General features: G+C 66.7%; 49 protein-coding genes and 1 pseudogene. 18 read left to right on the plus strand and 32 right to left on the minus strand.

Annotated features, from left to right (window positions below):
• Window positions 1-58: 58 nt before the first annotated feature.
• Together smeE and ABB22_RS11105 are read right to left on the minus strand one after the other, a co-directional pair.
• A complete protein-coding gene (gene smeE / locus ABB22_RS11100) occupies window positions 59-3205 on the minus strand; it encodes a multidrug efflux RND transporter permease subunit SmeE (RefSeq protein WP_055772372.1) in 3147 nt (1048 codons plus the stop codon).
• Between the two features lie 12 nt (window positions 3206-3217).
• A complete protein-coding gene (locus ABB22_RS11105) occupies window positions 3218-4390 on the minus strand; it encodes an efflux RND transporter periplasmic adaptor subunit (RefSeq protein WP_055772375.1) in 1173 nt (390 codons plus the stop codon).
• 216 nt (window positions 4391-4606) lie between these two features.
• Between ABB22_RS11105 and ABB22_RS11110 the strand changes: the two genes are divergently transcribed.
• Both ABB22_RS11110 and ABB22_RS11115 read left to right on the plus strand, forming a co-directional pair.
• The gene (locus ABB22_RS11110) at window positions 4607-5278 is read left to right on the plus strand and encodes a TetR family transcriptional regulator (RefSeq protein ID WP_057505212.1); all 672 of its coding nucleotides are present in this window, start codon (window positions 4607-4609) and stop codon (window positions 5276-5278) included.
• 180 nt (window positions 5279-5458) lie between these two features.
• Window positions 5459-5869, plus strand: a complete 411-nt coding sequence (locus tag ABB22_RS11115) for a hemerythrin domain-containing protein (RefSeq protein WP_057505213.1) — start codon at window positions 5459-5461, stop codon at window positions 5867-5869.
• Between the two features lie 59 nt (window positions 5870-5928).
• Here the strand turns inward: ABB22_RS11115 and hslU are convergent, their stop codons facing one another.
• Both hslU and hslV read right to left on the minus strand, forming a co-directional pair.
• Window positions 5929-7302, minus strand: coding sequence for an ATP-dependent protease ATPase subunit HslU (gene hslU / locus ABB22_RS11120; RefSeq protein ID WP_055772384.1), 1374 nt, complete (start codon window positions 7300-7302; stop codon window positions 5929-5931).
• Window positions 7303-7401: 99 nt separating this feature from the next.
• On the minus strand, window positions 7402-7953 hold the full coding sequence (gene hslV / locus ABB22_RS11125; protein ID WP_055772387.1) for an ATP-dependent protease subunit HslV: 552 nt from the start codon (window positions 7951-7953) through the stop codon (window positions 7402-7404).
• 152 nt (window positions 7954-8105) lie between these two features.
• Here hslV and ABB22_RS11130 point away from each other — a divergent pair, with 152 nt between their 5' ends.
• Window positions 8106-8549 (plus strand): CopD family copper resistance protein, encoded by a 444-nt coding sequence (locus tag ABB22_RS11130; RefSeq protein ID WP_200911408.1) that lies wholly within the window; start codon window positions 8106-8108, stop codon window positions 8547-8549.
• A 41-nt stretch (window positions 8550-8590) separates the two neighbouring features.
• Here ABB22_RS11130 and ABB22_RS11135 read toward each other — a convergent pair whose 3' ends face one another.
• The 7 genes from ABB22_RS11135 to ABB22_RS11165 all read right to left on the minus strand — a co-directional run bounded on the left by ABB22_RS11135 (window position 8591) and on the right by ABB22_RS11165 (window position 14438).
• Complete coding sequence (locus ABB22_RS11135) at window positions 8591-9064, minus strand: DUF1203 domain-containing protein (protein WP_055772392.1); 474 nt, start codon at window positions 9062-9064, stop codon at window positions 8591-8593.
• A gap of 111 nt (window positions 9065-9175) precedes the next feature.
• Window positions 9176-10069, minus strand: a complete 894-nt coding sequence (gene xerC / locus ABB22_RS11140) for a tyrosine recombinase XerC (protein ID WP_055772395.1) — start codon at window positions 10067-10069, stop codon at window positions 9176-9178.
• 13 nt (window positions 10070-10082) lie between these two features.
• Window positions 10083-10760, minus strand: a complete 678-nt coding sequence (locus ABB22_RS11145) for a DUF484 family protein (RefSeq protein WP_055772398.1) — start codon at window positions 10758-10760, stop codon at window positions 10083-10085.
• The gene (gene dapF, locus ABB22_RS11150) at window positions 10757-11608 is read right to left on the minus strand and encodes a diaminopimelate epimerase (RefSeq protein WP_057505214.1); all 852 of its coding nucleotides are present in this window, start codon (window positions 11606-11608) and stop codon (window positions 10757-10759) included. Before dapF ends, ABB22_RS11145 begins: the two co-directional genes overlap by 4 nt.
• Entirely contained in the window at window positions 11601-11816 is a 216-nt protein-coding gene (lptM, locus tag ABB22_RS11155) for an LPS translocon maturation chaperone LptM (RefSeq protein WP_057505215.1), read from the minus strand. Before lptM ends, dapF begins: the two co-directional genes overlap by 8 nt.
• Before the next feature lie 94 nt (window positions 11817-11910).
• The gene (locus ABB22_RS11160; protein WP_200911409.1) at window positions 11911-12315 is read right to left on the minus strand and encodes a YbaN family protein; all 405 of its coding nucleotides are present in this window, start codon (window positions 12313-12315) and stop codon (window positions 11911-11913) included.
• 14 nt (window positions 12316-12329) lie between these two features.
• Window positions 12330-14438 (minus strand): S9 family peptidase, encoded by a 2109-nt coding sequence (locus ABB22_RS11165; protein WP_057505216.1) that lies wholly within the window; start codon window positions 14436-14438, stop codon window positions 12330-12332.
• A 104-nt stretch (window positions 14439-14542) separates the two neighbouring features.
• On the opposite strand from ABB22_RS11165, the gene ABB22_RS11170 reads away from it, so the two are divergent.
• Window positions 14543-15748 (plus strand): pyridoxal phosphate-dependent aminotransferase, encoded by a 1206-nt coding sequence (locus ABB22_RS11170; protein WP_152984145.1) that lies wholly within the window; start codon window positions 14543-14545, stop codon window positions 15746-15748.
• A 201-nt stretch (window positions 15749-15949) separates the two neighbouring features.
• Here the strand turns inward: ABB22_RS11170 and ABB22_RS11175 are convergent, their stop codons facing one another.
• Complete coding sequence (locus ABB22_RS11175) at window positions 15950-18049, minus strand: prolyl oligopeptidase family serine peptidase (protein WP_057505218.1); 2100 nt, start codon at window positions 18047-18049, stop codon at window positions 15950-15952.
• 68 nt (window positions 18050-18117) lie between these two features.
• Complete coding sequence (locus ABB22_RS11180) at window positions 18118-18426, minus strand: hypothetical protein (protein WP_055772414.1); 309 nt, start codon at window positions 18424-18426, stop codon at window positions 18118-18120.
• Between the two features lie 131 nt (window positions 18427-18557).
• Between ABB22_RS11180 and ABB22_RS11185 the strand changes: the two genes are divergently transcribed.
• Window positions 18558-19157 (plus strand): lipocalin family protein, encoded by a 600-nt coding sequence (locus ABB22_RS11185; protein WP_055772418.1) that lies wholly within the window; start codon window positions 18558-18560, stop codon window positions 19155-19157.
• Window positions 19158-19304: 147 nt separating this feature from the next.
• A complete protein-coding gene (gene ubiT / locus ABB22_RS11190; RefSeq protein WP_057505219.1) occupies window positions 19305-20135 on the plus strand; it encodes a ubiquinone anaerobic biosynthesis accessory factor UbiT in 831 nt (276 codons plus the stop codon).
• A 39-nt stretch (window positions 20136-20174) separates the two neighbouring features.
• On the opposite strand, the gene ABB22_RS11195 is transcribed toward ubiT, so the two are convergent.
• Window positions 20175-21047, minus strand: coding sequence for a U32 family peptidase (locus ABB22_RS11195; RefSeq protein WP_057505220.1), 873 nt, complete (start codon window positions 21045-21047; stop codon window positions 20175-20177).
• Window positions 21048-21057: 10 nt separating this feature from the next.
• Window positions 21058-22056 (minus strand): ubiquinone anaerobic biosynthesis protein UbiU, encoded by a 999-nt coding sequence (gene ubiU / locus ABB22_RS11200; protein WP_057505221.1) that lies wholly within the window; start codon window positions 22054-22056, stop codon window positions 21058-21060.
• A 172-nt stretch (window positions 22057-22228) separates the two neighbouring features.
• On the opposite strand from ubiU, the gene ABB22_RS11205 reads away from it, so the two are divergent.
• Window positions 22229-22717 (plus strand): DnrO protein, encoded by a 489-nt coding sequence (locus ABB22_RS11205; RefSeq protein ID WP_152984146.1) that lies wholly within the window; start codon window positions 22229-22231, stop codon window positions 22715-22717.
• A 1-nt stretch (window position 22718) separates the two neighbouring features.
• On the opposite strand, the gene ABB22_RS11210 is transcribed toward ABB22_RS11205, so the two are convergent.
• Window positions 22719-24185 carry a UbiD family decarboxylase gene (locus tag ABB22_RS11210; RefSeq protein WP_057505223.1) on the minus strand — a complete coding sequence of 489 codons (1467 nt, stop codon included), beginning with the start codon at window positions 24183-24185 and terminating at the stop codon, window positions 22719-22721.
• Between the two features lie 99 nt (window positions 24186-24284).
• The gene (locus tag ABB22_RS11215; RefSeq protein ID WP_057505224.1) at window positions 24285-25250 is read right to left on the minus strand and encodes a helix-turn-helix transcriptional regulator; all 966 of its coding nucleotides are present in this window, start codon (window positions 25248-25250) and stop codon (window positions 24285-24287) included.
• A gap of 158 nt (window positions 25251-25408) precedes the next feature.
• Between ABB22_RS11215 and ABB22_RS11220 the strand changes: the two genes are divergently transcribed.
• Window positions 25409-26185 (plus strand): DUF481 domain-containing protein, encoded by a 777-nt coding sequence (locus ABB22_RS11220; protein ID WP_055772439.1) that lies wholly within the window; start codon window positions 25409-25411, stop codon window positions 26183-26185.
• A gap of 68 nt (window positions 26186-26253) precedes the next feature.
• On the opposite strand, the gene hemC is transcribed toward ABB22_RS11220, so the two are convergent.
• The 7 genes from hemC to ABB22_RS11255 form a co-directional block, all read right to left on the minus strand.
• On the minus strand, window positions 26254-27162 hold the full coding sequence (gene hemC / locus ABB22_RS11225) for a hydroxymethylbilane synthase (RefSeq protein WP_057505225.1): 909 nt from the start codon (window positions 27160-27162) through the stop codon (window positions 26254-26256).
• A 22-nt stretch (window positions 27163-27184) separates the two neighbouring features.
• Window positions 27185-27910, minus strand: coding sequence for a LytR/AlgR family response regulator transcription factor (locus ABB22_RS11230; RefSeq protein WP_055772661.1), 726 nt, complete (start codon window positions 27908-27910; stop codon window positions 27185-27187).
• Window positions 27911-28009: 99 nt separating this feature from the next.
• Window positions 28010-28675: an alpha/beta hydrolase gene (locus tag ABB22_RS11235; protein WP_057505226.1), complete on the minus strand. Its 666-nt coding sequence runs from the start codon at window positions 28673-28675 to the stop codon at window positions 28010-28012.
• Between the two features lie 885 nt (window positions 28676-29560).
• The gene (gene mdoH / locus ABB22_RS11240; protein WP_057505227.1) at window positions 29561-31471 is read right to left on the minus strand and encodes a glucans biosynthesis glucosyltransferase MdoH; all 1911 of its coding nucleotides are present in this window, start codon (window positions 31469-31471) and stop codon (window positions 29561-29563) included.
• Between the two features lie 286 nt (window positions 31472-31757).
• Window positions 31758-32063 carry a DUF3817 domain-containing protein gene (locus ABB22_RS11245; RefSeq protein WP_055772663.1) on the minus strand — a complete coding sequence of 102 codons (306 nt, stop codon included), beginning with the start codon at window positions 32061-32063 and terminating at the stop codon, window positions 31758-31760.
• A gap of 227 nt (window positions 32064-32290) precedes the next feature.
• Entirely contained in the window at window positions 32291-32917 is a 627-nt protein-coding gene (locus ABB22_RS11250) for a CoA transferase subunit B (protein ID WP_057505228.1), read from the minus strand.
• A 1-nt stretch (window position 32918) separates the two neighbouring features.
• Entirely contained in the window at window positions 32919-33653 is a 735-nt protein-coding gene (locus tag ABB22_RS11255) for a CoA transferase subunit A (RefSeq protein ID WP_055772455.1), read from the minus strand.
• Between the two features lie 145 nt (window positions 33654-33798).
• On the opposite strand from ABB22_RS11255, the gene ABB22_RS11260 reads away from it, so the two are divergent.
• Together ABB22_RS11260 and ABB22_RS11265 are read left to right on the plus strand one after the other, a co-directional pair.
• Window positions 33799-35145, plus strand: coding sequence for a phosphohexomutase domain-containing protein (locus tag ABB22_RS11260; RefSeq protein ID WP_057505229.1), 1347 nt, complete (start codon window positions 33799-33801; stop codon window positions 35143-35145).
• A gap of 8 nt (window positions 35146-35153) precedes the next feature.
• Window positions 35154-36557: a mannose-1-phosphate guanylyltransferase/mannose-6-phosphate isomerase gene (locus ABB22_RS11265; protein ID WP_057505230.1), complete on the plus strand. Its 1404-nt coding sequence runs from the start codon at window positions 35154-35156 to the stop codon at window positions 36555-36557.
• Window positions 36558-36759: 202 nt separating this feature from the next.
• On the opposite strand, the gene rfbD is transcribed toward ABB22_RS11265, so the two are convergent.
• The 4 genes from rfbD to rfbB are packed head-to-tail and all read right to left on the minus strand — an operon-like array spanning window position 36760 to window position 40168.
• Window positions 36760-37659, minus strand: coding sequence for a dTDP-4-dehydrorhamnose reductase (gene rfbD, locus ABB22_RS11270; RefSeq protein WP_057505231.1), 900 nt, complete (start codon window positions 37657-37659; stop codon window positions 36760-36762).
• Entirely contained in the window at window positions 37656-38213 is a 558-nt protein-coding gene (gene rfbC / locus ABB22_RS11275) for a dTDP-4-dehydrorhamnose 3,5-epimerase (RefSeq protein WP_057505232.1), read from the minus strand. The genes rfbD and rfbC overlap by 4 nt, the downstream gene beginning before the upstream one ends.
• Window positions 38210-39097 (minus strand): glucose-1-phosphate thymidylyltransferase RfbA, encoded by an 888-nt coding sequence (gene rfbA, locus ABB22_RS11280; protein ID WP_057505233.1) that lies wholly within the window; start codon window positions 39095-39097, stop codon window positions 38210-38212. Before rfbA ends, rfbC begins: the two co-directional genes overlap by 4 nt.
• Window positions 39098-39112: 15 nt before the next feature.
• Window positions 39113-40168 carry a dTDP-glucose 4,6-dehydratase gene (rfbB, locus tag ABB22_RS11285; RefSeq protein WP_057505234.1) on the minus strand — a complete coding sequence of 352 codons (1056 nt, stop codon included), beginning with the start codon at window positions 40166-40168 and terminating at the stop codon, window positions 39113-39115.
• A gap of 728 nt (window positions 40169-40896) precedes the next feature.
• Between rfbB and ABB22_RS18760 the strand changes: the two genes are divergently transcribed.
• From ABB22_RS18760 to ABB22_RS11325, 8 genes and pseudogenes are all read left to right on the plus strand, one after another.
• Window positions 40897-41730, plus strand: a complete 834-nt coding sequence (locus ABB22_RS18760) for a hypothetical protein (RefSeq protein ID WP_244481343.1) — start codon at window positions 40897-40899, stop codon at window positions 41728-41730.
• Window positions 41657-41851 (plus strand): annotated as a pseudogene (locus tag ABB22_RS18765) (SNF2-related protein); the annotation flags it as partial. The gene ABB22_RS18760 and the pseudogene ABB22_RS18765, both read left to right, overlap by 74 nt.
• A 399-nt stretch (window positions 41852-42250) precedes the next feature.
• The gene (locus tag ABB22_RS11300; RefSeq protein WP_057505237.1) at window positions 42251-42997 is read left to right on the plus strand and encodes an electron transfer flavoprotein subunit beta/FixA family protein; all 747 of its coding nucleotides are present in this window, start codon (window positions 42251-42253) and stop codon (window positions 42995-42997) included.
• Window positions 42997-43935: an electron transfer flavoprotein subunit alpha/FixB family protein gene (locus tag ABB22_RS11305; RefSeq protein ID WP_057505238.1), complete on the plus strand. Its 939-nt coding sequence runs from the start codon at window positions 42997-42999 to the stop codon at window positions 43933-43935. Before ABB22_RS11300 ends, ABB22_RS11305 begins: the two co-directional genes overlap by 1 nt.
• A 56-nt stretch (window positions 43936-43991) precedes the next feature.
• Complete coding sequence (locus ABB22_RS11310) at window positions 43992-45095, plus strand: DegT/DnrJ/EryC1/StrS family aminotransferase (RefSeq protein WP_057505239.1); 1104 nt, start codon at window positions 43992-43994, stop codon at window positions 45093-45095.
• Window positions 45092-46039: a glycosyltransferase family 2 protein gene (locus ABB22_RS11315; RefSeq protein ID WP_244481341.1), complete on the plus strand. Its 948-nt coding sequence runs from the start codon at window positions 45092-45094 to the stop codon at window positions 46037-46039. The genes ABB22_RS11310 and ABB22_RS11315 overlap by 4 nt, the downstream gene beginning before the upstream one ends.
• Window positions 46036-46980 (plus strand): WxcM-like domain-containing protein, encoded by a 945-nt coding sequence (locus ABB22_RS11320; RefSeq protein ID WP_057505241.1) that lies wholly within the window; start codon window positions 46036-46038, stop codon window positions 46978-46980. The genes ABB22_RS11315 and ABB22_RS11320 overlap by 4 nt, the downstream gene beginning before the upstream one ends.
• Entirely contained in the window at window positions 46977-47393 is a 417-nt protein-coding gene (locus ABB22_RS11325) for a GtrA family protein (protein WP_211264514.1), read from the plus strand. Before ABB22_RS11320 ends, ABB22_RS11325 begins: the two co-directional genes overlap by 4 nt.
• Window positions 47394-47723: 330 nt before the next feature.
• On the opposite strand, the gene ABB22_RS11330 is transcribed toward ABB22_RS11325, so the two are convergent.
• The 4 genes from ABB22_RS11330 to ABB22_RS11340 all read right to left on the minus strand — a co-directional run.
• Entirely contained in the window at window positions 47724-49874 is a 2151-nt protein-coding gene (locus ABB22_RS11330) for a glycosyltransferase family protein (protein ID WP_152984149.1), read from the minus strand.
• Window positions 49875-49893: 19 nt separating this feature from the next.
• Window positions 49894-51825, minus strand: a complete 1932-nt coding sequence (locus ABB22_RS11335; RefSeq protein ID WP_152984150.1) for a hypothetical protein — start codon at window positions 51823-51825, stop codon at window positions 49894-49896.
• A 252-nt stretch (window positions 51826-52077) separates the two neighbouring features.
• Entirely contained in the window at window positions 52078-52509 is a 432-nt protein-coding gene (locus tag ABB22_RS18210; RefSeq protein ID WP_152984151.1) for a hypothetical protein, read from the minus strand.
• Window positions 52510-52638: 129 nt separating this feature from the next.
• Window positions 52639-55448: glycosyltransferase (locus ABB22_RS11340; RefSeq protein WP_244481342.1), on the minus strand; the 2810-nt coding region annotated here is incomplete at its 5' end.

Raw genomic sequence — 55448 nt, forward strand, 5'->3', positions numbered from 1 at the left:
GCCCCGGCGTTGTCGTTTCAGCGAGGGTACCGGCGTGCCGCCGGCCCCGCATCGGTCATCACGCCTGCGGCGATTCCCCGTTCCCGGCCAGGCGCCGGCGGTTGAACAGGCGCTGCACCACCACGAAGAACAGCGGGATGAAGAACAGGCCCAGCAGGGTGCCGGCGATCATGCCGCCCAGCACGCCGGTACCGATGGCGCGCTGCGCGCCCGAACCGGCGCCCGAGGCGATGGCCAGCGGCAGCACGCCCAGGCCGAACGCCAGCGAGGTCATCACGATCGGCCGCAGGCGGTCGCGCACCGCGTGCATCGTCGCCTCGATCACGCCCGCGCCCTTCTCCAGGTTCTCCTTGGCGAACTCGACGATCAGGATCGCGTTCTTCGAGGTCAGGCCCACCGTGGTCAGCATCGCCACCTGGAAGTAGACGTCGCGCTCCATGCCGCGCATGGTGTTGGCCAGCACCGCGCCGAGGATGCCCAGCGGCGCCACCATCAGCACCGCGGTAGGCACGCTCCAGCTTTCGTACAGCGCGGCCAGGCACAGGAACACGATCAGCAGCGACAGCGTGTACAGCAGCGGCGTCTGCGAACCGGCCTCGCGTTCCTGGTAGGACACCGCGGTCCATTCGATGCTGAAGCCCGGCGGCAGCTGGCTGGCCAGCTTCTCCACTTCCTGCATCGCATCGCCCGAGGCCACGCCCGGCGCGGCCTCACCCTGGATTTCCAGCGCGGAGACGCCGTTGTAGCGCTCCAGGCGCGGCGAACCGTAGTCCCAGCGCTGGCTGGCGAAGGCCGAGAACGGCACCATCTGCCCGGCGCTGTTCTTCACCGTCCACAGGTTGAAGTCTTCCGGGTTCATGCGGAAGCCGTCGTCGGCCTGCATGTAGACGCGTTTGACCCGGCCGCGGTCGATGAAGTCGTCGACATAGCTCGAACCCCACGCGGTGGCCAGGGTGCTGTTGATCGCATCCAGCGACAGCCCGTGCGCGCCGGCCTTGGCCACGTCGATGTCCAGGCGCAGCTGCGGGGTGTCGTCCAGGCCGTTGGGGCGGACGTTGGCCAGCTTGCCGCTCTTGCCCGCCATGCCCAGCAACTGGTTGCGCGCGTTGACCAGCGCATCGTGGCCCTGCCCGGTGTTGTCCTTCAGGAAGAACGTGTAACCCGAGGCGGTACCCAGCTCCGGCATCGCCGGCGGCGGGAAGGCGAAGATGAAGGCGTCCTTGATCTGCCCCAGCGCGGCCATCGCGCGGCCGGTGATCGGCCCCACCCCGTCCTTGGCGCCGCGGTCCTTCCAGTCCTTGAGCTTGACGAAGGCCATGCCCGAGTTCTGGCCCATGCCGGAGAAGCTGAAGCCCTGCACCGAGAACACCGATTCAACGGCGTCCTTCTCGTTCTGCAGGAAGTGGTCTTCCAGCTTGTAGATCGATTCCAGGGTACGTTCCTGGGTGGCGCCCACCGGCGCCTGCACCAGCGCCATCAGGATGCCCTGGTCCTCGTTGGGCAGGAACGAACTGGGCAGGCGCACGAACAGCAGGCCCATCGCGACCGCCAGCGCCAGGAACACCGCCATGAACCGCCACGGCCGCGCCAGGATGCCGCGCACGCCGCGCTGGTAGCTGCCGCTGGTGCGGTCGAAGCCGTTGTTGAAGCCGTTGAAGAAGCGTCCGGCCAGGCCGCGGTGGGCGACGTGGTGCTCGCCCTTCTTCAGCGGCTTGAGCATGGTCGCGCACAGCGCCGGGGTCAGCACGATCGCCACCAGCACCGACAGCGCCATCGCCGAGACGATGGTCGCCGAGAACTGGCGGTAGATCACGCCGGTGGAGCCGCTCATGAACGCCATCGGCACGAACACCGCCGACAGCACCAGGCCGATGCCGACCAGCGCGCCGGTGATCTGGCCCATCGACTTGCGCGTGGCTTCCAGCGGCGACAGCCCTTCCTCGGACATGATGCGCTCGACGTTTTCCACCACCACGATGGCGTCGTCCACCAGCAGGCCGATCGCCAGCACCATGGCGAACATGGTCAGCATGTTGATCGAGAAGCCCAGCGCGGCGAGGATGCCGAACGTGCCCAGCAGCACCACCGGCACCGCGATCGTCGGGATCAGCGTGGCGCGGAAGTTCTGCAGGAACAGGTACATCACCAGGAACACCAGCACGATCGCCTCGAGCAGGGTCTTGACCACGCCCTTGATCGACACCTTCACGAACGGCGTGGTGTCGTACGGGATCACCGCCTTCAGGCCGCGCGGGAAGTTGGCCGCCAGCTCGTCCAGGGTCTTGCGCACGCCCTCGGAGGTATCCAGCGCGTTGGCGCCGGTGGCCAGGGTGACGGCCAGGCCCGAAGCGGGCTTGCCGTTGTAGCGGGTCACGAAGTCGTAGGTTTCCGCACCCAGCTCCACGCGCGCGATGTCGCCCAGCTTCAGCGTCGAGCCGTCGGCCTCGGTGCGCAGCACGATGTCGCGGAACTGCTGCGGGGTCTGCAGGCGGTCCTGTGCGTTGATGGTGGCGTTGAGCTGTTGGCCCTTCACCGCCGGCGCGCCGCCCAGCTGGCCCACGGCCACCTGCGCGTTCTGCGCGCGCACCGCCGCGGTCACTTCGTCCACCGAGACCCGGTAGGTCTGCAGCTTGTTCGGGTCCAGCCAGATGCGCATGGCGTACTTGCCGCCGAACACCTGGATCGAGCCCACGCCCGGCACGCGGCTGAGCGGGTCCAGGACGTTGGAGCCGACGTAGTCGGAGATGTCGTGCTCGTCCATGCTGCCGTCCTCGGACACGAAGCCGACGACGTTGAGGAAGCCCGAGCTGGACTTGGCGACGTTGATGCCCTGGCGCTGCACTTCCTGCGGCAGCAGCGGCATGGCCAGCTGCAGCTTGTTCTGCACCTGCACCTGGGCGATGTCCGGGTTGGTGCCGCTCTCGAAGGTCAGGGTGATGCTGGCCTGGCCGTTGGAGGAACTGTTGGACGAAAAGTAGATCAGCCCATCCAGGCCTTTCATGTTCTGCTCGATGATCTGCGTCACCGAGTCCTCGACCACCTTGGCCGAAGCGCCCGGATAGTTGGCCGAGATCGATACCGCGGGCGGCGCGACCTCCGGGTACATCGAGATCGGCAGCTTGAGCATCGCCAGCGCGCCGGCGAGCATGATGATGATGGCGATGACCCACGCGAAGATGGGTCGATCAATGAAGAAGCGAGCCATGGATGTCTCCGCTTACTGCTTGGCCGCCGGCGCGGCCGGCGCGGCGGGTTTGGCGGCTTCGGCGCCCTTCTCGGTGGCCTGCACCGGCATGCCCGGGCCGATCTTCTGCAGGCCCTCGACGATGACCTTGTCGCCGGCCTTCAGGCCGTCCTCGACCAGCCACTTGTCGCCGATGGCGCGGCTGACGGTGACCGGACGCAGCGCGACCTTGCCTTCGCCGTCGACCACCATCGCGCTGGTGTTGCCCCTGGGATCGCGGGCGATGCCCTGCATCGGCACCAGCAGCGCATCCTGGCGCACGCCGCTGCCCAGTACCGCGCGCACGAACATGCCCGGCATCAGCACCTGGTCGGGGTTCTCCACGCGCACGCGCAGGCCATAGCTGCCGGTGCCCGGGTCGACGCTGACCTCGGAGAATTCCAGGGTGCCCTTGTGCGCGTAGCGGCTGCCGTCTTCCAGCACGATGTCCACCGGCAGTTCGGACGCGCCCTGCAGGCGGCCGGCGGCCAGTTCGCGGCGCAGCTGCAGCAGTTCGGCCGAGGACTGGCTGACGTCGATGTAGATAGGGTCGAGCTGGTTGATCGTGGCCAGCGCATCGGCCTGGCCGGCGCTGACCAGCGCACCTTGGGTGACCGTGGACTTGCCGATCTGGCCGCTGATCGGCGCGGTGATGCGGGCGTAGCCCAGGGTCACGTTGGCCGCGTCCAGCGTCGCGCGGGCGGCGCCGACGTCGGCCTCGGCCTGCTTCCACAGGGCCTGCGCGTTCTCGTCGTCCTGCACGCTGATGACCCGGCTCTTGACCAGTTCGCTGCTGCGGCGCGCGGCCAGGCGCGCGGCGCTGGCGCTGGCCTCGGCGCGGGCCAGCTGCGCGCGGGCGCTGTTGGCCTGGGCGCGGTAGGCGGCGTCATCGAGCTGGTACAGCGGCTGGCCCTGCTTGACCAGGCTGCCTTCGGTGAACAGGCGTTTGGCGACGATGCCGTTGACCTGCGGGCGCACCTCGGCCACCTGGTAACCGGTGGCGCGGCCGGCCAGTTCGCGGGTCAGGGTGACCGGCTCGGCCTTGAGGGTGACCACGGTGACCTGCCCGGGGCCGCCGGCCTGCTGCGGCGGCTGCCCCCCGCAGGCGGCCAGGGCACCGGCGACCAGCAACGACAGGAGGACAGGGCGGAGAATCGATCGGCTCATGGCGGGAAGACTCGCAGAGAGGGAGAAGCCATGCGACCTGGCCTGCTCCGCTCCGGCGGGAGCAGGCGGCCAGCAGCGGCGCGCGCGGAAAACCCACGCACATTACCGCGATCGGATGACGGGAAAAGAGCGCGAAAGGATACATACATGCATGTCTGTTTGTAAATTGCTAGAATTCAGACATGTTTCACATGGGCTGTGCACAACGGCAGCGCAATGGCACGCAAGAGCAAAGAAGACGCGCAGGCCACCCGCGAGGGCATCCTCGACGCGGCAGTGGCCTGCTTCCACGAACACGGCGTGGTCGCCACCACGCTGGCGATGATCGCCGCGCGCGCCGGCTATACCCGCGGCGCGGTGTACTGGCACTTCAAGAACAAGACCGAAGTGCTGGAAGCGATGATCGAGCGCGACCGCATGCCCTTCGTGCAGCGCCTGCAGCGCACCTACGCGCCGCAGCGGCAGACGCCGGTCCAGGACCTGCGCGCCGTCATCCGCGTCTCGCTGGCCGAACTGGCCGGCGATCCGCGCCAGCGCAGCCTGATGGAGATCCTGCTGCGCTGCGAACAGTCCAGCGAGAGCCAGAGCATCCAGTCCATGCAGCGCCAGAACTCGCAGGAGGAACTGGACATGGTCACCCGCGCGCTGGAGCGGGCGCGCGACCTGGGCCAGCTCCGCGCCGGCGTCGACGCCGCCACCGCCAGCCGCATGCTGCACATCAGCCTGACCGGCGCGCTGTACAACGCCATGGCCCAGCCGGAGGAGTACGACCTGGAACGCGACGGCCTGATGGTGATGGACGTGGTGCTGCAGGCCTATGTCCGCGAGGAAGTCTTCCAGCCGGGCGTGTTCCCGGACGAAGCCGACAGCGCCGGCTGGGACGCCTGACCCGGCATCGCCGCCATGGGTGCAGTCCGGGCCGCGGTTCACGGGCCGGCAAAGCGCCGCCTCCTGCACCTTGATGACTGCCCGCTGCATGCCGCGCGCATGCCGGCTCAAGTTCGCGACGCCCGGGCCGATGCACGGCGCGACCGGCATGGGGCCGGAAGAGAGGCAGACAGACAGGCGATGGACATACAGCGATACCACCACGACCACGCGCGGATCCTGGAACAGATCGACGCGCTGCGGGCTTTGGCGCGCGCAGGCGTGCGCGAGAATGCCGAGAAAATCGGCCAGCTGATCACCTGCACCGCCAGCCACATCAAGTTCCACCTGGCAGCCGAAGACCAGGTGCTCTACCCGACCCTGGCGCGCTGCGGCAAGGCGGACGTGGCGGCGATGAGCGAACGCTACCGGATCGAAATGCAGGGGCTGGCCGAAGCGTTCGCCGGCTTCGTCAGGCAATGGCGGGTACCGGCGCGGCTGGCCGCCGATCCGGAAGGATTCCGCCGCGACGCCAATACCGTGCTGCGGGCGCTGTTCGAACGCCTGCAACGCGAGAACGCCGAACTGTACCCGGCCGCCGGACGCGTCTGACGACACCGGCATGAACAACAACGGCGCCCGAGGGCGCCGTTTCCGTCGATGCGGTCCGTTTACAGGATGTAGCGGCTCAGGTCCGGATCCTGCACCAGCTCGCCCAGGTGGCCGTCGACATACGCGGTATCGATGGCGAGGGTCTCGCCGTCGCGGTCCGGGGCCTCGTAGCTGAGCGTATCCAGCAGCCGCTCCAGCACCGTATGCAGGCGCCGGGCGCCGATGTTCTCCTGGCGCTCGTTGACCTGGAAGGCGATCTCGGCCAGCCGGTCGATGGCATCGGCGGTGAAGCTCACCTTGACGCCTTCGGTGGCCAGCAGCGCTTCGTACTGCTTGGTCAGCGCCGCCTTGGGCTCGGTGAGGATGCGCACGAAGTCGTCCTTGCTCAGCGCGCCCAGTTCCACGCGGATCGGGAAGCGGCCCTGCAGTTCCGGAATCAGGTCGCTGGGCTTGGCCAGGTGGAACGCGCCGGAAGCGATGAACAGGATGTGGTCGGTCTTGACCGTGCCGTACTTGGTGGACACGTTGGAGCCCTCCACCAGCGGCAGCAGGTCGCGCTGCACGCCTTCGCGCGAGACATCGCCACCAGACGAGCTGGAATCGCCGCGCTTGGCGACCTTGTCGATCTCGTCGATGAACACGATGCCGTGCTGCTCGCAGGCCTCGATCGCGGCGCTGCGGATGTCGTCCTCGTTGACCAGCTTGCCGGCCTCCTCTTCCACCAGCAGCGGGCGCGCGGCCTTGATCGTCAGCGTGCGCTTGTTCGACTTGCCGCTGCCGAGGTTGGCGAACATCGAACGCAGCTGCTGGCCCATTTCCTCCATGCCCGGCGGGGTCATGATGTCCATGCTGACGTTGGCCGCCACTTCCAGCTCGATCTCGCGTTCGTCCAGTTCGCCGTTGCGCAGCATGCGCCGGAACTTGATGCGGGTTTCATTGTCCTGCGCCGACGGCTCGTTGCGCGCGGCATCGGCGTCGAAACCGATGCCGACGCTGCGGCGCGGCAGCAGCGCATCGAGGATGCGGTCCTCGGCCTTCTCCTCGGCCTGGGTGCGCACGCGCACCTTGGCCTGTTCGCGGTACAGCTTGACCGCGGTGTCGGCCAGGTCGCGGACGATCTGCTCCACGTCCTTGCCGACGTAGCCAACCTCGGTGAAACGCGTGGCCTCGACCTTCACGAACGGCGCGTTGGCCAGCGTGGCCAGGCGGCGCGCGATCTCGGTCTTGCCGACGCCGGTGGGGCCGATCATCAGGATGTTCTTGGGCATCACCTCGTTGCGCAGTTCGGCCGGCAGCTGCATGCGGCGCCAGCGGTTGCGCAGGGCGATGGCGACCGCGCGCTTGGCGTCGTGCTGGCCGACGATGTGCCGGTCCAGTTCCTGCACGATCTCGCGCGGGGTCATGGTGGCGGAGGAGACTTCGATCTTCGACATGGATGTGCTCACGAATTCGGGGGGAGTGCCGGCCGCTGGCCGGCAGCCTCGGCAGGTCGGGAACGCTGCGGTTGCCGGCCAGCGGCCGGCACTACCGCCTTACAGTTCCTCCACCACCACGTTGGTGTTGGTATAGATGCAGATGCCGCCGGCGATGTTGATCGCCTCGGTGGCCACGCCACGCGCATCCAGATCGGTGTGCTTGAGCAGCGCGCGCGCGGCGCTCAGCGCGTAGGAGCCGCCGGAGCCGATCGCGATGATGCCGTCCTCCGGCTCGATCACGTCGCCGGTGCCGCTGATGATCAGCGAGGTTTCCCTGTCGGCCACGGCCAGCAGCGCCTCGAGCTTTCCGTAGCGGCGGTCGGTGCGCCAGTCCTTGGCCAGTTCCACCGCCGCGCGGGTCAGCTGGCCATGCTTCTCGAGCTTGGCCTCGAACAGTTCGAACAGGGTGAAGGCATCGGCCGCCGCGCCGGCGAAACCGGCCAGCACCTGGCCGTCGCGACCGAGCCGGCGCACCTTGCGCGCATTGCCCTTCATCACCGTGTGGCCCAGCGTGACCTGGCCGTCGCCGGCGATCGCCACGTGTTCGCCGCGACGTACGCAGCAGATGGTGGTGGCATGGAAAACATTCGGGTTCTGGCTGGGATCCATTGGGAGGCCTCCGGGGTGTCCCGGCAACAATGGGGGCAGCGCCGGGCGGTTCAAGCATCCCCGGCGAAGCCGCCGCGGCTTGATTCAGGTCAAGCAGCGGCCGGGCCGGCAGGCCGATCATGGCGGCGTGGCCCGGCCACGCGAGGAACCCCGTGCTTCCCTACCCGCTGCTGCTCATCGCCCACCTGTTCGCCGCCGTGATGTTCGTCGGCGCGGTGTTCTTCGAGGTGTTGATCCTCGGCAGCGCGCTGGAGCGCGTACCGGCTGGAGTGAAGCGGCGCGTCGAATCGGCGGTCGCCCAGCGCGCGCGCCGGCTGATGCCGTGGGTGCTGGCGCTGCTGTATGCCAGCGGCCTGGGCATGGCCTGGCATTACCGCGCGGCGCTGGCGCAGCCGCTGGCCAGCAGCTTCGCGCTGATGCTGGCGCTCAAGATCGCGCTGGCGTTGAGCGTGCTCGGTCATTTCATCGTGGCGATGCGCACGCGCGGCCATGGCGAACGCATCGCCCGCCGCTTCCAGCGCATCCACGTCAGCGTGTTCTGCCACATGCTCGGCATCGTGCTGCTGGCCAAGGGGATGTTCTATTTCACCGGTTGATCCTGTCGCCGGTGCCGGCGGGGAAGCACTGCCGGCACACATCACCCCACCCGGTCGGCGCGGCAGAGATAGCAGCCATGCCGGGCGCTGTGCAGGTGCACGTAGGCAACGCGCGGATCGTACAACTGCGCGCGCAGCCAGCTGCCGGCCTGTCCGCCCTCCACCACCTCGGCGGCCACGATGCAGTCGCCGTGGTCGTAGGCGCGCACGGAAACCAGCCGCTGCGCGACATACGGCGGCAGCTCGTTGGCCGCCAGCCGCGCCGGTACCGCACCGCGGCGGATGAAGACCGGCCCGCTGGCGCGGTACGGCGAGGCCGCCGGCTGGTGCCAGTAGGGCAACAGCAGCAGTTCCTCACCGACGGCGGCATTGCACAGGCTGACCCGGCACGGGAAGCCGCGCGCACTGTCGGCGATGCGGCGCACCGCGCCATGCGCGGCCAGTCCGGCATCGTCGAGATCGAACAGGGGCTGCAGCGGCGCAGGATCGATGCCGGAAAGCAGGAAGTCGGCCATGGCGTAGTGGTTGATGGGGAGACGCCCGCAGGATGCCGCCCGCATGGCACGCCCGCCGGCCATATCCGGACATCGCATTGCCTGCTCCCGCGCTTGCGGAAACGCCGGGACTCAGTCCGGCTCGGCGGGGCTGCGCCGTTTCGCGCGCGGGTGCGCGGCGTCGTAGACCTTGGCCAGGTGCTGGAAATCCAGGTGCGTGTAGATCTGGGTGGTGGCGATGTCGGCGTGGCCGAGCAGTTCCTGCACGCCGCGCAGGTCGCCGGAGGATTCCAGGATGTGGCTGGCGAAACTGTGCCGCAGCATGTGCGGGTGCACGTGCTTGAACAGCCCCTGCCGCTGCGCCAGCTGCCGGATGCGGATCTGCACCGCGCGCTGGCTGATCGCGCCGCCGCCGCGCCCCGGGAACACCGGCTTGTCGGTGCCGCCACCGCTGTCCTTGCGCCACGCCTGCAACGCCGCCATGGCGTGCGAGCCGACTGGCACGGTGCGCTCGCGGTTGCCCTTGCCGCGCACCAGCACCATCGCGCTGGCCAGGTCGAGATCGCGCCAGCGCAGCGCGCACAGCTCGCTCAGGCGCAGGCCGGAGGAATAGAACAGTTCCAGCAGCGCGCGGTCGCGCAGGCCCAGCGGCGCATCGGTCGGCAGTTCGACCAGTTGCACCGCTTCGTCGGCATCGAGCACCTGCGGCAGCTTGCGCGGCGCCTTCGGCGCGCGCAGTCCGGCCGCCGGGCTGCTGTCGATCGCGCCATTTTTCAGCAGCCAGGCGTAGAAGCTGCGGATCGCCGACAGGCGCCGCTGCAGGCTGCGCGGCGACAAGCCACGCCTGTGCCCGGCGGCGATGAACTCGCGCAACTGGTCGGTCGCCAGCGCGCGTGGTGCGCCGGCGCCCTGCGCGTCGCACCACTGCGCCAGCGCGGTGAGGTCACGCCGGTAGGCGTCGAGCGTATGCGCCGACATGCGCCGCTCGACCTGCAGGTAGGAAAGAAACGCTTCGACGGCGTCCATCGCCGCTTACGCCTCAGCCGCCGCGGAAGCGCTGCAGCGCCACCACCAGCGACTCGCCCATCATGCGCAGGAACAGCGTGCCCATCCCGGGATAGAAGCGGTTCGGATCGTGGCTGCCGACCGCGATCAGGCCGACGCCCGGCAGCGGCAACAGCGCGGTGGACAGCACCTCGCCGACACGCTCGGCGTACAGCACCTCGTTCTTCTCCGGCTGCAGGCGGCCGCAGATCGGCTCGCCGTCCTGCAGGCAATCGTGGAACGGCGCCAGCCGCGCATCGCCGGAAGCGATGACCTGCAGCCACGGCGCCTGTTCCAGCTCCGGCACCGGCTGCAGGCTGACGATGCGCACCAGGTCGCCGGCGAAATCCTCTTCCAGCGAGGCGGCCATCGCGCGCAGCGTGTCGGCGGCGCTGGTCTGCCGCATCAATGCCAGGGTCAGCTGGTGGGTGCGGACCGCCAGGCGCTCGTTGACCTGCGCGTTGACGCCCAGGTCGGCCAGCCGCCGCGACAGCTCGCGGTTCTTGTCGCGCAGCACTTCCAGCTGGTAGCTGGCCAGCGACGCGGTCGGGCCGTCGTCGCGCGGCACCACCAGGGTCAGCGCCAGGTCGGGGAACTGCTTGAGGAAGCCGGGATGGCGCCGCAGCCAGGCCGCGACTTCATGGGCGCCGATTTTCTCCAGGGTGTCGTTCATCCCATCCACTCTCCATCGAATACGAAGGCCGCCGGGCCGGACATCACGATCTGCGCGTCGTCGGCCGGCCATTGGATGCGCAGCTCGCCGCCGGGCAGCGACACCACCGCGTCGCGCGCCAGCCGTCCGCGCTGCATCAGCACCACCGCCGCGGCGCAGGCGCCGCTGCCGCAGGCCAGGGTTTCGCCGACGCCACGCTCGAACACGCGCAGGCGCACGTGGCCATTGTCCAGCACCTGGGCGAAACCGACGTTCACCGACTCCGGGAACGAAGCGTGCTGCTGCAGCAGCGGCCCCATCCGCTCCACCGGCGCCGCGTCGATCAGGCCGACCTCCAGCACCGCGTGCGGGTTGCCCATCGATACCGCACCGAAGCGAACGTTCTCGCCCTGCAGCGGCACCACGTATTCGTCGCGGGCGCGCGGGAAACCGATCAGCGGGATCTGCGCCGGTTCGAATTCCGGCTGCCCCATCGCCACGGCGTAATGCCCGCCGTCCAGCCGGCGCACCGCATGCGTGCGCAGCGGGCTGTCGATCAGGAATTCATCGCCCTGCGCCGCGCCGTCGCGCACCAGCCAGGCGGCCACGCAGCGCGCGCCGTTGCCGCACTGCTGCGAGGTGGAGCCGTCGGAGTTCCAGATGCGATAGGACGCCACCGAAGCGGCATCGCGCGGCGGCTCGATGGTCAGGATCTGGTCGCAGCCGACGCCGCGATGCCGGTCGGCGATGCGCGCGGCCAGGTCCACATCCGGCGGCGGCGTACCGTCGCGCAGGTCCAGCACCACGAAATCGTTGCCGGCGCCATGCATCTTGGTGAAACGCAGGCGCGGTGCCGCCGGCCTATTCATGATCGTGGCCGTCGGCCTTCTGGTCCTGTGCCTGATTGCCGGCTCCGGATTGGCCGACGGGCGGCGCGTCGGCCGGCTTCACTTCCTGCTCTTCCACCGGTACCGGCTTCTGCGGCATCACCAGCGGCCCCTTGTTGCCGCAGGCGGTGAGGACCAGCAGCGCGCTTGCGGCTGCAACGAGCATCAGGGGACGGGACGTCTTGTTCATGGCCCGAGTATAGCCACTGGCATGCAGGGCCGGCCGCGGCTGGCGGCCTCGGCCATGCCGGCGATTCATCAACACTCCCCGCCAGTGGCCGGCATCACGCCTGCGGCGGCAGCGGGCGCGTCCACAGCCAGGCGCAGACGCAGGCCATGCTGCCGATCGAGAACCATTTCACCCAGGCCAGCGGTACGCACCAGAGCATGATCAGCGCGCAGGCCAGCATGGTCGCGGTGGCCATCCACTTGCCCTTGCGGCTGACCGCGCCGTGCGCCTGCCAGTCGGCGATGGCCTTGCCGAAGCGTGGGTGGGTCAGCAGCCAGCGGTGCAGGCGCTCGGAACCGCGCGAGGCGGCCCAGGCCGAGATCAACACGAACACCGTGGTCGGCAGCCCCGGCACGAAGATGCCGACGATGCCCACGCCGAGGCTGGTGTAGGCCAGCAGCCACCAGGCCCAGCGCAGGCGCACCGGGCGTGGCTCCGGGGGCGTTGACGGTTCCGGCATGGGCGCGGGCGCCGTCAGTGCGCCACGTCCAGCTGCGACAGCACGAACGCGTAGGACTCGGCCAGCTCGTGGTAGCGCTGGAAACGGCCGGACTTGCCGCCGTGGCCGGCCTCCATGTTGGTGCGGAACACGATGGGATGCGTGCCGGTGTTGACGTCGCGCAGGCGCGCCACCCACTTGGCCGGCTCCCAGTACTGCACCTGCGAATCCCACAGGCCGGTGCCGACGAACAGTGCCGGATAGGCCTGCGCGCGCACGTTGTCGTACGGCGAATAGCCGAGCATGTAGTCGTAGTACGGCTTCTGCTCCGGGTTGCCCCATTCGTCGTACTCGTTGGTGGTCAGCGGGATGCTGGCGTCGAGCATGGTGGTGACCACGTCCACGAACGGCACCTGCGCCACCATCACCCGGTAGTCGCCCGGCGCCTGGTTGGCGACCGCGCCCATCAGCAGGCCGCCGGCGCTGCCGCCGGACGCGGCCACGCGGTCCTTCGCCGCCCAGCCCTGCGCCACCAGCGCGCGGGTGACGTCGATGAAGTCGTTGAAGGTATTCTGCTTGTGCAGCAGCTTGCCGTCCTCGTACCAGTGGCGACCCATCTCCTCGCCGCCGCGGATGTGGGCGATGGCGTAGACCATGCCACGGTCGAGCAGGCTGACCACGCTCTGGTTGAAGTACGGATCCATCGACATGCCATAGCTGCCGTAGGCGTACTGGTACAGCGCGGCGCTGCCGTCCTTCTTGAAACCCTTTTTATAGACCAGCGACACCGGCACCTTCGCGCCGTCGCGCGCCGCCACCCACACGCGCTCGGTCTGGTACAGCGACGGGTCGTAGCCGATCACCGGCTGCTGCTTGAGCTGGCGGCGCTCGCCGGTCTTCACGTTGAGCTCGTAGGTGGTGGCCGGCGTGGTCAGCGAGGTGTAGCTGTAGCGCAGCCAGTCGGTCTCCGGCTCGGCGTTGACCGACAGGCCCATCGAATACGCCGGTTCGTCGGCCTTGACCAGTTCGCTGCGGCCGTCGGCGAACAGCAGGCGCACGCGCTCCAGCGCCTCGGCGCGTTCGGCGATGGCGGTATAGCCGTCGAACAGCTCGAAGCCTTCCACCAGCACCTGCGGATCGTGCTTCACCCAGTCCTGCCACTGCGCGCGTGCGGTGGCGCCGTCCGCCGCGGTGACCAGCTTGAAGTTGGTCGCGCCATCGGCATTGGTGCGGATCACCCAGCGGCCGTCGAAATGGTCGGCGTCGTATTCCACGTCGCGCGCGCGCGGCGCCAGCACGGTGAACACGGCCGGGTCGGCGGCCGGCGCATAGCGCAGCTCCGAGGACACGGTGCTGTCCACGCCGATGGTGATGTAGCGGTCGTCGCGGGTGCGGCCCACGCCCATGTAGAAGCTGTCGTCGTCTTCCTCGTAGACCAGCGCATCGCTGCTGGCCGGCGTGCCCAGCACGTGCTTCTTCACCCGCACGGTGAGCAGGGTCTCCGGGTCGTTCTCGACGTAGAACAGGGTGCGGTTGTCGTCGGCCCACACCACGTTCGGCGACACGCCCTGGATCACGTCCGGCAGCAGTTCACCGGTGGCGAGGTCCTTGAACCGGATCGCGTACTGGCGGCGGCCGACGTCATCCTCGGCCCAGGCCAGCAGGCGGTTGTCCTGGCTCACTTCCATGTCGTCGACGGCGAAATAGCCCTTGCCCTCGGCCATGGCGTTCAGGTCCAGCAGCACTTCCTCAGGCGCCTGCATGTCGCCCTTGCGGCGGGCGTGCACCGGGTAGTCCTTGCCGGTCTCGTAGCGGGTGTAGTACCAGTAGCCGCGCTCGCGGTACGGCACGCTGGCGTCGTCCTGCTTGATGCGGCCGACGATCTCGGCGTAGAGCGTCTCCTCCAGCGGTTTGAGCGGCGCCATCAGCGCGTCGGTGTAGGCGTTCTCGGCAGTGAGGTAGGCCAGCATCGCCGGGTCCTTGCGCTCGTCGTCGCGCAGCCAGTAGTACTCGTCCTGGCGGACCGCGCCGAACGGCGCCTTGACCGGGTGGGGACGCTTTTCGGCATCGGGCGGAACGGGCGGGGTGGCGACGGCGGTATTCATCATCAGGCTTGCGACCAACAGGCAAAGGGCGGGTTTCATGGCACGGGCTCCGTGGACGACACGCTGCCGCCCGGGCGATGGCCGACAGTGTGCCATGGGAGCGCAGGCCACCCGACTGCGGCGGGCGGCCTATGATGTCGGCGATGAACGCCCCCGCCCCCACGCCGTCCGGCTACAGCCGGCGCAGCCACGAAATCGCCCCGTTCCACGTCATGTCGCTGCTGGCGCGCGCCAACGCGCTGGAACAGGCCGGCTTCGATGTGATCCACCTGGAGATCGGCGAGCCCGATTTCACCACCGCCGAGCCCATCGTGCGCGCCGGCCAGGCCGCGCTGGCCGCCGGCCATACCCGCTACACCGCCGCGCGCGGGCTGCCGGCGCTGCGCCAGGCCATCGCCGGCTTCTACCGCAGCCGCCATCGGCTGGACATCGACCCCGAGCGCATCCTGGTCACGCCCGGCGGCTCGGGCGCCCTGCTGCTGGCCTCCAGCCTGCTGGTCGACCCCGGCCGGCACTGGCTGCTGGCCGATCCCGGCTATCCCTGCAACCGCCATTTCCTGCGGCTGGTGGAAGGCGCCGCGCAACTGGTCCCGGTCGGCCCGGACAGCGGCTACCAGCTCACCCCGGAGCTGGTCGAGCGGCACTGGAACGCCGCCAGCGTCGGCGCGCTGGTCGCCTCGCCCGCCAACCCCACCGGCACCACGCTCGATGCCGCGCAGCTGGCCGCCCTGTCGGCCGCGCTGAAAGCGCGCGGCGGGCACCTGGTGGTGGACGAGATCTACCACGGCCTGACCTATGGCTTCGACGCGCCCAGCGTGCTGGAAGTGGACGACGAGGCCTTCGTGCTGAACAGCTTCTCCAAGTACTTCGGCATGACCGGCTGGCGGCTGGGCTGGCTGGTGGCGCCGCAGCGCGCGGTTCCCGAACTGGAGAAGCTGGCGCAGAACCTGTACATCAGCGCGCCGTCGATGGCCCAGCACGCGGCGCTGGCCTGCTTCGAGCCGGAGACCATCGCGGTCTTCGAGCAGCGCCGCGAGCAGTTCCGCCAGCGCCGCGACTACCTGCTGCCGGCGCTGCGCGCACTGGGGTTCCGCATCGACGTCGAACCGCAGGGCGCGTTCTACCTGTACTGCGACGTGAGCGCATTCACCGACGACGCGCAGGCGTTCTGTGCGCATTTCCTGGAAACCGAGCACGTGGCGTTCACGCCCGGGCTGGACTTCGGCCATCACCGCGCAGGCCAGCACGTGCGCATCGCCTATACCCAGGAGGTGGCGCGGCTGCAGGAAGCGGTGGCGCGGATCGGGCGTGGGCTGGAGAGCTGGGGACAGGTCATCGCTTCGCGCTGACACCCCACGATTCGCGCTGCAAACCGCGGGCCCCGTCTTTCGCTTGCCGCACCCCGCGCCTTCGGCGCGCCCCCTGACCCGGGGGGCTTTCCTCCAGATACATCCTGGTAGTGCCTGCAGTTTTTCCGGAGCGAGGAGATTTTCTCCCTCCAAACGACAACGCCGCCTTGCGGCGGCGTTGTCGCCTGCATCCTGTTGCTGTCACTTCCTGCTGAGCTGCTCCCACAGGAAGCTGTAGGCCAGCGCCGACATGTGCGCGGCCTGCGCATTGTTCGCCGCGCCGCCGTGGCCGCCTTCGATGTTCTCGTAGTAGGTCACGTTCTTGCCGGCGTCGATCATCTTGGCCGCCATCTTGCGGGCATGGCCCGGATGCACGCGGTCGTCGCGGGTGGAGGTGGTGAACAGCACCGGCGGGTAATTCTTCTTCGCGTCGAACAGGTGGTACGGCGAGAAGGTCTTGATGAACTCCCAGTCGGCCGTGTCCGGGTTGCCGTACTCGGCCATCCACGAGGCGCCGGCCAGCAGGTGGCTGTAGCGCTTCATGTCCAGCAGCGGCACCTGCACCACCACCGCACCGAACAGCTCCGGGTACTGGGTGAGCATGTTGCCGGTGAGCAGGCCGCCGTTGCTGCCGCCCTGCACGCCCAGGTGCCTGGCCGAGGTGATCCGGCGGCTGACCAGGTCCTGCGCCACCGCCGCCATGTCCTCGTAGGCCTTGTGGCGGTTCTGCTTCAGCGCCGCCTGGTGCCAGCGCGGGCCGTACTCGCCGCCGCCGCGGATGTTGGCCACGACGTACACGCCGCCCTTGTCCAGCCACGCACGGCCCATGCCGCCGGAGTAGGACGGGGTCAGCGAGATCTCGAAGCCGCCGTAGCCATACAGCAGGGTCGGGTTGGAACCGTCCAGCTTCATCGCCTTGTCGTGCACCACGAAGTACGGCACGCGGGTGCCGTCCTTGCTGGTGGCGAAGTGCTGCTCGATCACCTTGCCGCTGGCATCGAAGAACGCCGGCATGGTCTTGAGCACTTCCGGCTGCTGGCCGATCTGCGCCAGGGCCAGCGTGGTCGGGGTCAGGTAGTCGGTGACGGTCATCCACACCGCATCGCTTTCGTCCGGGTCCACTGCACCGACACCGATGGTGCCGAACGCCGGGGCGCCGGTGAAGTCGCTGCGGGTCCAGCCATCGGCACCGTGCGTCAGCACCTGCAGGCGGTTCTTGACGTCGTCCAGCACGTTCAGCACGACATAGTTCTTCGTCCACACCGCGCCGGCCAGCGAGGTGGTGTCGGTCGGCGCGAACAGCACGTCGAACTCGCGCTTGCCGGCCATGAAGTCGTCGAACTTCGTCGCCAGCAGCGAGCCGGCGGCATAGGTCCTGCCGCCCACGGTCCACGGCTCGCGCAGTTCCAGGGTCAGCCATTGGCGGCGCACGGCCTTCTCGGCCGAGTTCGGCGCGTCGATCTTCGTCAACGCGCCATCGGCGCCGATCAGGAACAATTCGTTGTTGTAGAAGGCGATGGTGCGGCTGACGAAGTCGTGCTCGAAGCCCGGCGTGTCGTCATGCATCGCCGCGATGTACATGTCCTCCGGCGTGCCCTCGTACACCGGGGTGGCCGCGGACATCGGCGTGCCGCGCTTCCAGCGCTTGACCACGCGCGGATAACCGGAGGTGGTCATCGTGCCATCGCCGAAATCGGTATAGACGAACACGTTGTCGCGGTCGATCCAGCCCAGGCCGCCCTTGGCTTCCGGACGGAAGAAGCCGTCCTTGATCCAGTCCTTCTTCGCGATGTCGAATTCGCGGGTGACGTCGGCATCGGCGCCGCCGCGCGACAGCGCGATCAGGCAGCGGGTGTATTCCGGGCGCAGGCAGTTGGCGCCGTGCCACACCCAGTTCTCGCCCTCGGCCTTGTTCAGCGCATCCAGGTCCAGCACGGTTTCCCACAGCGGCTCGGCCTTGCGGTACTCCACCAGCGTGGTGCGGCGCCAGACGCCGCGCTCGTGCTGCTTGTCCTTCCAGAAGTTGTAGTAGTAGTCGCCGATCTTCTCGACGCCGGGGATCTTGGCGTCCGAATCCAGCACCTGGCGGATGCCGGCTTCCATCTGCTTGAACTGCGGGCTCTGCGCCAGCCGGGCCTCGGCCTTGGCGTTCTGCTCCTTCACCCAGGCCAGCGGCTTGTCGCCGGTGACGTCCTCCAGCCAGGCGTACTTGTCCTGGTCGGCGTCAGCGGCCATGACGGCCCCGGACAGGCTTGCGGAAATCAAACCCGCGGCAAGGCAGGCGGAAGTGAATCGGGACATGATGGCTCCATGCGGTCATAAGCCGCGAACGCTAGCACAGCGCCGGTGCCGCCTTCCCCTGTCGAAGGTCAGGCCGCCCGCACCGCCGTACCGCGGCGCGGACGGCGCAGGCGCCGGGCCTGCGGCCGTTGCCGGTTGCCCGCCGCCCGTGGCCGCATGCGCCATGCCGCCGGCAGGCGGAACCGGTACAGCGCCCACCACGCGCTCAGCGGCATGCCCAGCAGCCACAACGGCAGCCAGCCGATCCAGACACTGCTGCCGCGCATCGCCGGCCACACCAGCACCAAGGCCAGCCCGGCAAGCACGGCCTGCCTGACGCAGCGCAACACGCGCGGATCGGGATATTCGACGGTATTGCTGCGGGACGACTCGGCCATGACACGCTCCGGTAACGGGTTCAGGCGCATGCTGCCGGTCGTCCATCTCAGGGGTTGCGACCGGGCATTGACGCATCCATCGCCGCCCATCGAACATGCTGGCGTCACCCATCAAGGCGCTCCGCCCCGCAATGCGACCCATCCCTGCGTTCCTGTCCGCTTTGTTGCTGAGCCTGACCCTGCCGCTGGCGCCGGCCCTCGCGCAGGACGCCGCACCGGCGGCCGTCGAAGCCAGGGGCGTCGCCGAAGGCCCGATCGACCTGCAACGCTTCATGGGCCGCTGGTACGTGATCGGACGGGTTCCGAATTTCGTCGAGCGCGGCCATGTCGCCAGCATCAACACCTACAGCCTGCGCGGCGGCGACCGCGTCTCCATCCGCTACCAGTACCGCGATGGCTTCGATGCGCCGGAAGAGGAAATCGACCTGCGCGCGCGCGTGGACGAGGACAGCGGCAACCGCCGCTGGCGTACGTGGTTCTACAAGGTGGTGCCGACCCACTCGCGCATCCTGGAAGTGGCGCCGGACTATTCCTGGGCGCTGATCGGTTACCCGGGCCGCGAGATGGCATGGATCTTCGCCCGCGAGCCGGACATGGACGCCGCGCTGTACCGGCAGCTTGCGCAGCGCCTGCGCGACCGCTACGAGGTCAATACCGACAAGCTCAAGCGCGTGCCGCAGCACCCGGAGCAGGTCGGCAGGCTGGGCTTCGAGGTTCCCAACCAGAAGTGACCCTCGCCCCGCCCCGCGGAACCGGGCGGGCTTGACCTGCATCAATCGCCGCCCACCGGCGGCGCCCTAGCATGGCGGTCTCCAGCAGGACACCGCCATGCGCATCGACTCCATCGCGACACCCGGCCCACGACCGGGCCGGCAATCATGAATGCCTGGTTCGACCGCCTGGTACTGGCCTGCACGCGCCACGCTATCGACCGGGTCGACGACGGCATGGTGGAACTGTTCGCCGGGCGCCAGCGGCTGGCTGCCATCGCCGGCCGCGCCAAGGCGCACGCCGGCCTGTGCCGGCGGGATCCCGAACGCGAACGCGCCGTACTCGAGCGCGCGCGACGGCGCGCGCGCCTTCGCGGCCTGGAGGGCGAAAGCGTGGTGCCGGTGATGCAGACCCTGATCGCCCAGGCCCACCATCGCCAGCTCACACCGGCCGCTTCCCCGCCCGCTTCCGAAGGCATCGCCATGTCCATTCCCTCCCCGTCCGGCCTCGCCTCCCGCCTGCTGCGCTGGCTGCCGCCGCCACGCTACTGGCGCCCGCTGCTGTCGCGGATACCGGAACCGGTGCATGCCCGGGTGGTTCCGCGCGTACTCGAACGCGCCGTCTCCGCGCCGGAGGTGCTGCGCAGCCTGGAGGCCCTCGAAGGCCGGCGGCTCGGCATCGACGTGCGCGATCTCGGCCTGCGCTGGGTGATCGAGCTGGCCGATGGCCGCCTGCGTTTGGCCGAGGGCGATGCGGAAGCCACGATCCGCGGCAGCGCCACCGACCTGTCGCTGCTGGCCAGCCGCCAGGAGGACGCCGACACCCTGTTCTTCCAGCGCCGGCTGGAACTGACCGGCGATACCGAACTGGGCCTGCTGCTGCGCAACCTGCTCGACCGCATGCCCTGGGAAGCGATACCGCTGGCGCAGCGGATCGCCCTGCAGCGCGGCAGCCGGCTGCTGCGGGCCGCGCGCGAGGCCCATGCGCGGCGGCATTGAGCGCAAGCGCATCCCGCCTCGCGGGCGGGATGCACGGGCTCATGCGGTCGTGCGCATGCCCGGTTCGCCATGCCAGTAGCCGTTGCGCTGGCCGATGCGGGCAGGCGCCACCACGCTGGCGCGGGCGGCATCGAAATGCCGCACCACCGCTTCCATGCCCGCGGCCTGCGGATACAGGCGCAGGATGTCCACGCCCAGCGCACGCAGTTCCGGCAGCTCCGGGCCAAGGTCGGTGATTTCCTCGCCCTGCACCGAGATGCCGTTGATGCGCAGGAACGGGCGCCCTTCGCGGGTGGCCAGCGGCATGCCATCGGGATGTTCGATGCAGCGGAAGCCGCACTGGTCCTTGGGCACGTCCAGCGCGCGGGCGGTGAAGCAACGCGCCGAGTACGACAGCGGCAGGCGCCCCCACGCCGTCACTTCCAGCTCCGGCATTGCGCCGCCTCCGGCGATGCAGGCATCAGCCAGTTCGCCGATCAGCGCGCGGCCCTGCTCCACGCCCGGCACCCAGCGGCGCAGCCCGTCCTCTGCCAGCATCGCCAGCGCGCGGTGGTTGTAGACGTTGAGCGAGGGCCCGGCCACGAACGGACGGCCCTTTTCGCGGCACAGCTGCACCGCCGACAGATCGTTGGCCTCGATCCAGAAACCGCCGTGCGACACCTGCCGGTCGAGCACGCTGAGTTCGGATTCGGCCTCGATCAGCGCCAGCGTGGACAGCACGACCTGCTTGCCCGACGCCGCCAGCTCCCCGGCCAGCGCCAGCCAGTCCGCGGTGCGCAGCTCGCGGCGCTTGCTGCACACGGTTTCGCCGAGGTAGACGATGTCGAGCGGCCAGTGGATCGCCTCGCGGTAGAACGCGAACGTACGTTCGCGCGGCCAGAAGTACTGCAGCGGACCCAGGCTGAGTTTCATCGTTGTTCCTTCAGTGCCAGGCGCGGTGGTACGGGCCCAGCGTGGTCTGGTGGCCTTCGGCGTGGCGCGACAGCTCCGCCTGCCATTCCGGCCGGAGCTGCCAGCGCGCTTCGTCGGCCATGACCTGGTCGATGGCCCTGCGCCAGGTACGCGTGACCGGACCGACATAGGCCACGCCACGCTGGCGGCCCTCGATCTTCAGCGCGGCCACGCCGATCTGCTTCAGTCGCGGCAGCAGCTCCATCGTATTGAGGCTGGTGGGTTCCTCCAGCGCATGGAAGATCTCGTTGCCGACCTCGAAGCGGCCCTTGCACACGGTGGGATAACCGGCCGGCTCCTCCGGCTTGAATTCGTCGATCAGCACGTCGTTCAGGCGGACGCTGCGGCTGCCGTCGTGCTGCTCTTCCCAACGCACGAATTTCGCCGGCGAACACACGCCGTGGCGGTTGGGCGAGGTGCCGGTGACGTAGCTGGAGAGCTGGCAGCGGCCTTCCACCATGATGCACAGGCTGCCGAAGGCGAACACCTCCAGCGCCACCGGCGACTTCTCGCACAACCGCTCCACCTGCTGCAGCGACAGCACGCGCGGCAGCACCGCGCGGCTGATGCCGAAACGCTCGTATGCATAGCGCAGGGCCGGCGCGGTGGTCGCCGAGCCCTGCACGGAAAGATGGCGCGGCAGCCGCGGATGGGTGCGCGCGGCGTAGTCCAGCACCGCCATCTCGGCGGCGATGATGGCATCGGCGCCCAGTGCCGCGGCCTTGTCCACGGCGGCATGCCAGTCCTTCAGGCGCGCGCTGTCGGGATAGGTGTTCAGCGCCAGGTAGACGCTGGCCTTCCTCGCATGCGCATAGCGGATGCCGGCGCGCAGCTCGTCGTCGGAGAAATTCAGGCCGGGGAAGGCGCGCGCATTGGTCTGGTCGCGGAAGCCGGCATAGACCGCGTTGGCTCCCGCATCCACCGCCGCCTGCAGGGCCGGCAGATTGCCGGCGGGACATACCAGTTGCATGCGGTGGCTCCAGCGCGATGGAGCCGGCATGATCCTGCCGGTGGCCGCGCACGTCCTTGACATGGGTCAAGCTGCGTCCGCGTACGGCGTTGACGTGGATCATGGGCGGCATGCCGGGCGCGTGTGATGCTGCGTCGCAGGTGGGCATCTCCCATCGTCCCGGAGAAGAACGATGCGACGCACGACCCTGCTTTCCGCCTCCACGCTCATCCTTGCAGGCGCGTTGTCCGCACAGCTGGCCACCGCGCAGTCGGCGCACGCCGCCCACGCGCACGCGCCAGCTGCCGCCACGGCGCCCGCGCCCGCGCCCGCGCCCGCGCAGCGCTGGACCACCGACGCACCGCTGCGCGAAGGCATGCGCGGCATCCGCGTGGCGGTGCAGGCGCTGGAGCACTACGAACACGGCCACATGGGCATCGCCCAGGCCCGCAGCACCGCGGCGCTGATCGACACCGCGGTCGACGGCATCTTCGCCAACTGCAGGCTGGAACCCGATGCCGACGTGGCGCTGCATGGCCTGCTGGCGCAGTTCCTGGCCGGCGCCGAAGCGGTGCGTACATCGCAACAGGTGCCGGTGCAGGAGATCGCAGGCATGCGTTCGGCGCTGGCGCGCTACCCGCAGCTGTTCGACGACCCGCAGTGGGACGCCACGGCGGACTGATTCAGTCCGCCATCGCCGTGCGCCACAGCGCATCCACGCGCCGCTCCACCGCCGGATCGAGCCGGATCGGCCGGCTCCAGGTGCGGCTGGTCTCCGCCGGCCACTTGTGGGTGGCGTCCAGCCCGAGCTTCGAACCCAGGTTCGGCGTCGGGCTGGAAAAATCCAGGTAGTCGATCGGGGTGTTCTCCACCAGCATGCTGTCGCGCGCCGGGTCCACCCGCGTGGAGATTGCCCAGATCACCTGCGGCCAGTCGCGCACGTCGATGTCCTCGTCGGTGACGATCACGAACTTGGTATAGGTGAACTGGCGCAGGTAGGACCAGATACCCATCATGATCCGCCGCGCATGGCCCGGGTACTGCTTGCGGATGCTCACCACCGCGACGCGGTACGAGCACGCTTCCGGCGGCAGGTAGAAATCCACGATCTCCGGGAACACCTTGCGCAGGATCGGCACGAACACATCGTTCAGCGCCATCGACAGCACCGAGGGTTCGTCGTGCGGCGCGCGCCCCATGTAGCTGCCGTGGTAGATCGCGCCAGCGCGCAGGCGCATGCGCTCGATGGTGAGCACCGGGAAGGTGCCCTGCGCGTTGTAGTAGCCGGTGTGGTCGCCGAACGGGCCTTCCAGCGCGGTGTCGCCCGGCTGGATGAAGCCTTCCAGCAGGATCTCCGCGCCGGCCGGCGCGTCCAGGCCGGTCAGGCCGCTGCGCCAGACGCGGGTGCGCGAGGCGCGCAGCAGGCCGGCGAATTCGTATTCGGACAGCGTGTCGGGCAGCGGCGCCACGGCGGCCAGGAGGGTCGCCGGATCGGCGCCGATCGCCACCAGCACCGGGAATGGCCGGTCGGGGTGCGCGGCCTGCCAGTCGGCGAAATCCAGCGCGCCGCCGCGGTGCGGCAGCCAGCGCATGATCACCCGGTTGCGGCCGATCACCTGCTGCCGGTAGATCGCCACGTTCTGCCGCGCCTGGCGCGTGCCGCGGGTGACCACCAGGCCGAAGGTGACCAGCCTGCCGGCATCCTCCGGCCAGCAGCGCTGCACCGGCAGCACGCCCAGGTCGACGTCCCCGCCGCTGCGCACGTCCTCGTTGAACGCGGCCTCGTCCACCCGGCGCGGCGCCACGTGCGCCAGCTGCGCCAGTTCCGGCCACTGCGCCAGCGCCTGGCGCAGGTTGTCCGGCCAGCGCGGCTCCTTGACTGCGGCCAGCAATTCGCCGAGTTCGCGCAGCGACGCCAGCGGCCGCCCGGCCAGGGCCAGTTCGATGCGGCGCCGGTGGCCGAACAGATTGCCCAGCAGCGGATGCGCCGAGCCGGTGGCCGGCATCAGCAGCGCCGGTCCCTGTGCCTGCAGCGCGCGCAGGCACAGCGCCGTGCTTTCCAGTTCAGGGTCCACCGGCACGGGGAGTTCGCGCAGCTGGCCGCGTGCGCCCAGGTGCTGCAGGAAACCGCGCAGATCGTGGAAGGCCATGCGGCGGCTCCGTGCCATCGGGGCCATCGATTCTGGCGAGGGCGCCACCGCCGCCCCATGACCTGGGTCAAGCCGGCCGGCTTTGCGCGGCGGGCAGCCTCAGTCGTAGTTGCTCAGCGCCAGCGACAGCAGCGCCTTGGCCTGCTCGCGCAGCGACTGCGGTTCGACGATCTCCGCATCCGAGCCGTAGTGCAGCACGTCCATCAGCAGTTCGCGCGAGACGCTGTACGGCACCTTCAGCTCGTAGCGGCCGTCGGCCAGGAAGCGGCCCTGCTGCTTGGAGTGCCAGTGCTCGTCGGCCACCCAGCGCGCGGCCTTGGCGCTGAACACGATGGTTGCCCAGCCCTTGGGCGCGCCGGAGAAGATGCCGTAGCCGGCGCCCAGCTGCTCGTCCAGCTCGCCGTCGGGGATGTCGCGGGCGACCTGGTCGATCACCCGCGCCTTGTGGATGCGGTCCACCGCGAAGCTGCGCAGCGCCTCGCGGCCATGGTCCCAGGCGTCGAGGTACCAGTTGTCGCGGTAATGGGTGATGCGCTGCGGCGAGACCGTGCGCCGGGTGACCTCGTCGGTCGAACGCGCGCGGTAATCGAAGGACAGCTGCCTGCGCTCGAGCACGCCCGAGGCCACGGTGCGGAAGCTGGCCTCGTCGAGCTTGCGGCCGCGGTGCGGGATCACCCGCACCCGCTCCACCGGCCACGACGAGGCGCCGGCCTGGGCCGCCAGCAGGCTTTCGATGCGCTGCTGCAATGGCGCCAGCACCGAGGACAGCACGCCGCCGCCGGTACGCGCCAGCAGGTGCTGCGAGGCCAGCAGCGCATGCAGCTCCTCCGAGCTGAGCCACAGCCCGGGCAGTTCGAAGCGGTCGCTTTCCCCGCTCTGGTAGCGGAAACCGGCCTCGCCGTCGCCCTCCACCGGCGCCATCAGGGCGTCGCGCAGGAAGGCCAGGTCGCGGTAGACCGTGGCCCGTGAGCAGCCCAGTTCATCCTGCAGGCGCGCCACCGTGATCGGGTAGCGGGCGGACTTGAGCTGGCGATGCAGTGCGTTGATGCGTTCGTAGCGGTCCATGGCCCGATTATGTCCGACTCGGCGCTGAATGGCGCGCGGCAAGGAGGCCGCCAGGCTTAACCGGGGGCGAAGCGGCCGGGAGGGGGCGGCTGGCGGGGCGGAGCCATCCGGTATCATGAAAACGCTTCCCGTTCCCGACTTCTCCCGGAGATCTCCCGATGTCCCTGCGTGTTTCCCTGTTCCTGCCGTTGCTGTTGTGCGCCCCGATGGCGTGGGCGGACGATGCCTCCGACCCTGCCGCGATGACCTCGCCCTGGAGCGGCAGCGGCGGCGAACTCGGCTTCGCCTCGGCCCACGGCAACAGCACCACCGAGAGCTTCAACGGCCGCCTGAAGCTGCGCTACACCGACGACGACTGGGTGCACAGCATGGACCTGTTCGGCCTGCGCTCCAGCGCCGAGTACAAGCAGACCGCCGACGACGGCAGCACCTACCGCAAACGCCAGACCACCGCCAACCGCTACACCGCCAGCGCCGGCAGCGCCCTGCAGCTGGGCGAGCACCGCCAGCTGACCGCCACGGTGCGCTATGAAAGCGACGATTTCGCCACCTACGACCGCCAGGGCAGCTTCGGTCTGGGCTACGGCACCCGCCTGATCGATGGGAAGCGCCTGGTCCTGGACACCCAGATCGGCCCCGGCGTGCGCCGCTCGCACAATTCCGAGACCGACGAGAACCGCACCGGCCTGATCGGCCGCGGCCTGTTCGACCTGAAGTTCGGCCTCACCGAGAACACCGACCTGGTGAACACCCTGCTGGTCGAGTCTGGTTCGTACAACACCTTCGCGCAGAACGATTTCGGCGTTTCGGTGGCGATGAACAGCCACTTCGCGCTGAAGGCCGGCTGGCAGGCCCGCTACAACAGCGACGTGGCCGAGGACAAGCGCAAGACCGATACCCTGACCACGATGAACGTGGTCTACAGCTTCAAGTAAGCCGCCCTCCTGGCGCGATACCCGCAGGAGCGCACCCAAGTGCGCTCCTGCGTCGTTTCCGGGCCTGTCTACCGCAGCAGTTCGCCGGCACCGGCATCCAGCAGTTGCCGCGCCACCGCGCGGCCCAGCGTCTCCGGATCGCTGCCGGGCCCCTGCGCCTCGGCGCGGACGCTGCGCCCGTCGGCGACGCCGCCGACCAGACCCTGCAGCCACAGGTCATCGCCGCGCCACTGCGCCAGCCCGGCCACCGGCACGTGGCAGCTGCCGTCCAGCGCTCGGTTCATCGCCCGCTCTGCTTCCACGCAGGCGCGCGTGCCCGCATCGTCCAGCACCTCCAGCAGCGCGATCACGCCGGCGGCATCGGCGCGGCATTCCACCGCCACGGCCGCCTGCGCCGGCGCCGGCAGCCATTGCGGCGCGCGCAGGCGGTCGCGGATGCGTCCGCCCAGTTCCAGGCGTTCCAGCCCGGCGCAGGCCAGGATGATGGCGTCGTAGTCGCCGGCATCGAGCTTGGCCAGGCGGGTGTTGACGTTGCCGCGCAGGTCGCGCGACTGCAGGTCCGGGCGCAGCGCGCGCAGCTGGGCCTGGCGGCGCAGCGAGGAGGTGCCGACGACGGCGCCATGCGGCAGCGCGTCCAGCGTGGCGTAGCGGTTGGAGACGAAGGCATCGGCAGGATCGGCGCGCTCCAGGATCGCCGGCAGCGCGAACGGCGCGTCCAGTTCCATCGGCACGTCCTTGAGCGAATGCACCGCGCAGTCGGCTTCGCCGCGCAGCATCGCCAGTTCCAGTTCCTTGAGGAACAGCCCCTTGCCGCCGATGGCGGCCAGCGAGCGGTCCAGTACTTCGTCGCCGCGCGTGCTCATCGGCACCAGTTCGACCGACAGGCCCGGGTGCGCGTGGCGCAGGCGGGCGGCGACGTGTTCGCTCTGCCACAGGGCGAGCGGGCTCTTGCGGGTAGCGATGCGCAGCATGTTCATGGCGCCATTATCGGCGCAGTGCTCACGTGCCGGCCAGTTCCGCCTTCAACGCCGCCACGCAGCGGCGGCTCACCTCCAGCGGCTGCGCCACGCCGCGCAGCACCGCCTGCACCTGCCCGGCCGCGGTCCGCCGCAGTTCCTGCAGGCGTCCCCGGGAAACCAGGCAGTTGCGGTGGATGCGCACGAAACGCGTGCCGAACTCTTCCTCCAGCGAGCGCAGCGACTCCTCGATCAGGTCCTCGCCATGGACGTGGTGGACCACCACGTACTTTTCCTCGGCCTGCAGGTAGAACACATCCTCCAGCGGGATCAGCCGCAGGTTGCCGCGCAGGCGCGCGCACAGCACCCGGCGCCCGGCCGCGGCGGGTACCGCCGCGCCGACCCGCCCGGCGAGGAAGGTCCGGGCCCGTTCCAGCGCGGTTGCCAGCCGCTCGCCGCGCACCGGCTTCATCAGGTAGTCGATGGCGGCCGCCTCGAACGCCGACAGCGCATGCGAGTCGTAGGCGGTGCAGAACACCACCGCCGGGCGCGGCTCGAGCCGCGCCAGATGCCGCGCCACGTCCAGGCCATCGATGCCGGGCATGGCGATGTCCAGCAGCACCACGTCCGGCTGTGCGCGCGCGCAGGCATCCAGCGTCGCCTGGCCGTCGCCGGACTCGGCCACCACCACCACGTCGCCGTGGGCGGACAGCAGCATGCGCAGGCGTTCGCGCGCCAGCGGTTCGTCATCGGCAATGAGCACTTTCATCGCCATCCCCTGCCCTGCAGTCCTCCCCGGATGACGCATGTTAGCCAACCCCGGCACGGACCGGCAGCTGCCGGCCGTCCCCGGGGGCCGCCGCCGGCGTCAGTCCTGTGCGAAACGCGCCTGCAGCCAGTCGCCGAGGGCCTGGATCTCCTCGGCGCAGACCTGGTGCGCCATCGGGTAGCGGTGCCACTCCACGCCGAAGCCCAGCTGCTTGAGCACCTGCATGCTGTGCTCGGCGATCTGCACCGGGATCACCGGGTCGCCGCTGCCGTGGGCCATGAATACCGGCTGCGCGGTGGCGTCTTCCGCCAGCTGCGCGGCGGCGGCATCCACTTCCGGCAGATAGCTGGACAGGGCGATCAACCCCGCCAGCGGCTGGCGCCGGCGCAGGCCGGCGGACAGGGTGATGGCGCCGCCCTGCGAGAAGCCCGCCAGCAGGATGCGGCCAAGGGGAATGCCGCGCGCCTGCTCGCGCGCGATCAGCTCCTCCACCTGCACCACCGACTCGGCCACGCCGGTGGCGTCGGCACGGCTGCGGAAATCCAGGCTGACGATGTCGTACCAGGCGCGCATCGGCATGCCGTTGTTGATGCTGACCGGGCGCTTGGGCGCATGCGGGAACACGAAGCGGATCGCCGGCCAGTGCGGCCGCACCAGCTCCGGCACGATCGGCGCGAAGTCATGGCCGTCGGCACCCAGCCCGTGCAGCCAGATCACCGACCATTCCGGCGCCGCGCCGGTTTCCTGTTCCACTGTTTCCAGCATTGCATGCGACTCCAAGGGACCGGGGCGCATTATGCCTGTGGGCGGGAGGCAAGGCCGATGCTGGTCGTTTGCTGTTGCTGTGATTTTGCTTTTGCCCTGGTTTTTGACTTCCGTATCCCCTTCCGCAGCGACGGAGCCGGCGGGAAAAACCCGAAGGGCGACGCACATGGATGTGCGTCGTTTTTCTACGCGACATGGATGTCGCGTAGAAAAATCCCGCTGGCGGAGTGGACCCGGCGCGCACAGCGCGTCGGGCGTGGAGGCAGGGCGTGCTTTCTTTGGGCCACGTTTCTTTGCACGAGCAAAGAGGGGCTTTTTCAACAGCCGAATGGCTGGTCAAGGTGGCTCGCGCCCCGAAGGGGAGCGAAAGCCTTTGATCCTGTTTCTGCCTTGCTCTGGCTTCCTCTAGACGTCTGTACCAACGCGATAGTCAAAGGACCAAGCCAGAGATCAAGGCAGAGGCCAAACATGAAAGCAGAAGCTTGAAAGCAAAGCTTTCGCCCCTGCTTCGCAGGAGCGAGTTACTTCTCTTTGCTCGTGCAAAGAGAAGTAACCAAGAGAAAACACGCCCCTGCCTCCGCGCCCACCGTGCCTGCGGCACTCCGGGTCCACTCCGCCGCCGGGATTTTTCGACAGGACGTCCCTGTCGTGTCGAAAAACGACGTGCATCCATGCACGTCGCCCCTGCGGGGTCTTGTCCGTCGGCTCCGTCGCTGCGGAAGGGGTTCTGAAAGCAAAAGGCACAGCAACAGCAACAGCAACAGCGAAAGCAAAGGCAAAGGCAAAGGCATCTTCACCCTTCAACCCGTTACGACACCCGATCCTTTCTACAGCCGGAAACCAAACCAGAAACCGCGGCCGTCAACAGAACAAGGAGCCGCCCTGCTACTCCACGGAAAGCGGCTCCTGCATCGCCGCAGCACGCAGTTCGGCCGCCCGCACCAGCACCAGCGGCGGCGCGCTCTCCTCGGGGATGGACAGCAACCGATGTCGCCGCAGCCAGTCGCCGATCTTGCGCGAAGAGGTGAGGCCCACCACCGGCACCGCCAGCGCCATGCCGATCACCACCGGCGCCATCCATGCCGCCAGCGACGGCGATACCGCATAGGCCATCGCCCCCATCGCCAGGCCGAACACGCTCAGCCCGCCATAGCTGCGCAGCAAGGCGACCCACGAGACACGACCATCGTCGCGCTGCTGCGCATCCCAGCCCGAGTCCTTGCCGGCCAGCACTTCGGCCACGCCGCGCGACTGCACGTACATCACCACCGGCGCCATCAGCGCGGCCAGCAGCGTTTCCAGCAGCACCGAGACGAATGCGCGCAGGGCGCCGCCGCACCCCTGCCGCTCGCTGCGCGCGCTGAGCATGGCCACGTAGCCCATCGCCTTGGGCGCCAGCAGCACGCCCATGGTCACGACGAACACCCACAGCACGCCCTGTTCGTCCAGGCCGCGCCAGTAGTGCACCGGCGACAGCCGCAGGTGCAGTTCCTCGGCCAGGTCGATGCCGCCATGCACCAGCGGGATGGCCATGCCGATCAGCATCAGCATCGCCCACATCGGCGCGGTGAAATAGTGGCCGATGCCGACCAGCATGTGCACGCGGCTGATCCAGTGCAGGCCGGCCGCGGTGACCACTTTGGAATGCTGCAGGTTGCCCTGGCACCAGCGGCGGTCGCGGATCAGCAGGTCGGTCAGCGTCGGCGGGCCCTCCTCGTAGCTGCCCTGCAGGTAGGGCACCATGTGCGCGGCCCAGCCGCCACGGCGCATCAGCGCGGCCTCGACGAAATCGTGGCTGAGCACGTGCCCGCCGAACGGCTTGCGTCCCGGAAGTTCCGGCAGGCCGGCCTGCTCGGCGAAGGCGCGGGTGCGGATCACCGCGTTGTGGCCCCAGTAGTTGCTCTCCGCGCCATGCCACCAGGCCACGCCATAGGCCATCACCGGGCCGTAGACGCGTCCGCCGAACTGCTGCATGCGCGCGAACGCGGTACGCCCGCCGACCACCGCCGGCAACGACTGGATCAGGCCGACCCCTGGATGGTTCTCCATCGCCGAGGCCAGGCGCACGATCACCTCGCCGGTCATCAGGCTGTCCGCGTCCAGGATCAGCATCTGCGGATAGGCGCCGCCGAAACGCCGCACCCAGTCGGCGATGTTGCCGGCCTTGCGCCCGGCGTTGTCGGCGCGGCGCCGGTAGAACAGCCGGCCACGGCCGCCACTGGCCTCGACCAGCCGCGCGAACACCTGTTCCTCGGCACGGCCGATGGCCTGGCGCGTGGTGTCGCTGAGCACGAAGAAATCGAAGCGGTCGAGCTGGCCGGTGGCCGCCACCGATTCGTAGATGGCCTGCAGCCCGGCCATCATCCGCCGCGGGTCCTCGTTGTAGGTGGGCATCAGCAGCGCGGTGCGGCTGCGCAGTTGCGGCAGCGGCGCATGCGGATGGATGCCCAGCTTGCGCCGCCCGCGCAGCAGGGCCTGCAGGCCCGCCAGGCTGCTGACGAAGGAAAACGCGATCCACGCGAACAGCAGCACGAACAACCCCAGCAGGCAGGCTTCGAGCACGTTGATGCCGCCATTGGCCAGCACCCCGGCCATCATCCAGGTGGCTACCGCCGTCATCGCCACCGTGCTGCCGAACACGTACAGCCGGCGCAGCACGATGTTCGGCGGCGAGGTGTCCTGCCGCCGCCCCTGCAGGCGCCCCTGCCGCAGCGACTGCACGGGCATCGGCAGCGGGCTTTCCGCCGGCAGCACCGCGATGCCGGCGTCGCGCAGGGCGCTGGACGCATCGCTCATGGCTTCCACCGCGCGCCGGAACGCGCCTGGAAGGAAGGAAGCGCCGTCACCGGCAGGGGGACGGGAACGGAGGAAACAGGGCTTCCGTGGTGCACGGGGCTCTCCGAGAGACAGGCAAGCGCTAAAAGCTAGAAGATCGAACCTAAACAGGCTGCGAACATGCCCGGTGCGGCGGATCGACCGCATCGCCGGCACCTGGCCCGCATCCCCGGCCAGGCGGCGACGGCATCATCGATGCCACCGCCAGGCACCCTGCCCCCATGGCGGCCGCCAAGCGGCGGCCGGCTCAGCGCGCGGGCGACAGCAGGCCGCGGCGGCGGTACCACCATTCCAGCGGCACGGTGACCAGCGGCGGCACTGCCGCCAGCAGGGCCAGCAGCAGCGCCCACAGCGGCCAACGCTGCCGCACACCGGCATGGACACTGGCCACCACGTAGAACAGGAACGCCAGCCCATGCAGGCGCCCGAACAGCCACACGCCCAGTTCGGTCGTCTGCGTACCGTACTTGAGCAGCATGCCGACCAGCAGCCCGGCCCAGGTCGCGCCCTCGATCAGGGCGGCGACAGCAAACAATTTTCCGGCGGCGGACATCGGCTTCGCGGGCATCGGCACGTCGTCATCGAACAGGAGGACGCGGATTGTAGGCGACCTTCGCCCGGCGGGCCGGCTCCACCATGAATCATGCAGGATCCGTGCGGGCCGGCGACCGTCCCCGTGCGCCGTCCGTTCGCATGCCCTGCGGGTTCGCAGCGGCAGTTCCGGGCGCCTGCAACGCCCAGAACGCCATCGGCCATGCGGGACTTCCCCTGAAACAGCCCTCAGATGAAAGCCACGCCGGTTCTGGCCTTCAGTTCCTCCAGGCCGACGCCCGGAGCCGCTTCCACCAGCGTGAGGCCAGCATCGGTGACGTCGAACACTGCCAGGTCGGTGATGATGCGGTCGACCACCCCCACGCCGGTCAGCGGCAGGGTGCACTCGGACAGGATCTTGTGCTCGCCGTTCTTGGCGGTGTGCTCCATCAGCACCACCACGCGCTGCACGCCCGCCACCAGGTCCATCGCTCCGCCCATGCCCTTGACCATCTTGCCCGGCACCATCCAGTTGGCCAGGTCGCCCTTGTCGGTGACCTGCATCGCGCCGAGGATGGCCAGGTTGATGTGGCCGCCACGGATCATCGCGAACGAATCGTGGCTGCCGAAGTAGCTGGCGCCGGCGCGCGCGGTCACGGTCTGCTTGCCGGCGTTGATCAGGTCGGCGTCTACTTCGGCGTCGGTCGGGAACGGGCCGATGCCGAGCAGGCCGTTCTCCGACTGCAGCCATACGTCCACGCCTTCGGGGATGTGGTTGGCCACCAGCGTCGGCAGGCCGATGCCCAGGTTCACGTAGGCGCCATCGGTCAGTTCGCGCGCGGCGCGCTGCGCCATCTCGTCACGGGTCCATGCCATTTCAGTTGCCCTCCGCGCGGATGGTGCGTTGTTCGATGCGTTTTTCCGGCGTCGCGTTCAACACGATGCGGTCCACGTAGATGCCCGGCAGGTGCACCTGGTCCGGGTCGATCGCGCCGACCGGCACGATCTCCTCCACTTCCACCACGCAGACCTTGCCGGCCATGGCGCAGGCGGGATTGAAGTTGCGCGCGGTCTTGCGGAACACCAGGTTGCCGGCCTCGTCGGCCTTCCACGCCTTGACCAGCGAAACGTCCGCCTTCAGCGCGGTCTCCATCACGTAATGCTTGCCGTCGAATTCGCGGGTTTCCTTGCCCTCGGCCACCACGGTGCCGTAGCCGGTGGCGGTGAAGAACGCCGGAATGCCTGCGCCGCCGGCACGCAGGCGCTCGGCCAGGGTGCCCTGCGGGTTGAACTCCAGCTCCAGTTCGCCGGCCAGGAACTGCCGCTCGAATTCCTTGTTCTCGCCCACGTAGGAGGAAATCATCTTGCGGATCTGTCGGGTTTCCAGCAGTTGGCCGAGGCCGAAGCCGTCGACGCCGGCATTGTTGGAGATCACGGTCAGGCCGGTCACGCCGGAATCGCGCAGGGCGGCGATCAGGGCTTCGGGAATGCCGCACAGCCCGAAACCACCGACCGCCAGGGTCTGCCCGTCGGCGACCACGCCGGCCAGTGCTTGGGCCGCATCGGCAACCACCTTGCCGCGCCGCCCGCTCAGGGTTGAAGGATCGCTCATCGCATCACGCCCACAGTCAAAGGATGGCCGCATTCTAGCCCCAGTCCCTTACCGGCCCTCTTGGACCTTCGTCCAGCCGCGGACGGCCCAGTCACCGCCAAGCGACTAAACTGGGCGCCTTTCCACACATCGACAGGTTACCCGCATGCCATTACCCGCGTTCAAGGCCTACGACATCCGCGGCCGCGTGCCCGAGGAGCTCAACGAGGATCTCGCGCGAAAGATCGGCAAGGCCTTGTCCGCCCGGCTTGGCGACGGCCCGGTAGTGCTGGGCCACGACGTGCGCCTGACCAGCCTGGGTCTGCAGGACGCGCTCGCGGACGGACTGCGCGGCGAAGGCCGCGAGGTGATCGACATCGGCCTGTGCGGCACCGAGGAGGTCTATTTCCAGACCGACCATCTGGGCGCGGCCGGCGGGGTGATGGTCACCGCCAGCCACAACCCGATGGACTACAACGGCATGAAGCTGGTCAAGCAGCAGGCGCGGCCGATCAGCTCGGATACCGGCCTGTTCGCCATCTCCGATGCGGTGGCCGCTGACACCGCGCCGGCGCAGGCCCCGCGTGCCGGACAGGTCGAACGACACGACAAGAGCGCCTACATCGCGCACCTGCTGTCCTATGTGGACGTGGCCGCGCTCAAGCCGCTGAAACTGGTGGTCAATGCCGGCAACGGTGGCGCGGGCGCCATCGTCGATCTGCTCGCACCACACCTGCCGCTGGAATTCGTGCGCATCTGCCACGAACCCGATGGCCGCTTCCCCAACGGCATCCCGAATCCGCTGCTGCCGGAGAACCGCGCCGCCACCGCCGATGCGGTGTGCGCGCATGGCGCCGATTTCGGCATCGCCTGGGACGGCGACTTCGACCGCTGCTTCTTCTTCGACCATACCGGTCGCTTCATCGAGGGCTACTACCTGGTGGGCCTGCTCGCCCAGGCGATCCTGGCGCGCAATCCCGGCGGCAAGGTCGTGCACGACCCGCGCCTGGTGTGGAACACGGTGGAAATGGTGGAAGCGGCGGGAGGCGTGCCGGTGCTGTGCAAAAGCGGGCACGCCTTCATCAAGGAGAAGATGCGCTCGGAGAACGCCGTCTACGGCGGCGAGATGAGCGCGCACCACTATTTCCGCGAATTCGCCTATGCCGACTCGGGCATGATCCCGTGGCTGCTGATCGCGCAGCTGGTTTCGAGCAGCGGCCTGTCGCTCGCCGAACTGGTAGAAGATCGCATGGCCGCCTACCCGTGCAGCGGCGAGATCAACTTCAAGGTCGCCGACGCCAAGGCCGCGGTCGAACGGGTGATGCAACACTTCGCCGCGCAGTCGCCCACGCTGGACCACACCGACGGCATCAGCGCTGATTTCGGCGACTGGCGTTTCAACCTGCGCAGCTCCAACACCGAGCCGCTGCTGCGGCTCAACGTCGAGACGCGCGGCGATGCGGCGCTGCTGCAGGCGCGTACCGACGAAATCTCCACCCTGCTTTCGGCCTGAGACCCATCATGAGCAACATTACTCCCGTCATCCTGTCCGGCGGCTCCGGCACCCGCCTGTGGCCGCTCTCGCGCGAAGCCTATCCCAAGCAGTTCCTGCCACTGGCCGGCGAAGCGACCATGCTGCAGGCCACCTGGCAGCGGGTGGCGGCCATCGCCGCGCGCGGGCCGCTGGTGATCGCCAACGAGACGCACCGCTTCGTCGCCGCCGACCAATTACAGCAGGTGGGCGCGCAGCCGCAGGCGATCATCCTCGAACCGGTGGGGCGTAACACCGCACCGGCCATCGCCGTGGCGGCGCTGGAAGCCACCCGCGATGGCGCCGACCCGCTGCTGCTGGTGCTGCCTTCGGACCATGTGATCGCCGACGAGGCCGCCTTCCATGCCAGCGTGCGCCAAGCGGCGGCTGCGGCCGATGCAGGCAAGCTGGTGACCTTCGGCATCGTTCCGACCGGCCCGGAAACCGGCTATGGCTACATCAAGGCCGCGCCCGGCGAGGGCGCGCGTGCAGTCGAGCGCTTCGTCGAGAAGCCCGACCTGGCCACCGCTACCGATTACGTCGCCAGCGGCCAGTACCTCTGGAACAGCGGCATGTTCCTGTTCCGCGCCTCACGCTACCTGCAGGAACTGGCCCGCTTCAACCCGGCCATGCTCGAACGCAGCCGCGCCGCCTGGGAAGGCGCGCGCCGCGACGCCGATTTCACCCGCCTCGATACCGAAGCCTTCGCGGCGGTGCCCTCCGACTCGATCGACTATGCGGTGATGGAAAAGACCGCCGATGCGGTGGTGGTGGCGCTGGACGCAGGCTGGAACGATGTCGGTTCGTGGACCGCTCTGCGCGATGTCTCCACCCAGGACGGCGACGGCAATGCCCATCACGGCGACGTGATCGCCATCGACTGCCGCAATACCTACGCCTACGGCGAACGGCTGGTGGCGCTGGTCGGGTTGGACGACGTCATCGTGGTCGAGACCGACGACGCAGTGCTGGTCGGCAACGCCGATCGCATGCAGGAAGTCAAAGACGTAGTCGCACGGCTGAAGGCGGAAGGCCGCAGCGAGGCCACCTGGCACCGCAAGGTCCACCGCCCGTGGGGCGCCTACGACTCCATCGACAACGGCGAGCGCTTCCAGGTCAAGCGCATCACGGTCAAGCCTGGTGGCACGCTGAGCCTGCAGATGCACCACCATCGCGCCGAACACTGGATCGTGGTCAGCGGCACGGCCGAGGTGACCCGCGGCGACGAAGTACTGCTGCTCAGCGAGAACCAGAGCACCTACATCCCGCTGGGCGTGACGCACCGGCTGCGCAACCCCGGCAAACTGCCGCTGGAACTGATCGAGGTACAGTCAGGCAGTTATCTCGGCGAAGACGACATCGTGCGTTTCGAGGACACCTACGGGCGCAGCTGAAACACCGTCCCGCTACGGGGTGACCCCTCGCCGGGTAGCAGGGCCGCCCCCCGGAAGGATTGGCCGGGAATGCTCCAGCGGGGCGACGCCCCGCTCTACAGCGGCATCTTCCTGCACGGAGCGGCTTTGCCGATCTTCGCGAAGGACTGAAAAAATCCCGGCCAATGGCCGGGATTTTCGTTCGTGCCCGCAGCGATCCGTGTCAGCCGGCCGCGATCTCCGCCATCACCCGCTCCAGACCGTCCTGCCAGGAGGGCAATGCGATGCCGAAGTCCTGTTGCAGCCTGCGGTTATCCAGCACCGACCAGGCCGGCCGCTTCGCCGGCGTCGGGTACTCCGAGCTGGGAATGGCTTCCACCGCCGGGGCCTTCGCCAGCACGCCGGTGGCCAGCGCCTCGGCGAAGATCGCTTCGGCGAAGCCATGCCAGCTGGTCTGCCCCGACGCGGTCAAATGCCAGGTCCCGGACAGGCCGCCCGGATGCCGCAGCGCCTGTGCGGTGACATCGGCGATCAATGCCGCCGGCGTCGGCGTGCCGATCTGGTCGGCCACCACGCGCAGCTGGTCGCGCTCGGCGCCCACGCGCAGCATGGTGCGCAGGAAATTGCTGCCATGCGCGGCATACACCCACGCGGTGCGGAAGATCAGATGGCGCCCTCCCGCAGCGCGCACCGCCTCTTCGCCATCGCGCTTGCTGCTGCCGTACACGCCCAGCGGCGCGGTCGGCGCGTCCTCGCGGTAGGGTGCGTTGCCCTGCCCGTCGAAGACGTAGTCGGTGGAGTAATGCACCAGTGGCACGCCATGGGCGGCGCACCAGCGCGCGATCGCGCCGGGGGCTTCGGCATTGGCGCGGAACGCCGCTTCCGGCTCCTGCTCGGCGCGATCCACCGCGGTATAGGCCGCGGCATTGACCACCACCGAGGGCTGAACGTGGTCCAGCAGCGCGGCCAAGCTGCCGGGCCTGTCGAAATCGGCCACCTCGCAGGCGCTGCCATCGGGCAGGGTGCCGCTGCGGGTGGTCGCCACGACCCGGCCCAGCGGCGCCAGCGCGCGCAGCAGCTCACGACCGACCTGGCCGTTGCCGCCGAACACCAGCACCGTCATGGAACGTATACCGGCAACCGGTCCTCGGCGATGTCCTTCAGAAACGGGACATTCTCGTCTTTGGCCGACAACGTGGGCACACTGATCGGCCAGTCGACGGCGATGTCGGCATCGTTCCAGCGCACGCCGGCATCGGCCTCCCTCACGTACACGTCCGTGCACATGTAACTGAACACCGCACGCTCGGACAGCACGGCGAAGCCATGCGCAAAGCCTTCCGGGATCCAGAACTGGCGATGGTTCTCGCCGCTGAGCAGCACCGCTTCCCAGCGCCCGAAGGTCGGCGAGCCGCGGCGGATGTCCACGGCCACGTCGTAGACCTCGCCTTCGAGCACGCTCACCAGCTTGCCCTGCGGCCGCGGCCACTGGTAATGCAGGCCGCGCAGCACGCCCTTGACCGAGGTGGAGACATTGCTCTGCACGAACTTCGTCGGCAGCCCATGTTCGGCGAAACGCTCGGCGTTCCAGGTCTCGAAGAACATGCCACGCGCATCGCCGAACACCGCCGGCTCGATCACCATGCAACCCGGCAGGGACGTTCCAGTCACTCTCACGGAACAACGCCCCGCTGCAACAGCTTCTGCAGGTACTGGCCGTAGCCGTTCTTCAGCAGCGGCGCGGCCAGCGCCTCCAGTTCGGCGGCATCGATCCAGCCCTGCCCATAGGCGATTTCCTCGGGGCAGCAGACCTGCAGGCCCTGGCGGGTCTGGATTGTCTCGATGAAGTTGGACGCCTCCAGCAGCGACTGGTGGGTGCCGGTGTCGAGCCAGGCGTAGCCACGCCCCAGCTGCTCCAGGTACAGCGCGCCCGCATCCAGGTAGCGCTTGTTGAGGTCGGTGATCTCCAGCTCGCCGCGCGGCGAGGGCTTGAGCTCCGCGGCATGGTCGCTGGCGGTGCCGTCGTAGAAATACAGGCCGGTGACCGCATAGTTGGAACGCGGATTCTCCGGCTTCTCGACCAGGCCGACGACCTTGCCGCCCTGGTCGAACTCGGCCACGCCGTAGCGCTCCGGATCGTTGACCCAATAGCCGAACACGGTCGCGCCGGCATCGCGGGCGTCGGCGCGCTTGAGCGTGGCGCGCAGGCCATGGCCGTGGAAGATGTTGTCGCCCAGCACGAGGCAGCTGGGTTTGCCGGCGACGAAGTCGCGGCCGATCAGGTAGGCCTGGGCCAGTCCGTCGGGGCTGGGCTGGACCGCGTACTGGATGTCCATGCCCCACTGCGAACCGTCGCCCAGCAACGCCTGGAACAGGGCCTGCTCATGCGGCGTGTTGATGATCAGCACCTCGCGGATACCCGCCATCATCAGCACGCTGAGCGGGTAGTAGATCATCGGCTTGTCGTATACCGGCAGCAGCTGCTTGCTGACGCCCTTGGTGATCGGATACAGGCGCGTGCCGGAACCTCCGGCGAGGATGATGCCTTTGCGTTGGGTCATGTCGTCTCCGAAGATTCAGGCGGCGGTGCCGATGCGCTGCAGGCGATAGCTGCCATCCAGCACGCCGTCGACCCATTCCTGGTTGTCCAGGTACCAGTCCACGGTGAAGGCGATGCCCTGTTCGAAGGTATGGGCCGGCTCCCAGCCCAGTTCGTCCTTCAGCTTGGAGGCGTCGATCGCATAGCGGCGGTCATGGCCGGGGCGATCGGTCACATGGGTGATCTGGCTGCTGCGCGGCTGGCCGTCCTCGCGCGGACGACGCTGGTCCAACAGCGCGCAGATCGCCTGCACCACTTCGATGTTCTGCCTTTCCGAGTCGCCGCCGACGTTGTAGGTCTCGCCCACCCGGCCCTTGGCCAGCACGGTGCGGATCGCCTCGCAGTGATCGGCGACGAACAGCCAGTCGCGCACCTGTTTGCCATCGCCATAGACCGGCAGCGGCTCGCCGGCCAGCGCCTTGGCGATCACCAGCGGAATGAGCTTTTCCGGGAAGTGGTACGGGCCATAGTTGTTGGAGCAGTTGGTGGTCAGCACCGGCAGCCCATAGGTGTGGTGGAACGCGCGCACCAGGTGATCGGAGGCGGCCTTGGACGCCGAGTACGGCGAATTCGGCGCATAAGGCGTGGTTTCGGTGAACTTGCCGGTCTCGCCCAGCGTGCCGTAGACCTCGTCGGTGGAGACATGCAGGAAGCGGAAGGCCTCGCCCTTCGCCGCCGGCAACGCCTTCCAGTAGTCGCGCACCGCTTCGAGCAGGCCCAGCGTCCCGACCACGTTGGTCTGGATGAAGGCGCCGGGACCGTCGATCGAGCGGTCCACGTGGCTCTCGGCGGCGAAGTTCAGCACCGCGTCGGGCTGGTGTTCGGCCATCAGGCGCTCGACCAGGCCGCGGTCGCCGATATCGCCCTGCACGAAGACGTGCGCCGGATTGCCCTCCAGGCCCGCCAGCGTGCGCAGGTTGCCTGCATAGGTCAGGGCATCGAGGTTGACGACCTTGATGCCGCGGGCGACCGCCTCCAGCACGAAATTGCCGCCGATGAAGCCGGCACCGCCGGTCACTAGCCAGGTGGGCACTATTTGTTCTCCTGTTGGAATCACATCCAGGCAGGCCATTCCCGGCGCTGCCAATCCTCCGCCCAGCATACAACGACGGGAGTATTTCCTGCTTCTGCCCCCTCGCCGCCCCCGGGCAATGAGAAGCACGTCCCCGATAGACCTGCCCCTCCACCGCAACCAACCCTCCATTTACCTTGACGGCAATTTTAATGCCGACGACATCCTGTGCTGACTGGATGAGCTGACGCTTAAAAAGGGCCGCAACTACGTCACGCAGGTGCGCCATCCGGCTCTGGCGGGGGGCCAGCTCACAGCTGACGTCCAGGGACGCCAGCGCCGGCATTACACCGTATCGATCGACTTTGCCGCCAACACCCGCACATCACGCAGCAGACTGCGAAACCAGTGCAGCTGCCCGATGGGGGCAGACGGCAATCATGTCACGGCAACGCTGTTGGCCGTATTGGAACAAGCGCCGGCTGATCCCGTGCCCGGGCAGCCACGACCGGAACTGCGCGCATCCCTGTCCCGCTGACACGAGCATCAATCCGCCCCCCCGTGCCCGACAGGCACGGCGCCAGCAAAGTCCTGGCCTATGTCCTGTCAGCGCACCGGTATCGGTCCGATATCCATGTCTACCAGACTGCGCTGAAAGCCGACGACTCGATCGCCTTCGAAAAACTGCTGGCACCGGCCCCGACCTGATTTTCGACCCGCCCAATTACATCACCCCGCATGACATCGCCGTGCTGCTGCAACTGTGGATATTCCGGCAAGACAGGCAGGCCGCTGATCGCATCGAGCTGGCCTCCCTTCTGGAACTGATCATCGCCGCCGGCCGCGGCTGGGTACACACCCCCACGATGGCCAAAAGGCTTCCTGCTCGCGCCGGCCCATTGCGTACCTCCCTTCTGGCATGGGAGGAGCTGGCGGGCGAAGCCGGCGCCCTGATCGCCCCGGCACTCCACATCGAAGGGGGCGCCGAAGGCATGGTGATGGGCCACTCGGCCTGCTGCCTCGATCCGGACACCGGCAAAGTGGGGTCACTGGAACTGCCTGTTGCCGCGGAAGAAGTCCATACATTCCTGGGGCGCCGGCGTTGCAGGCCTGCGAACGCCAGCTGGTCACATATGCCCTGCGGCAGATCAACCCGGATCTGCCGACACCGACCACACCTACGCCCGAAGCGCCAGCGCAGGCCGTGCCGGTTCTGCTCCTTCACAGCAGCAGTGTTCTGTCCAGCCAAATGGGCGCACATGCCATCTCCCGCCCTGTGCGACTTGGCCACGCTGGCCTGGCGATATGGCGATCACCTGCTCGCCGATGGCGACCTGTCGCTGTTCACCACCGATACCGATGGTCAGTCCTGCTTGCTGCCTCGCAATATCCGCCATGAAGCAGACTATCGACAGCAACTGCAGAGCGCCGGCCTGCCAAGCCTACGTCTACCATCTGCTGATCCTGGACGAAACCCAGCAGGTCAAGAACCCCAAGAGCCGCGCCGCCATCGGCCTGCGCACGCTCCACAGCCACCACCGCCTATGCCTGAGCGGCACCCCGCTGGAGAACCATCTGGGTGAACTGTGGACCCATTTCGAGTTCCTGCTGCCGGGACTACTGGGCGACGAAAAAACCTTCAACCAGCATTGGCACCACCCCATTGAGTGCGGCGGCCACACCTTGCGCGCGCACCTGCTCGCCCGGCGCCTGCACCCATTCATCCCGCGCCGGCGCAAGCAGGACGTGGCCCGTGAACTGCCTGTTTTCCCAGTTCACGACCATGCTGACCCTGATCTCCGGAATGCTGGGCAAGCATGGAGGACATCGTTGCCCTGCAGGCGCGCAAGGCCGCCTTGGCCAACGCCATCCTCGACGGTGGCGGCAATACCGCCCTCCGTTTCTCCGCCGAAGATCTGGATGCCCTGCTGGCCCCTTGCCTCCGGCCGAAGGAGCATCCGACAAAGGTGCGCGTCGACGTCGGGGCGAATGAGCCGGCGCATCGCCATACGCATTCGCACGGAACTCTCCCTCCCGCTAGAATCGGGGCTTTCCTCCGTCCGGCATGGCGCCGGCCCCTGCAACCGAAGGATCCCGCAGCACATGAAAATCCTCGTCGCGTACAAGCGCGTGGTGGACTACAACGTCCGCATTCAGGTCAAGCCGGATGGTTCCGGCGTGGTCACCGATGGCGTCAAGCTCTCGCCGAACCCGTTCGATGAAATCGCCCTGGAAGAAGCCCTGCGCCTGCGCGACAAGGGCATCGCCAGCGAGGTCGTGGTCGCCACCATCGCCCCGGCCGACGCCCAGGCACACCTGCGCAACGGCCTGGCCATGGGCGCCAACCGCGCCATCCACGTGGTCACCGACCAGGCCATCCAGCCGCTGACCGCCGCGCGTGCGCTGCTCAAGCTGGTGGAGAAGGAGCAGCCGGACCTGGTCATCCTCGGCAAGCAGGCCATCGACGACGACGCCAACCAGACCGGCCAGATGCTGGCCACGTTGTGGACGCGCCCGCAGGCCACCTTCGCCTCCAAGGTCGAGATCGAAGGCGGCAAGGCCACGGTCACCCGCGAAGTCGACGCCGGCCTGGAAACGCTGGAAGTGGACCTGCCGGCGGTGATCACCACCGACCTGCGCCTGAACGAGCCGCGCTTCATCAAGCTGCCGGACATCATGAAGGCCAAGGCCAAGCCGCTGGAGACCCTGCAGCTGGCCGACCTGGGCGTCGAAGCCGCCGATACGTTCAAGACCACCCACTACGCCGCCCCGGCCAAGCGCAGCAAGGGCGTGATGGTGAAGGACGCCGCCGAACTGGTGGCCGCACTCAAGCAGAAGGGGTTGCTGTAATGGCCAAGATTCTCGTCATCGCCGAACACCTGGACGGCAAGCTCAACAGCGCCGTCGCCAAGACCGTCTCGGCTGCCGCCGCCATCGGCGGCGACATCGACGTCCTCGTGCTGGCCGCCGACCCGGCCGCCATCGCCGCGCAGGCCGCGCAGATCGCCGGCGTCGGCAAGGTGCTGACCGTCGCCAACCCGGCCAACGAACACGCCGTGGCGCAGGTGCAGGCCCCGCAGATCGCCAAGGCCGCCACCGGCTACAGCCACGTGTTCGGCGCGTCGACCACCACCGGCAAGGACCTGATGCCGGCCGTGGCCGCGCTGCTGGGCGTCAACCAGGTCTCGGACCTGATGGCCGTCGAAGGTCCGCACACCTTCAAGCGCCCGATCTACGCCGGCAACGCCATCATCACCGTCGAGGTGCCCGCCGACCAGGTGGTCGTGGCTACCGTGCGCGCCGCCTCCTGGCCGGAAGCGGCCAAGGGCAACAACGCCGCGGTCGAAGCGATCAGCGTCGACGCCACCCTGCCCTCGCACACCCGCTTCGTCGGCCTGGCCGCCGGCAAGAGCGACCGCCCGGACCTGCAGAGCGCCAAGCGCGTGGTCTCCGGCGGCCGCGGCGTGGGCTCGGAAGAGAACTTCAAGGTGATCTACCAGCTGGCCGACAAGCTCGGCGCCGCCGTGGGCGCCTCGCGCGCCGCGGTCGATGCCGGCTACGTGCCCAGCGACATGCAGGTCGGCCAGACCGGCAAGATCATCGCCCCGGAACTGTATGTCGCCGTCGGCATCTCCGGCGCCATCCAGCACCTGACCGGCATCAAGGACGCCGGCACCATCGTCGCCATCAACAAGGACGGCGATGCGCCGATCTTCGAGGTGGCCGACATCGGGCTGGTCGGCGATCTGTTCGCCATCCTGCCGGAACTGGAAGCGGCGCTTGGCTAAGCCCCTTCCGACAGCTTAGAGTGTCGCCCTGATAATCCAGTGGATATGGAATCCCAATGACCGCCATTGTTCCGGTGAATGCGCTTGCCCGCCACATCTCCCCCTTGGCAAGTGCATTGAGCAGTGCAGCCGTAGAAGTGATTGAGAGCGGCTACTACGTGCTCGGCCCCAATGTAAAAGCATTCGAATCGGAATTCGCCACATGGTGCGGCGCCTCCGAGTGCGTAAGTGTTGCCAATGGCACCGAGGCACTGGAACTGGGACTGCGCAGCCTGGGCGTAAAGCAGGGCTCGTCGGTGGCTGTGGTCGCCAATGCGGCGATGTACGGAACCACCGCCGTACTTGCCTGCGGCGCGGAACCTGTGTTTGTCGATATCGATCCATCGACCTGCACCATTGACCCTGCCGCACTCGATGAAGCAGCAAGCCGGCAATCCATCGATGTGGTCATCGTGACGCATCTATATGGCAGGCTCGCTGACATGTCCGCGATCATGGCGCTTGCGGATAAGCATGGTTTCGCCGTGTTCGAAGACTGCGCGCAGGCGCATGGCGCAAAGGACCACTCAGGCCGCAAAGCCGGGACTTTCGGCAAGGCCGCAAGCTTCAGCTTCTATCCGACGAAGAATCTGGGAGCTCTGGGTGATGGCGGCGCGATCATCACCAACTGCGCCGAGACGGCCGAGACCCTGAGACAACTGCGGCAGTACGGCTGGACTTCCAAGTACCGCAATGAGTTGGCTGGCGGCCGGAACAGCCGGCTTGATGAATTGCAGGCGGCATTTCTGAGGATCATGCTGCCACTGTTGGAAGGATGGAATGACCGCCGCCGGGAAATCGCCAACCGCTACTCCGACGAGATCCATCATCCTGACATCAAGGTTCCAGCTCGCGGAGGCGACGACTTTGTTGCCCATCTGTATGTGGTGCACACCGATGACCGCGCAGGCCTGCAGAAGCATCTATCCGGGGCGCACGTCGCAAGCGAGGTGCATTATCCGATACCGGATTACAGGCAACCCATCTTCGGCAACGAGTTCCAGGGGATCTCGCTTCCCTGGACCGAAGCTTCATGCAATGCCGTGGTGACGCTCCCCTGTTTTCCCGAACTGACCGACGACGAAGTATCGCGCGTGATCGAGGCTTGCAACGGGTGGTGAAGCCTCGTTACTCAATCGTCATTCCCGTCTACAAGAACGAAGATTCCATTCCTTCGTTGCTTGTGGCACTGGAACAGCTGTCGGAACAGCTCGACGACACGCTTGAAATCGTATTCGTTGTCGATGGCAGTCCAGACAGGAGCTTCGCGAAACTTGAGCACGGCCTGAGAGACAGCAGCTTCCAATCCCGCCTTGTATTGCTTTCCAGAAACTTCGGTGCGTTCGCGGCAATCCGCTGCGGGCTGGCCGAGGCTACTGGAGAATATATCGGCGTAATGGCCGCCGATCTGCAGGAACCACCATCACTGATGCTGGATTTTTTTGCGTCACTGACCAGCAAGCCCCTTGATGTCGTATTCGGCCAGCGTCTCGCACGCCAGGACCCAGGCCTCAGCAAGCTTGCCTCGCACCTCTTCTGGGCCACCTATCGCAGGCTGGTCCAGCCTGACGTACCGGAAGGCGGCGTTGATGTATTCGCCCTCACCGCAGCGTTCCGCGACAGGCTGATAGCACTCAATGAAGCGAACAGCAGCCTGCTGGGCCTGCTGTTCTGGCTCGGTGGCCGCAGAGAGTTCGTCGGCTACGGCCGGCTCGAGCGCGAACATGGCAAAAGCGCATGGACACTCAGGAAAAAAATCACTTATCTGCTGGACAGTGTTTTCGCTTTCTCCGACCTGCCGGTAAGGATCCTGATGGCTGCCGGCCTGCTTGGACTCGGCGTCGCCTCGGCCCTCGGTCTGATGGTATTGGCAGCACGTCTTCTTGGCGTATACGAAGTTCCAGGCTATGCCGGATCCATGCTGGCTATACTGTTCTTCGGTGCACTGAACACATTCGGCATCGGCATTGTCGGGAACTATGCGTGGCGCGCCTATGAGAACACAAAGCAGCGCCCACTGAACATCATCTCCCTGCGCCTCGAATTCCCCGGAGCAAGAACTTGAATTACTTCGTCCATGAAAGGGCACTCTGCGAATCCGCGAATATCGGCGAGAACACACGGATATGGGCATTCGCCCATGTTCTTCCCGGAGCGCAGATCGGCGCCGGCTGCAACATATGTGACGGCGTGTTCATAGAGGATGATGTGGTTGTCGGCGACAACGTCACCGTCAAATGTGGCGTTCAGCTCTGGAATGGCGTGACTCTGGAAAGCAACGTCTTCGTCGGTCCGAACGCCACATTCACGAACGACATCCGACCGCGCAGCAAGGTATATCCGGAAGCCTTTCTACGCACCGTGATAGAGCAGGGAGCGAGCATCGGCGCCAATGCAACCATTCTTCCCGGAGTGAGGATCGGCCGTAACGCGATGATCGGCGCCGGAGCCGTCGTTACCCGTTCGGTTCCGCCCAACGCCATCGTGGTCGGCAACCCCGCAAAAATCATCGGCTATGCGGATGCGGGCACGGGTGTTGGTTCCAGCGAGAAGGATGCGCCCGTTTCGGCGACGCCGGGGATTCGTACATGCTCGGTACGGGGTGTGCAGCTGCATACCTTCAATGCGATTCCGGACATGCGCGGGAGCCTGTCCGTTGGCGAGTTCGAGCGTGAAATCCCGTTCTCGCCCAAGCGCTATTTCCTCGTCTACGATGTACCTACTGCAGAAACCCGTGGCGAGCACGCGCACTTCAACTGCCACCAGTTCCTGATCGCCGTGAAGGGTTCGGTCCATGTCGTTGCCGACGACGGCAGCAGGCGCGAGGAGTTCGTACTGGATCGACCCAACCTCGGCCTGTATCTGCCGTCCATGACCTGGGGCATTCAATACAAGTACTCCGAAGATGCCGTACTACTGGTCTTCGCCTCCGATTTCTATGACGCCGATGACTACATCCGCCGTTATGATGCCTTCCTTGACGAGATCAGAAAGGTCGGCGGGTGATCACCCAAGTGTTTCAGCGCGTGCGCTCCGCCATTGCCGCCTCGAGCTTCCTGCGATTCCTCGTTTCCGGCGGACTGAATACCGCCATTACCTACCTCATCTATCTTCTTCTACTGCAGAGCTTTGGCTACCGCATAGCCTATTCGGCAGCGTACGCATTCGGAATCGTATTCGCATATCTGATAAACCGGATATTCGTTTTCCGGACCCATGCCGGGCTGCGCTCAATGCTTCTTTTCCCACTGGTTTATGTTGCCCAGTATCTGTCCAGCATGGCTGTTTTGTGGACATGGATCGAGCGGCTGCACCTCCCTGCGCGCTTGGGGCCCTTGGTCGTAGTCGCGATCACCGTTCCGCTTACCTATCTGCTCTCACGCTTCGTATTCACCCGGAAGAAGGCTTTACTCCCCTGATCCACCGCGGGTGAGGCAGGCAAGCATATGGCGGACCAGATGATGGATGCCGTCATTCAGGCAATCTCCAGAAACTCGCCGGCAGGTTGCCTGCGGCAGACGTCACTGGCACCGCCTTGGCCAAGGCGCGCGGAGAAAGTATCCAGAGAGCCCTCGCTCCGCGTACGGGCAGCCGCCGCAATGACGCCTGCCCACTACTGCTCGGCCCGTACCCGACCGTCGACCGGCACTGACGCTTCAGTGCCCCCTGCTCCGCGTCGATGATGGGAACTGGTCAAACCAGCTCCCCGCTCCAACTACACCCCATCGCTCGCGGCGCATGCACGCACACTACGCACCATCCGCTGCTTTCTTCCGTCGGAATGCCAGCCATCCTCCCAGCAAGGCAATCAGCACCCCCAAGACATAGCACAGATAACCCGGGACATTGGATGGCCCGACGAATTCAAGATTTACCGTCCATTTTCCAGGGGGAATCGACCAGGTCCGCAACGATTGTGAGGTGGCCTCGACTTCCACGGGAGTACCGCAGCGACCGGTAGTGTCACACAGTCGCAGACGCCAGCCCGGCCACGCGATTTCATTCTCGATCACGCGTACTCCGCGCACGGTCTCGACGAGGTAAACAACCGACTCCGCCGAATATTTCCGGAAAGACACCTTCACGCCCGTCGAATCGCCGACCGCCGGCGCCGTCGCCAGCGCTTCGTCAAGCAGGGGAACGGTATCACCCCCCACTGCCGGAATAACCAGCAACTGCTGCGGGTGACTGACAAACGCCAACAGCGCCCCTCCTCCTTCGCCGTACAGAGAACTCAACAGCAACTGATGCGGCTTCGACAGCCGGAGATTGTCGTAGCCAAATACACAATAGCGGTGCGAATAATAGCAATGATTATAGTGGGAGCTATCACGCAGGGTAATCGCATCCTGAAGGTTGCCACCGACCACCGCGCGCGCCGGACGCCGCTCTATCACCAGCGGCTGTCTGCCACTCGTGAAATCGCTGAAATGCCCCCCGAAAGACTGCATCTCTACATCGCTGTTCCACGCGGGTCGCCATGTCAGTGGCTGGGAGCGGTGGTACATATAACCGTTGGTTGCAGTCACCACGATTAGAGCTATCGCCCAGATACCACTCACCATCCTGCCTCGTGGCCGTGCCGACGACAGCGCGATTACGACCAGCGCCAGTGCCAGTACCACCGCCCCTGTGGCCAGGGCGAGAACCAACGACGCCCCATCAAAGCCATGGAAAACCCCCGCCAGTACAGCTGCCGTAAAAACCAGCAGCATCACGGCGGAACGCACAAGGGCGCTCTGCATCGGGACACTTCCCGACAACAGGCGCTGCCATCCACTGGCCGAAGCAAGTATCAATCCAAGATGGATGACAGGCCTCCAGTCGGCCAACGGGAATCGACTGACCCCTCCGCCGGGCAACAGGTGCAGAAATTCGGGAACATGCGGAACAAGCATGCAGAACACCAACCCGAATACCGTCATTGCCAGCCCGAACCGCGCTAAGGGCTCACGCGGCGTCAGCCAGCAGATTCCCCAGAAGACCGTCAGCGGCAACCAGAGGCTGCGCATGGTTGGATCGCCAGGCACTGCATCCGACAGATAGGGCAGAAGAAATGTAAACAGCGCCATGTTGCCCACCGGCGGCGGGTCGAACGACTCGCGCTGCAAGCCGACAGCGCCGTTGAGCAGAAATGGCATCCATTTTGGCATCGCCATCAGCAGGCCGCACAGGACGGCACAGCTCAGCAGGACGAGGTAGCGCCGTCGTCCCACTGGATCCTTGCATTGCCATGTCTGCAGCAATACCCACACGGCAGATGCATAGGCAAAGGATACGATTGCCCCGGGATAGGCACACACCAGAAGCTGGGAAAGAATCAATGCTGCGGCGGGTATGCCCCACCATTTCCGGGTCAGAAATTCCGGATGCAATGCAAGAATCAACCACGGAAACCAGGCCGCAGCACGCACGATATCCACATGCTGCTGATTAGAGAAGAACGTAGCGCCGTAGTGGTATGCAATCCCGGCAAACAGCGCAACGGCCAGCGGGCTCCCCAGGCGCCGCAGCAGCAGGCAGCAACCAACCGCGCCGAAAAGCACATGCAGCGCCTGGAACACAGTCGCCACATGGACTGAATACTCAACCCCCAGCGCGTGGAGCAGCGTCAGTGGCAAATACCAACCGCCTGCCTGGATCGCAAGAAAAGCAGGAAAACCCAGATTGGTCCACGGCAGCCAGCTGGCCGGAGCCGTAACTCCTCCGATGTCGTACCAACCAAAGCTCTGCGCGTGGTATCCACCGAGAAAGTCCCATGGAAACGTCGCGCGGCCGGAATAATGCCGCTTGAACGTGACGTAATTGAACAGCGCCAACACCAGTACCGGCATCGCGCCCAGCCACAGCAGGCGCAGCCAGCGCGGGTACACCCTGCTTCCAGTCTTCGTAGAATTCATAAAAATTCACCGGCACCGATCATCTGGGGCGGACAACTCCGACATAGGGCACAAAAAACGGGCCTGAACTGCCGTCATGCGCCGTTACATAGATTTCGGCCGATGCCGAGCCTGCCGGTGGGTCCAGAAGCATGGTGAACAATCGTGGAGCCTGTTCCGGTGCGACGACCTTGATCTGCGCTGCGACCAGGTCAGATTTTTCGTCCAGCCAATTGACCTGCAAACGCATACCTGCGGGACCTGCCTCTCCTGTCGAATAGGCCTCATACGCGATCACGGCACCTTCGATATCGGCAACCGGCACACGCAAGGTCCCCACCCGACCACCTGATATCTCGACGTCGGTTTCCGCGGCAGGCGCGGCCCCCTGCCACGCCCAGCCATTCCAGCCATTGTCCGTCCCCCCCAGTGCACGCGAGCCGTCGATCATGTCCAGCGTTGGATGAACCAGCAGTGGCAACACAGATCCGGGAACGACATACAGCCGAGTCGGTGCTCGTACGCCATCGGCATATGCCAGCGCAAAGTCGTAGGCATCCAGGGATGCACGATTCAATGCACTCCGTGGATCGAGGCATGGCAACGTCTTCAAATTGATCCAGCAGAACACGTCGCCATTGGTCACATCATTTCCCTGCAGGGCATTGCCGCCAAGAACCCATTCCAGGTCGCCATCAGCGATGCCGAGAACCAGCCCTCGTTTCCCCAGTGGCGCGGCGCCATGCATCGCCGCCGCCAGCTTTCCGGCGGCATGCGATGCCTTCACATTGTAAATCCCATCGTAACTGCGCATCGAAAGATGGAAGGCACTGACCCCAAGCAGGGAAATTAGCAGCATGTTCCGCAACAAGGAGGTCGGAATGGACAACACGAAAAGTGCGGCAAAAGCACTGACCGGGAACATCCACCGACCATCGGCCTTCTCAGCCCCCGGCAGGCTGGAAATGGCGACCGTGGCCACGATCATCCCCAGCAGGACGATGCTGATGAACAGCGACCGTGGCCTCCACGCGGCCCTGGATCTGATCAGCGTCGATATCCAGAGGAAAGCAAGAACCACTGCGAAGCCATACCCGGCCAGCCTTCCTTCCCGGGTAGCTGCGTTGAAGTATCCCGTGAACCACTCCAGACCGTAATTCGTACCCAGCAATACATTGGACAGAAAATGGAGAAATGTCCTGATGTTGCCCATTCCCACGGAAACCGTCTGACCGGCCGTACCGGTCATCACCGAGAATGTCGAGAGCCACTTCGTGGCCAGCACGAACATGGAAAGCGGCACAGTCCAGACGAGCACTCCCGCCAGCGCAAGCAACCGCCGCTCCCGGGCAGGGCGCGAACGGTCAAACAGTGCCAGGAGCACTCCCGCGGAGCCCAGCACGAAGAGGCCAGCGACATACGTCTCGTACACGAAAATAGTGAGCACCCCCATGCCGATATATACGGCGCAGCCCGCGACTGAAATCCGCTGCGCGAATACAAGCCCGCACAGGCAGGAAACCGTCCCCAGAAACAGCGCCAGCCCCCAAGTCCCGATGATTCCCGAAAGATAATCATGGTAAAGAACCATGCCAAAGCGGGAAATCAGGACGCATGCGGCTGCCGCCATGGCCACCGGTACACTGGCCGCAAGGTATCTGCGTCCGAGGATGAAGACCAGACTTGCGGCCGACCACATGCCAAGAAAATTCAGAATGGCGGCAACATATCGGGGAGCCTGCCACCAGGTCAGCAATGCCCAGATTCCATTGAAGATGAACCTGGGCTTGTATTCGTTTATCCGGAAAAAGGCTTCCGGAAGCGAGGAGCTGGTCTTTGCAACGAAGAACGGAAAGAGCTCGTCACCAAAATACGCGGATTGATAGCCGAACAACGTCAGCAACAGCGCAAAGCCGCCCATCAGCGCCAGTTGGAAGGCGAGACCTGATCGAACCAACATTGAATCATTCATGATTGATGCTTCCTACTCCTTGAACGGTCCGTCCCTGCATATACAGCGGCGTCATGGGCAATCGCTCCACGTCCCGGATGCGCGTGTCATCCACAGTGGACCGGCCGATCAAGCCCCCAGGAACGGAAGGCAGCGGAGCATCGACGGCGTTCGCAGCCACCATGGACTCAATTCGTCCGTCTCGTCGAAAACCACCCCGGATGGGCCTTCCGACCCACCCGGGATACCTCCATCAGCTCGATGGCCGCAACCTTACTGGCACGGAACCTCGTCGAGAACCACCTCGGCCAGCGCCGCGGAATCCGCACCATTGACCAGCTGGATTTTCGTGCCTTTCACCGCCCAAGGACCGCTCTTGTCCTGCCCCACCGCTCCGGCAGCCAGCCAGAGCTTGGGAGCTTCACCCGGCGACACCCAGAATATCTGGACGCCTTCGGTACGCCCAGTCGCATTCCAACTGACATCAAGCGCAACCCCACCATTCGCAACCGCACAGCCATCAACAGCACCCGGCGACACCTTCAGCATGCCGGCGGGGTCTTCAAGCGAAGCCGGCAGCTCGCGCTTCGGGGCTGCCGCAGCTGCAGGAGCCGCCTCCCCTGCAGGCACGGGCTCGCGGGAACAACCCGCCGCAAGACAGATGACAGAAACGACCCCGAGCGACAGCAGATATTCACGAACCATACAAGCACCTATCACATGACCTGGATTATTTGAAAAAGCATCATCATGAACATCGACGATGCCACCGTCCGCACATCACCATGAAACGAAAAACATCTGGAGAAAACCGACTCATCGCCACGACAGCCATCACCCACGCACATCGAACTCCAATGCCCTGGAAAGAATGTTCCAGACCGCCATCCGTGAATAATTCGCCGCAATGAAATCCCTGGAACGACCAGAAACATCGGCCCAGTGAGCGGAATCCCTGACAAGACGGACCACATGTTCCGCCAGCGACGGGGCATCGTCGCCAAAGCACATGAAATCCGACGCTCCCGCCAACCCCTGCATGCCGGTACTGGTGGTGACACATGGCACACCGAACCGCAGACTCTCGAGAACCTTGCCCTTCACCCCGCCACCAAAACGCAGCGGGGCGACTGAAACCAGCGAAGAGCAATAATATTCGGCCAATCGCTCATCACTGACGTAGCCGGTGACCTCGACATCATCCCCCGCCAGTTCCCACACACTCGGATGTGGATTCGAACCCACCAATGTCAGCTTGATTCCCGGCAGTTCACGGCGCACCAGCGGAAATATCTCCCGGACGAACCAGCATGCCGCATCGACATTGGGCGGATGCGCAAAACCGGCGACAAACAATATCCCCTGCCGATCCGCCGGCGGAGACAGCAGCTCGCCCGGAACCGGCTCATACGCATACAGAGGAATCGTCTCCGCCGTTGCCGGCGCCGGCCCGTTCACCGCCAGCCAGTCCCGGACATGAGCCGTTTCGCTGGCCGACGGATAGAGAATGACGTCCGACTTCCGCCACATTTCGTATTCGAAATCACGGATACGCTCCATCTCCGCTTCCAGCGCCGCATCAGGCAGAAGCTTCATCTGCTCCTGCATCCGCAGGTGATGCACATCGTGTCCGTAATAGACGACTCTCGCACGGCTATGCTGATGGACCGCGTCGATCAGATTCACCGACACATGCGGGCGATTTAGTATGACCGCATCGAGATACCGGCCGTTCTCGCGGATCCATGAATCAAAGCGGCCCACATGCTCTCCGCCGTGCAGGACTTCGACACCGATCCGCTGCAACTGCGGCGCATAATCCGGGTCGTAATAGAGGTTTTCCGGCCAGAACGATACCTGGACGCCTTCACTGACCAGCAACTGGATCACCTGCCAGGTCGCACGCGAGCCGGCATCACGATCCGGCTGCGGCACGTAATGATCAACGACCAGAACATGCCTGCGCCCCCGCGAACGATCCCGCGCCAGAAACACACTGTCCGCATTGGGGAAATGCTGGCTACGCAGGACATCCATCCAGCGCTCCAGGAATTTCTCGCGATTGACCGCCTGGTAGGCCTTGATCCCGCTGCCTTCGTCGGTGCCGTTGGAGACGCCCTCGTAATGCACCACCACTGACGCCGGCTGCATGTAGACCTGATAGCCCGCGGCACGCACCCGGAAGGCGATGTCGGTATCTTCGTAATAAGCCGGGATGTAATGCTCGTCAAAGCCCCCCAGCTCATCCCAGAGCGTACGCGGTAACATGATCGAAGCGCCGGAGACATAGTCCACCGTCTTCAGATAGCCGTAGATCGCGCGCGACGGGTCATCCAGCCGGCCGAAATTCCAGGCACTCCCATCGTTCCAGACGATACCGCCGGCCTCCTGCAGGCGCCCGTCCGGGTAGACCAGTTTCGATCCCACCAGGCCCGCATCCGGCTTCTGCTCGAACACCTCCAGCAATGCCTCCAGCCAGCCCGGCATGACCTGCGTATCGTTGTTCAACAGGCAGATGTACTGCCCGCGCGCCAGCTTCACCGCGGCATTGCAGGACAGCAGGAAACCCAGATTCCGCGGATGTTCGTGGTAACGCAGGCCGGGCACCCCGGCCAGACAGGCGATATCCGGGTCGCCGGACGCGTCTTCGGCAACAATGATTTCGTAGGCAACGCCAGGCCCCACGCTTTCCACGATCGAACGCACCGCGGCGGCGGTGTACCCCAGATTGCCGTATGCCGGGATGACGATCGAGGCCACGGGATGCTCGAACACCGGCACCACCAGCCCGGCCACCGCCGCATGCGGCTCCTGCGCTTCCGGATGTTCCACGGCCAGATGAAGCGGCTGCGCCGCTTCCACCGCATGGGCGCGACGCATCAGCCAACCCTTGACCGGTGCGCGCAACGGGCTCAGCAACCGGCTGCGTGCGACCGCCGAGCCCTGCAGAGACTCCAGGACGTTGCCCCATTCGCCGCGGAGTACCCGACCCGCAAACCGCAGCGGCCGGGTCCAGGCCCACGAACGCGATGCAAGCACCTGCGACAATTGTCCGCTGAGCTCGCGGCTGACTTGCCGCGCATCCTCCAGCTCCCGGAGCAGGTACTCCCTCTGGTCCAACTGCTCCGCGCGCTGGCTGCTGACTTCCACCGTGATCGCATCCAGCGAACCACGCGCGGAATTCAGCTGTTCCTGCAACTCGCGCCGCATTCGCACCAGCTCCTCCTGGATATCCCGCCCCCACTGCTCCATTTCCAGCTCCTGGATCTGCTTCTCCCGTGCCAATGCCTGGAGCGCGCGCTCGGCGCCCTCCACCTTGGCTTCCAGGTCAGTCCTGTTCCTTTCGGATTCGGTTTGCAATTGCTGGTACGAGGTGCCCGATTCCATCAGCGCCCGCTCCAGCTCCCGTATCCGTTCCCCTTGTACGTGATGACCTTGCTGTAGATCGGCATGAGCGGTGTGCAACGACACCAATTCAGCATCCAGCGATCGCGCCCAGTTTACCTGTTCTTCATGCTTATGCTGCAATCCCGCATGCATGCCCTGCAACGCGGACAACTCCTGGTCCAGGGACTGCGCCCAACCCACCCGCTCGTCGTATTCCGACTGCAGCCGGGCATGGGTGTCCCGCAGCACCGACAACT

Origin of the sequence: Stenotrophomonas nitritireducens (assembly GCF_001431425.1) — a bacterium.
Classification (GTDB): domain Bacteria; phylum Pseudomonadota; class Gammaproteobacteria; order Xanthomonadales; family Xanthomonadaceae; genus Stenotrophomonas; species Stenotrophomonas nitritireducens.

Coding starts and splice junctions, on each gene's coding strand:
- ABB22_RS11170 (WP_152984145.1), top strand. CDS start 14,543: ATGAACGCCCCCGCCCCCACGCCGTCCGGCTACAGCCGGCGCAGCCAC.
- ABB22_RS11135 (WP_055772392.1), bottom strand. CDS start 9,064: ATGGCCGACTTCCTGCTTTCCGGCATCGATCCTGCGCCGCTGCAGCCC.
- xerC (WP_055772395.1), bottom strand. CDS start 10,069: ATGGACGCCGTCGAAGCGTTTCTTTCCTACCTGCAGGTCGAGCGGCGC.
- ABB22_RS11260 (WP_057505229.1), top strand. CDS start 33,799: ATGCCATTACCCGCGTTCAAGGCCTACGACATCCGCGGCCGCGTGCCC.
- ABB22_RS11180 (WP_055772414.1), bottom strand. CDS start 18,426: ATGGCCGAGTCGTCCCGCAGCAATACCGTCGAATATCCCGATCCGCGC.
- ABB22_RS11220 (WP_055772439.1), top strand. CDS start 25,409: ATGTCCCTGCGTGTTTCCCTGTTCCTGCCGTTGCTGTTGTGCGCCCCG.
- rfbA (WP_057505233.1), bottom strand. CDS start 39,097: ATGACCCAACGCAAAGGCATCATCCTCGCCGGAGGTTCCGGCACGCGC.
- ABB22_RS11115 (WP_057505213.1), top strand. CDS start 5,459: ATGGACATACAGCGATACCACCACGACCACGCGCGGATCCTGGAACAG.
- ABB22_RS11105 (WP_055772375.1), bottom strand. CDS start 4,390: ATGAGCCGATCGATTCTCCGCCCTGTCCTCCTGTCGTTGCTGGTCGCC.
- ABB22_RS11110 (WP_057505212.1), top strand. CDS start 4,607: ATGGCACGCAAGAGCAAAGAAGACGCGCAGGCCACCCGCGAGGGCATC.
- ABB22_RS11175 (WP_057505218.1), bottom strand. CDS start 18,049: ATGTCCCGATTCACTTCCGCCTGCCTTGCCGCGGGTTTGATTTCCGCA.
- ABB22_RS11185 (WP_055772418.1), top strand. CDS start 18,558: ATGCGACCCATCCCTGCGTTCCTGTCCGCTTTGTTGCTGAGCCTGACC.
- ABB22_RS11230 (WP_055772661.1), bottom strand. CDS start 27,910: ATGAAAGTGCTCATTGCCGATGACGAACCGCTGGCGCGCGAACGCCTG.
- ABB22_RS11245 (WP_055772663.1), bottom strand. CDS start 32,063: ATGTCCGCCGCCGGAAAATTGTTTGCTGTCGCCGCCCTGATCGAGGGC.
- ABB22_RS11330 (WP_152984149.1), bottom strand. CDS start 49,874: ATGAATTCTACGAAGACTGGAAGCAGGGTGTACCCGCGCTGGCTGCGC.
- ABB22_RS11210 (WP_057505223.1), bottom strand. CDS start 24,185: ATGGCCTTCCACGATCTGCGCGGTTTCCTGCAGCACCTGGGCGCACGC.
- ABB22_RS11160 (WP_200911409.1), bottom strand. CDS start 12,315: ATGCCGGAACCGTCAACGCCCCCGGAGCCACGCCCGGTGCGCCTGCGC.
- lptM (WP_057505215.1), bottom strand. CDS start 11,816: ATGAACAAGACGTCCCGTCCCCTGATGCTCGTTGCAGCCGCAAGCGCG.
- ABB22_RS11300 (WP_057505237.1), top strand. CDS start 42,251: ATGAAAATCCTCGTCGCGTACAAGCGCGTGGTGGACTACAACGTCCGC.
- hemC (WP_057505225.1), bottom strand. CDS start 27,162: ATGAACATGCTGCGCATCGCTACCCGCAAGAGCCCGCTCGCCCTGTGG.
- ABB22_RS11250 (WP_057505228.1), bottom strand. CDS start 32,917: ATGGCATGGACCCGTGACGAGATGGCGCAGCGCGCCGCGCGCGAACTG.
- ABB22_RS18210 (WP_152984151.1), bottom strand. CDS start 52,509: ATGGTTCGTGAATATCTGCTGTCGCTCGGGGTCGTTTCTGTCATCTGT.
- ABB22_RS11255 (WP_055772455.1), bottom strand. CDS start 33,653: ATGAGCGATCCTTCAACCCTGAGCGGGCGGCGCGGCAAGGTGGTTGCC.
- ubiT (WP_057505219.1), top strand. CDS start 19,305: ATGAATGCCTGGTTCGACCGCCTGGTACTGGCCTGCACGCGCCACGCT.
- dapF (WP_057505214.1), bottom strand. CDS start 11,608: ATGAATAGGCCGGCGGCACCGCGCCTGCGTTTCACCAAGATGCATGGC.
- hslU (WP_055772384.1), bottom strand. CDS start 7,302: ATGTCGAAGATCGAAGTCTCCTCCGCCACCATGACCCCGCGCGAGATC.
- ABB22_RS11145 (WP_055772398.1), bottom strand. CDS start 10,760: ATGAACGACACCCTGGAGAAAATCGGCGCCCATGAAGTCGCGGCCTGG.
- ABB22_RS11335 (WP_152984150.1), bottom strand. CDS start 51,825: ATGAATGATTCAATGTTGGTTCGATCAGGTCTCGCCTTCCAACTGGCG.
- ABB22_RS11235 (WP_057505226.1), bottom strand. CDS start 28,675: ATGCTGGAAACAGTGGAACAGGAAACCGGCGCGGCGCCGGAATGGTCG.
- ABB22_RS11195 (WP_057505220.1), bottom strand. CDS start 21,047: ATGAAACTCAGCCTGGGTCCGCTGCAGTACTTCTGGCCGCGCGAACGT.
- ubiU (WP_057505221.1), bottom strand. CDS start 22,056: ATGCAACTGGTATGTCCCGCCGGCAATCTGCCGGCCCTGCAGGCGGCG.
- ABB22_RS11265 (WP_057505230.1), top strand. CDS start 35,154: ATGAGCAACATTACTCCCGTCATCCTGTCCGGCGGCTCCGGCACCCGC.
- ABB22_RS11310 (WP_057505239.1), top strand. CDS start 43,992: ATGACCGCCATTGTTCCGGTGAATGCGCTTGCCCGCCACATCTCCCCC.
- mdoH (WP_057505227.1), bottom strand. CDS start 31,471: ATGAGCGATGCGTCCAGCGCCCTGCGCGACGCCGGCATCGCGGTGCTG.
- smeE (WP_055772372.1), bottom strand. CDS start 3,205: ATGGCTCGCTTCTTCATTGATCGACCCATCTTCGCGTGGGTCATCGCC.
- hslV (WP_055772387.1), bottom strand. CDS start 7,953: ATGGATCCCAGCCAGAACCCGAATGTTTTCCATGCCACCACCATCTGC.
- ABB22_RS11215 (WP_057505224.1), bottom strand. CDS start 25,250: ATGGACCGCTACGAACGCATCAACGCACTGCATCGCCAGCTCAAGTCC.
- ABB22_RS11205 (WP_152984146.1), top strand. CDS start 22,229: ATGCGACGCACGACCCTGCTTTCCGCCTCCACGCTCATCCTTGCAGGC.
- ABB22_RS11165 (WP_057505216.1), bottom strand. CDS start 14,438: ATGAAACCCGCCCTTTGCCTGTTGGTCGCAAGCCTGATGATGAATACC.
- rfbD (WP_057505231.1), bottom strand. CDS start 37,659: ATGACGGTGCTGGTGTTCGGCGGCAACGGCCAGGTCGGTCGTGAGCTG.
- ABB22_RS11305 (WP_057505238.1), top strand. CDS start 42,997: ATGGCCAAGATTCTCGTCATCGCCGAACACCTGGACGGCAAGCTCAAC.